Consider the following 57,551-nt stretch of genomic DNA (forward strand, 5'->3'; position numbering starts at 1 on the left):
CGACCTGGCCTCGCTGTTCGACCCCTCGGCGTTCATCGTCGGCGGCGGCGTGTCGGACGAGGGGGAGCTGGTGCTCGACCCGATCCGCAAGTCCTTCCGGCGGTGGCTGATCGGCGGACAGTGGCGCCCGCACGCCCAGGTACTCGCGGCCCAACTCGGCAACAAGGCGGGCCTCGTCGGCGCGGCGGACCTCGCCCGCCAGGGCTGACGCCCACCCTTCCGGCGCCTGCCGTCCCTCCGGGCGGCAGGCGCCCGATCCGTCGCTCCCCGGGACCGCGGTGACGGGACGCGGGCGGTGCGACCGCCGTGGCCCGTTGCCTGTCCCGAGGGGTGCCGGCCCGGTCGGGACGTGGCCCGGTGCGCGGTGACGGGACGCGGGCGGTGCGACCGCCGTGGCCCGTTGCCTGCCCCGAGGGGTGCCGGCCCGGTCGGGACGTGGCCCGGTGCGCGGTGACGGGACGCGGGCGGTGCGACCGCCGTGGCCCGTTGCCTGCCCCGAGGGGTGCCGGCCGTTGCCGGTCCGTTCGGGACCGAGTGGCCCGGTGCGCGTCCCGGCCCGCACCGCACTCCGGCCCGTGCGGCGCGCCCGGTGTGCTGGGGCGGGGCAACACGGCCGAGGCCCGTTATCTTGAGGCACATGGTGACGTCCGAGACGCGACCGCTGCCCAACTCCCGCACCGAGCCCGATGGTTCGGCCGTGATCCGGGTACTCAGCTACAACATCCGCTCGATGCGCGACGACGAGGACGCCCTCACCCGCGTCATCCGTGCCTGCCGGCCCGATCTCGTCTTCGTCCAGGAGGCCCCTCGCTTCTTCAGGTGGCGCAAGCACGCCGCCCGGCTCGCGGCGAAGAGCGAACTGGTGATGCTGAGCGGCGGCGCGACCTCCGCGGGTCCGCTGCTGCTGTGCTCGCTGCGGGCGACCGTCGAGCGCACCGAGGACGTCCTGCTGCCGCTCACCCCGGGTCTGCACCGGCGTGGCTTCGCCACCGCCGTCGTCCGGGTCGGCGCTGCCCGGCTCGGGCTGCTCAGCTGCCATCTGAGCCTGCGGACCGACGAGCGCTATGCCCAGGCCGGAATGCTGCTCGACCGGCTCGACGCGATGGACGTGCCGCACGCGATCGCCGCCGGCGACGTCAACGAGAGTCCCGGCGGGCGCAGTTTCCGGCGCCTCGCGGCCGGGCTCAGGGACGCCTGGGAGGTCAGCCCCTGGGGCGGCGAGTACACCTCGACCCCGACGGACCCGCACCAGCGGATCGACGCGGTGTTCGTGACCCCCGGTATCGAGGTCCTCGGCTGCGGGGTCCCGAGGGGACTTCCCGGGGTCAGCGAGGCCGATCTGAAGGCGGCCACGGACCACCTCCCGGTCCTCGCCGCCCTGCGGGTCCCGGCCTCCGCCGCCCCGACTGCCCGGAGGGGACCCGCTTCCGGGGAGGGGCCGTCGCCGGGGCGGGATCGCCCGTAGCCGGTCGTGCGCGGCCTCCGGGCATGGTTGCGCCCACTGCCACTTTCCGGACCCTGCGGCCACTTTCCGGGCCCCACGGCCACTTTCCGGGCCCTGCGGGCACTTTCCGGGCCCGCCCCCGGCCTTCGCTCGCCGCCTCAGGGCCGCCCTCGCCCCGGCGGCTCCGGCCGCGGTCGGGGCTGCCCGGCCCGCGGTCAGGTCTGCCCCGGTCCCGGGACGCCCTCCGGGCGCACGCCCTAGACGACCGCCCCCCGGCCCGGGTCGTCGTCGTCCTCGTCGTCCCCGTGCGACATCCGCGCCACCAGTGTGACGAAGCCGCCCAGGAAGCCGCCGACGCCGAGGGTGGTCAGCCACCACGTCATGTCCCATCGCAGGATCACGGCGAGCAGCAGCAGCACCGGCCCGCCGATCACCGCGAGCCAGGCGAACTTCGCGGTCGTGTCGGCCTCCGGCAGCGGCGGGGGCTCCGGCGGGACGAAATGGCCCTCGTCGGTCTCGTCCAGGTCGTCGTCCGCCGCCTCGGCGACCTCGTAGTCGCGCGGCCCGCCGCCCACTCCGGGTGCGAACACGACGGAGCCGCCCAGCGGCTTCTCCGGCCGCGGGCGCTCGTCCTCCTCGTCGCCTCCGACGTGGTTCCCGCGGTCGTCGCCGCGGGCGCGGTCGCCGTCCCCGGGCTCCGGTCCTTCGTTCCGGGCGGACTTCTCCAGGCCCGCGAGGTCCTCCACCGACTTGAACGGCTTCGCCCCCGGCGGGTCCGAAGGCTCCTCGCCGTACCCGGCGACGATGGCCGCCCAGGCGGCCTCCTCGTCGATGGGCTGCGGTTCCCGGTCCCGGTCCGCGTCGTGCTGCTCAGCCACCGGTCGTGCTTCCCTTCTTGCCGACACTCGGAGCGAGGCGGCCGATGAACGCGTGGCTCTCCTCGAAAATCCGCTCCGCGTCGTGGTCCAACGTCGCCACGTGGTAGCTCTGTTCCAGCAGGACCTCCCGAACGTCCGTCGACGACACCCGGCCGAGGATCCGGGCCGAGTCCGCCGGCGGCACCACATGGTCCTGAGGGCTGTGCAGCAGCAGCATCGGCTGTGTGACCTGCGGAAGCTCGCCGTCGACGAGCCGCAGGAAGTTCCGCAGCGAGTGTGCGGCGTGCAGGGGGACCCGGTCGTAGGCGACCTCGTCCATGCCCTCCTTCGCGATGTCGTTGGCCAGGCCCTTCGTCGTGCGGACGAGATGCCGGGCCACCGGCAGGGCGTGTGCCGCCGCACCGTGCACCTTGTTGGCCGGGTTCACCACCACGATGCCGCTGATCGCGTCGCCGTGCCTGGCAGCCAGCCGCAGGGCCAGCGCGCCGCCCATGGAGAGCCCGAGGACGAAGACCTGGCCGCACTCCTCGCGCAGCGCCCGGAGCTCCCGGTCCACCTCCGCGTACCAGTCCTGCCAGCCGGTGACCGCCATGTCCTGCCAGCGGGTGCCGTGGCCCGGCAGCAGCGGCAGCGAGACGGTCAGTCCGCGCTCCGCGAGGTACTCCGCCCACGGGCGCAGCGACCGGGGGGAACCGGTGAAGCCGTGACAGAGAAGGACGCCGACCTCGCCACCCTCGTGGCGGTACGGCTCGGCTCCAGGAAGGACCGGCACCGGGGTCTCCTTTCGGGGCGGCCCGGGGGGCGTCCCCCCGGTGGGCAGATTCACCGTACGCGACGGGACGGACACCGACCAGGGCTGAGGCCGCCCGGCACGGGGCCACGGAGGAGAGCGCGGTCCGCCCAGGGGTTAAGGTCTTTTCGACGGATCCCAGGAAGGCACTCGAGTTGATCTACGGCGCAATGAAGTTCTCCATCGGCGGGGCGCTGAAGCTCGCCTTTCGGCCTTGGGTGGAGGGCCTCGAGTACATTCCCGCCGAGGGGCCCGCGATCCTCGCGAGCAACCACCTGTCCTTCTCGGACTCCTTCTTCCTGCCCGCGGTCCTGGACCGCAAGGTCACGTTCATCGCCAAGGCCGAGTACTTCACCTCGCCGGGCGTGAAGGGCAAGCTCACCGCCGCCTTCTTCAAGGGCGTGGGCCAGCTGCCGGTGGATCGCTCCGGAGCGCGCGGCGCCGGTGAGGCGGCCATCAGGAGCGGCGTGGAGGTCATCGAGCGCGGTGAGCTCTTCGGCATCTACCCGGAGGGCACCCGTTCCCCGGACGGCAGGCTCTACCGCGGGAAGCCCGGCGGTCTGGCGCGCGTCGCGCTCGCCACCGGCGCGCCCGTCATCCCCGTCGCGATGATCGACACCGAGAAGATCCAGCCGCCCGGCAAGGTCGTCCCCAAGCTGATGAGCCCCGGGATCAGGATCGGCAAGCCGCTCGACTTCAGCCGCTACCACGGCATGGACCACGACCGCTTCATCCTCCGCTCGGTGACCGACGAGGTCATGTACGAGATCATGAAGCTCTCCGGCCAGGAGTACGTGGACATCTACGCCACGGCCGCCAAGCGGCAGATCGCGGACGCGGAGAAGGCGGCGAAGGAGGCCGCCAAGGAGGCGGAGCGGGCCGCCAAGGAGGCCGGCGGGGCGGAGCGGGGCGGCGACCGGTAGCGTCGCCCGTCCGGTCGGACGGTTTGGGGGGATCGGGGCATGGCCAGGCGCGAACGGGTCGTACGCATGTCGGTGGAGCTGCCGCTGTGGCGTGCGCTGACCGCCTACCGCGTGCTGACGACGGGCTACGCGGTCCTGCTCTTCGTCTTCGCCCGGGACGGGTACGAGCGCCCCTCGGTGGCCGTCGGCTTCCTCGCCGTACTGGTGGTCTGGACGCTGGCCACGCTCCCGAGGGTGGCGAACGCGGCCGCCTGCACCAAGCGTTTCCTCGGCGCCGATCTCACCGTCGCCCTCACCGGCATCCTGCTCACGCCGCTCGCCGACGCGCAGGCGCAGCAGATCGACGGCCCGACCCTGCCGTCGATCTGGACGGCGGGCTCGGTGCTCGCCTTCGCGATCAAGGGCGGCTGGCGCTGGGCGGGTTTCGCGTCATCCCTGGTGGCCGTGGCCAACATCATCGAGCGCGGCGAGCCCAGTCGGGACACCTTCCACAACGTGCTGCTTGTGTGGGTCGCGTCCATCGCCATCGGGTACGTCGTCGAGGTCGCCCGCGCCTCCGAGCGCACCCTGGCCCGCGCCCTGGAGATCGAGGCCGCGACCCGGGAACGCGAGCGGCTGGCCCGCGACATCCACGACAGCGTGCTGCAGGTGCTGGCCATGGTGCAGCGGCGCGGCACGGCGATCGGGGGCGAGGCGGCGGAGCTCGGCCGGATGGCGGGCGAGCAGGAGGTCGCCCTGCGCACCCTGGTCGCCGGCGGACTGGTCCCCGCGTCCCGGGTGTCGGAGGACGAGACCCAGGGCGCGGTCGTCCGGCTCGTCGACGAGCCGGACGGGCCGGACGGTGGGAGCACCGGGGCCGACGGACCGGTGGACCTGCGCACGCTGCTGGCGCCGAGGGCCGGCTGCCGGGTGACCCTGTCGGAGCCGGGGGCCCCGGTGCTGCTCCCCGCACACGCGGCGAAGGAGCTCGTGGCAGCCGTCGGTGCCGCGCTGGACAATGTCCGCCGGCACGCCGGCGAGGACGCGCACGCGTGGATCCTGGTCGAGGACTGGCCGGACGAGGTGATCGTGACGGTCCGGGACGACGGCCCGGGGATCCCGGAGGGGCGGTTGGCCCAGGCCGAGGGCGAGGGGCGGCTCGGAGTCGCGCTCTCGATCCGCGGCCGGCTGCGGGACATCGGCGGCACCGCCGAGCTGGTCTCGGTGCCGGGGCAGGGTACGGAAGTCGAGTTGAAGGTCCCGCGGGGGACCCGGGGGAAGGCGGAACGATGACGGAGACGAGCGGTGCGGCGCAGCGGCCCGTGCGCGTCATGGTCGTGGACGACCACCCGATGTGGCGGGACGCGGTCGCCCGGGATCTGGCCGAGGCCGGTCACGAGGTGGTGGCGACCGCGGGCGACGGCCCGCAGGCGGTGCGCCGGGCCAGGGCGGCGGGGCCGGACGTCCTCGTGCTCGACCTCAACCTCCCGGGTATGCCGGGGGCCGCGGTCTGCAAGGAGCTCGTGGGAGCGAACCCGTCGCTGCGGGTGCTCGTGCTCTCCGCCAGCGGGGAGCACGCCGACGTGCTGGAGGCGGTGAAGTCGGGGGCGACCGGCTATCTGCTGAAGTCGGCCAGTACGGAGGAGCTGATCGACGCCGTGCGCCGCACCGCCGCCGGCGATCCGGTGTTCACCCCCGGCCTCGCGGGCCTGGTGCTGGGGGAGTACCGGCGGCTGGCGACCGAGCCGGTGCCGGCCGCGGGGCCGGACGAGCCGAAGGCGCCGCAGCTCACCGAGCGGGAGACGGAGGTGCTGCGGCTGGTCGCCAAGGGCCTCTCGTACAAGCAGATCGCGGAGCGGCTCGTCATCTCGCACCGCACGGTGCAGAACCACGTGCAGAACACCCTGGGCAAGCTCCAGCTGCACAACCGGGTGGAGCTCGTGCGCTACGCGATCGAGCGCGGCCTCGACGACGTCTGACGCCCGCCGGGCCGCCGGCCCGGCCTGGTACCCGGTCCACTCGATGGAGTGAACCACCGGACGTCAACTGCCGTCCCCGTACCCGGAATTCACCTTTCGTACCGTCCCGGAGTGACCTGGGTCACCACTAGCGTGGCCGACGAATGTGGCCACCGACGGCGAAGGGACCTTCCATGCGGGTCGGAGTACTGACCGGGGGCGGCGACTGCCCCGGCCTCAACGCGGTCATCCGCGGCATCGTCCGCAAGGGCGTGCAGGAGTACGGATACGAGTTCACCGGCTACCGGGACGGGTGGCGCGGGCCGCTGGAGGGCGACACCGTGCGCCTCGACATCCCCGCGGTGCGCGGCATCCTGCCACGCGGGGGCACCGTCCTCGGTTCCTCGCGGACCAATCCCCTCAAGACGCAGGACGGCGTCCGCCGGATCAAGGAGAACCTCGCCAAGCACGAGGTGGAAGCACTGATCGCGATCGGCGGCGAGGACACCCTCGGGGTCGCCGCGCGGCTCTCGGACGAGTACGGGATCAGGTGCGTCGGCGTCCCCAAGACCATCGACAACGACCTGTCCGCCACGGACTACACCTTCGGCTTCGACACCGCCGTCGGCATCGCCACCGAGGCCATCGACCGGTTGCACACCACGGCGGAGTCCCACATGCGGGTCCTCGTGGTCGAGGTGATGGGCCGTCACGCCGGCTGGATCGCCCTGCACTCGGGGCTGGCGGGCGGGGCGAACGTGATCCTCATCCCGGAGCAGCGGTTCGACCTGGACCAGGTCTGCGCCTGGGTCACCTCCCGGTTCCGGGCCTCGTACGCGCCGATCGTCGTGGTCGCCGAGGGCGCGATGCCCAGGGACGGCGACATGGTCCTCAAGGACGGGACGCTGGACTCCTTCGGCCACGTCCGGCTGTCCGGCGTCGGTGAATGGCTGGCCACGGAGATCGAGAAGCGCACCGGCAAGGAGGCCAGGACCACCGTCCTCGGCCATGTCCAGCGCGGCGGTACGCCCAGTGCCTTCGACCGCTGGCTGGCGACCCGCTTCGGCCTGCACGCGATCGAGGCGGTGCGTGACGGCGACTACGGCAAGATGGTCGCCCTGCGCGGCACGGACATCGTCCGCGTACCGATCGGCGAGGCGACGGCGAGACTGAAGACCGTCGATCCGGCTCTCTACGAGGAGGTCGGCGTCTTCTTCGGCTGACGGACGGCCTGGGCTATGCGCCGGTACCGCCCCGGCCCGTACCCAGGGGCCCGCCGGTGGGTCGGGGCAGGGCCGGTCCACCGCCGTGTACGGCTCGGACGTCGCCGGGGTGCTCCCCCTGACCGGCGTCCGTCCGGCTGACCGGCGTCCGTCCGGTCGGCCGGTGCCGCGTCGGCAGAGGTCCGCCCCGCCGTGACGCGCGGCACGGCGCCTCGCGGCGTTGCCGGTCCACGGGCAGGCCCACCACGAGGGCCGTCCGGCGCCCTGCGGTCCTTCCCCTCGGTCCGCAGGGCCGGGAAGGCCCCGTGCGCCGGGCGCGGCTCCTTCCCGGGGCGAACCCCGCCCGACGGAGCAGTAGGGTGTGCCCGGTATTCCATGATCATGGGGGGAACCGTGTCACCTGTCAGCCGTCGTGCCGCGCTCGCCGCGGCCCTCGCGGGCACAGCAGCGGGAGTGGTCCCGTCCACGGCGCTCGCCCGCGCTCCCGGGAAGGCGTCCCGTGCGCCCGTGCCCGCCCCCGCGGGGGTTGCCGCCGGGCCCGCCGCCCAGCCGCCCGCGACCATGTGGCTGCACCGTCAGGACGTCGACGACGCGCGCTTCTTCCGCGCGGGGCTCGGCGGACCGCTCACCGCGCGGAGGACCGGTGCGGCCGGTCCCGAGACCTACGAGGTCTCGGACGCGTACGGCCCCCTCGCCACGCTCACCAAGGGGGCGCGGACCGTCACCGTGCACGGGTTGCGGCGCACCTTCACCGAGCAGAAGAAGGCCTTCACCGACCGCTTCGACCGGACCGTCTCCGGCTGGGGCACGTCGCCCGGCGGCGGCAGATGGGCGACTCCCGACACCACCCGGGCGGAGTTTCGCGTCGAGGGCGGAAACGGCACCGTGGTGCTGCGGGAGGACGGGTTCAGCCAGTTCGCCACGCTCTCCGACGGCGTCGGGGACGTCGATGTGAGCGCCGTGCTCACACTCGACAGGGTCCCGGCCGGTGACGCCGTCTCGGCCGCGGTCTGCTGCGCGTACGCGGGCGACGACCGGCACTACCGCGCCCGGCTGTCCTTCCTCACCACCGGCGAGGTCAGACTGATCCTGGAGATGGCGGCCGGGAACACCACGACCGTGCTCGGCGGCCCCGTCCAGGTGGGATCCGGCTTCCGGCCCGGTGACCGCTGGCGCCTCCGCCTGGAGCGCACGGGGACCGCACTGCGCTGCCGCGCCTGGCGCGACGGCCAGAACGAGCCCGCCACCTGGCAGGCCGCAGGGACGGACGGCACGCTCGGCGCGGGCGGGACCGGCATCCGGGTCCTCGCCAACAAGGGCGGCACCGCCCTTCCGGTGAAGGCGCTGGTCGGCGAGTTCACCGTCGCCGGCCGCCGGCCCGAGCCCCCCGAGGTCACGCACGACCTGTGGGTGCGGCTGCTGGACACGCCCTTCGACGGCACCCTGACCCCCGCCCTGGAACGGCGCCTGCGCGACTGGGCGGGCGACACCTCCCCCGACGCCCTCGGCTACGCGGCCATGTTCCTGCCGCACGCGGCCGGCGCGGTCGACCCGGTGCTCGGCACGCGCGTCCTGGGCGAGGCGGGGTACGGGCCCTTCAACGCGGGGACGGGCGACGGCACCCGCGAGATCGGCGCCGACTTCTGGGAGTACATGGGCCTGGACACCTGGACCTTCCCCAACGGCGAGGCACCGGCGCAGCCGGAGAACACGGGCTCGCAGAAGCGCTGGGCGGGCTTCCTCGACTGCTCCGGCTACGTCCGGATGGTGTACGGGCACCACATGGGCGTACCCATGGTCAACTACCGGGACTTCGACGGCGCCAACCTGCCGAGGGAGTCCGCCGACCAGGCGGAGAAGGGCCCGGGCGTCGCGGTCGCCGGCCTCACGGCCGAGGGCGTCCCCGGCCAGGCCCCGCCGCCGCTGGACGGACTGCGCGTCGGCGACCTGGTGTACTTCGACGCCTACGACAGCGCCGGTGACGACGAAGGCGTGGGGGACGACCGCGGGACCATCGACCACGTCGGCATCTACCTGGGCCGGGACCAGGACGGCAGGCGCCGGTTCGCGTCCAGCCGCAAGACGCCCGACGGGCCGACGACGGCGGATCTCGGCGCGCTGTCGGTGCTGGACGCCGGAACCGAGTTGTACAGCAGGAGCCTGCGCGTCATCCGCCGCTTCTGACGTCGCGGGCCGTCCCCCGCCGGGCCGCCCCGGCAGGGCACGGACCAGGCTCCTTCAGATGCCCGCCGCACCCCCCGGGGCCCGCCCCGGGGGTCAGGGCGCACGCTCCGGAACCACCGCGTCGAGGAGCGTGCGCACGATCTCCGGCCCGCGCAGCGTCAGCACCGACTCCGGGTGGAACTGGATGCCCGCGAAACCCGGCCCGCGCAGCGCGTGGACCTCACCCGACGGCGCACGGCTCACCTCGACGCCGTGCCGGGACAGCTCCGCCGCCGCCTCGTCGTCGCACACGGCGGTGAAACTGTTGTAGAAGCCGACCGTCTCCTCCGCGCCGAACAGCCCGACCCGCAGTTGTGCCCCCTGGAACGGTGTCTTCCTGCGGGCGATGTCCAGTCCCAGCTCGGCCGCGATCAGCTCATGGCCGAGGCAGACCCCCAGCAGACCCCTCCGGTGGCCGCGCAGCAGGTCCGCCGTGAGCGAGCGCAGGAAGCTCATCTTCGGGTCGGCCGCGTCCGACGGATCGCCCGGGCCCGGCCCGAGGACGACCGGCCCGTCGTGGGCGAGCGCAGCCTCCCGCACCCCCGGTTCGTCATAGCGGCGTACGGCCACGTCGAGCCCCGAGCCCCGCAGCAGATGGGCCAGCATCGCGGTGAACGTGTCCTCGCCGTCCACCACCAGCGCACGCCCCGAGACGCGCTCCGGCAGGGCCTGCATCCGCAGCCAGAAGGGCGCCAGGTCCGCCCGCCGGGCGTCCAGGGCCGCCCGCACCCGGGGGTCGTCGGTCGGCCGCGGCCGTGCCTCCTCCGCCCGCGCCGGCCCCGGGCGGACCCCCAGCGCGGCCAGCACCCCCGCCGCCTTGGCGTGCGTCTCCGCCACCTCGGACGCCGGGTCCGAGTGGCGGACCAGCGTCGCGCCGACCGGCACCCGCACCTCGCCCGAGGCGGAGATGTCGGCGGTGCGGATCAGGATCGGCGAGTCGAGGGTCTGCGCGCCGCCCGCGTCGGTGCCGAGGAGCGCCAGCGCGCCCGCGTAGTAGCCGCGCCCGCCGTCCTCGTACCGCTCGATGACCCGGCACGCGTTCTGCACCGGCGAGCCGGTGACCGTGGCCGCGAACATCGTCTCGCGCAGGACCTCGCGGACGTCGAGCGAGGAGCGTCCCCGCAGCTCGTACTCCGTGTGCGCGAGATGGGCCATCTCCCTGAGGCGGGGCCCGACCACCACGCCGCCCATGTCGCCGACCGTGCACATCATCTTGAGCTCCTCGTCGACGACCATGGAGAGCTCGTCGGTCTCCTTGCGGTCGGAGAGGAAGTCCAGCAGCCCGTCGACCGCAGGTCCACCCGCCGGGTAGCGGTACGTCCCGCTGATCGGGTTCATCACGACCGTGCCCCCGGACATCCGCACATGCACCTCCGGGCTCGCCCCGACGAGCGTGCGTCCGCCCGTATCCCTGCCGGGCCGCCCCGCCGGGGAGGGCCTACCGTCGCCGGTGTGGACGACGTAGGTCCAGTACGCGCCGCGTTCGCCGGCGAGCAGCCGCCGGAAGAGCGCGAGTGCGTCGGCCCTGCCGAAGTCCGGGACACGCCCGGTGAACGTGCGCCGGATGACGAAGTTCGCGCCCTCGCCGCGCCCGATCTCGTGCTCCACCACACGCCGGACGATCTCCGCGTACTCCTCGTCGCCGACGTCGAAGCCGCCGCCCTCGACGTCGACCGCGTGCGCCGGAAGCCGGTCCAGCACCTCGTCGAGCGGCAGCTCGCAGGACTCCTCGGCGACCAGCACGGACAGCGGTGTGCCGTCGTCGCGCACGTCGAAGCCCCGTTCGCGGATCTGCCGGAACGGCACCAGCGCCAGTGACGGACGCTCGCCCACCGGGAGGTCGGCGAGCCGCTCGACCTCGAGGACCGGGCCGGTGAGCACCTCGACGGTGTCGTGGTCGCGGCCGGGCGTGCGCCGGCGCAGCAGGGCGAACGGAGGGGCGTCGGGATTCAGCAACCGGTCGAGGACGTGCATGGCGGGGTTCCTTCCGTGGTGGGGAGGAACGGCCCGCGGAAACGGGAAAGGCCGCCCCTCGGGCGGCCTTCGCGAAACTGTGCGCGCGATCGGATCAGTGGGCCGCCGGATGAGCGGTCCACCACCGGTTCTGGGTCGTCTGCGCGAACATGCCCGGAACCCTACCCCACCGGTGTCCCGTCCGCCGGTGGCCGCCGTCTCACTTTCTGGTCCGCGGCCCGGACCGGCCGATTCACCACGTAATGTTGTCGGGGTGACCGTGAACGCTAAGCCCACCGCAACCGGTGGCAACACCTGGCGAGACCTGCCCGCGGCGCAGCAGCCCGAGTACCCCGATGCCGAGGCTCTGCGCGATGTGATCGCGGACCTCGAGTCGTATCCGCCGCTCGTCTTCGCGGGCGAGTGCGACCAGCTGCGCGCCCGGATGGGAGCCGTCGCCAAGGGCGAGGCGTTCCTGCTCCAGGGCGGCGACTGCGCCGAGGCCTTCGACGCGGTGTCCGCCGACCACATCCGCAACAAGCTCAAGACCCTGCTCCAGATGGGTGCGGTGCTGACGTACGCCGCGTCCGTGCCGGTCGTGAAGGTCGGCCGGATCGCCGGCCAGTACTCCAAGCCTCGCTCGAAGTCCACGGAGACCCGTGACGGCGTGACGCTGCCGACCTACCGGGGCGACTCGGTCAACGGCTTCGAGTTCACCGAGGCGGCCCGGGTCCCGGACCCCGAGCGGCTGAAGCGGATGTACCACGCCTCGGCGTCGACGCTGAACCTCGTGCGCGCCTTCACCACCGGCGGTTACGCCGACCTGCGCCAGGTGCACGCCTGGAACCAGGACTTCGTGAAGTCCTCCCCCTCCGGGCAGCGCTACGAGCAGCTGGCGCGCGAGATCGACAACGCGCTGAACTTCATGAAGGCCTGCGGCACGGACCCGGCGGAGTTCCGCACCGTCGAGTTCTACGCCTCCCACGAGGCCCTGCTGATGGACTACGAGTCGGCCCTCACCCGGGTCGACTCTCGGACGGGCGATCTGTACGACGTCTCGGGCCACATGGTGTGGATCGGTGAGCGCACCCGCCAGCTGGACGGCGCGCACATCGAGTTCGCGTCGCGGATCCGCAACCCCGTCGGCGTGAAGCTCGGCCCGACGACGACCGTCGACGAGGCGCTGCAGTACGTCGAGCGGCTGGACCCGGAGCGCGAGCCCGGCCGGCTGACCTTCGTCGTCCGCATGGGAGCCGACAAGGTCCGCGACCGGCTCCCCGAGCTGGTCGAGAAGGTCACCGCCTCCGGTGCCACCGTGGCCTGGGTGACCGACCCGATGCACGGCAACACCTTCGAGGCGGCCTCCGGCCACAAGACCCGCCGTTTCGACGACGTGCTCGACGAGGTCAAGGGATTCTTCGAGGTGCACAAGGCGCTGGGCACCCACCCGGGCGGCATCCACGTCGAGCTCACCGGCGATGACGTCACCGAGTGCGTGGGCGGCGGCGACGAGATCTTCGTCGACGACCTGCACCAGCGCTACGAGACGGCCTGCGACCCCCGGCTGAACCGCAGCCAGTCGCTGGACCTGGCGTTCCTGGTCGCGGAGATGTACCGCGACCAGTGAGCCGACCGGCACGACGGTGGGGCGTGGATCGTGTGATCCGCGCCCCACCGTCGTACCCGGGACTTTTGCGACCGGCGAGCGGCGGGTAAGGTTAGGTTAGCCTCACCGATCAATCGGGACGGGCGCCACAGTCGATCTCGATCCCGCCGGGAGGTGAACCGCGTGTACGTCTGCTCTTGCTTCGGCATCACGGAGAAGCAGGTCAAGGAGCACGCGGAGGCCGGTGCCTGCACCCCCCGCCAGATCGCCTCGGTGTCCAAGGCGGGCACCGACTGCGGTTCCTGTGTGCGCCGTATCCAGGGCATCCTCGGCCGGGGCGCCTGCCCGCGCCGCGAGCTGCTGGAGCAGGGCAGCGGCGCCGCCGCACTGTCCGAGGGCACGACCCCGGTGGCTGCCGAGACGGTCTCGCCCGGCCGGCTGCGCGAGGCGGCCTAGCCCCGGCCCCGTGGCGATGGCCCAGCCTCCGCCCCGTGGCGATCCGGGCCGTCCGGACGGGCGGGTTCCTAGGACTCCGGCTGCTCGATCACCTGGGCGATGTAGAGCGGCTCTCCGAGCTTCTCGACCAGTTCCAGCTGGGTGTCCAGGTAGTCGATGTGGTGCTCCTCGTCCGCCAGGATCGACTCGAAGATGTTCGCGGACGTGATGTCGCCCTTCCCCCGCATGACCTCGATGCCGCGCCGCAGTCGGTCGATCGCCTCGACCTCGACCTGCCGGTCCGCCTGGAACATCTCGGTGACCGTCTGCCCGATCCGCACGTGGAACAGCCGCTGGTAGTTCGGCAGCCCCTCCAGGAACAGGATGCGGTCGGTGAGCACCTCGGCGTGCTTCATCTCGTCGAACGACTCGGCCCGTGTGTACTTGGCGAGCTTCGTCCAACCGAAGTTCTCCTGCATCTTGGCGTGCAGGAAGTACTGGTTGATCGCGGTCAGCTCGGCAGTCAACTGCTCGTTGAGGAACTCGATGACCTCGGGATCGCCCTGCATCGCAGAGGCTCCTTCCGCACGTGTGACTCGGGCAGGATGCGCGCATCCTCGCACCGTGATCGAAGGCCGTCCAGTAAGTGCCTCCTTAGTAGGAGTTGCCCGAATCGGCCCAGACCTGGTCATGACCACCCCTCCTGGTCTGTCACCATTGAGGGCATGGGTCAGCCGGAGAGCCGGGAACACCGGGCGTCAGAACAGTCCGAGCTACCTCCGGGACAGCGACTGCAGCGCGGCTGGCCGGTCACCCACTACGGGCCCGTCCCCAAGTTCAAGCCGGACCGCTGGGAGTTCCGGGTCTTCGGCGCCACCGCCGACGGCGACAAGCGCTGCTGGAACCACGAGGAGTTCTCCGCGCTGCCGTTCTCGACGGTCGTCGCCGACCTCCACTGCGTGACGAAATTCAGCATGCTCGGGGCCGAATGGGGCGGAGTGCCCGCATCGACGATCGTCGAGCTGGCCCCGCCGGCCCCGGCGGTCACCCATGTCATGGTCTGGGCCGAGTACGGCTTCAGCGCCAATCTGCGGCTCTCCGACTTCCTCTCCGAGCGCACGATCTTCGCCACCCACAAGGACGGCGAGCTGCTCACCGCCGAGCACGGCTTCCCCCTGCGGCTGATCGTCCCGCACCTGTACGCCTGGAAGGGCCCGAAGTGGGTCCGCGGTGTGGAGTACATGACGGCCGACCGGAGGGGCTTCTGGGAGGAGCGGGGCTACCACAACATCGGCGACCCATGGCGCGAGCAGCGCTACTCCTACCAGGAGGAGCCGGGCGACGGGCCCGAGTTCTAGCCTGATCTCCAAGCTGCGCGGCGCTCACCGGCCGCAGGGTCCCGGGCTCAGGCGTCGCGGAGCTTCTTCAGCAGGGCCACGTCCGCCGCGTACGTCTCCTTGCCGTGGCGGCCGCCCGGTGTCTCGATGATCAGCGGTACGCCCTCCGCGGCGGGGTGGCGCATCAGCTCGCCGAACGCCTCCTCGCCGATGTGGCCGGCACCGATGTTCTCGTGGCGGTCCTTGCGGGCCCCGACGACGTCCTTGGAGTCGTTGGCGTGGATCAGCCTCAGCCTGCCGGGGCCGACCGTGTCGACCAGCAGATCCAGCGTCCGCCCGGCTCCGCCGGGAGCGGCCAGTTCGTGACCGGCCGCGAACGCGTGGCAGGTGTCCAGGCACACGCCCAGTCTGGGGTGGGCCTCCAGGGCCTCGAAGTACGGACCGAGGTCCGCGACCAGCGAGCAGAGCGAGAACCCCTGCCCGGCCGTCGGCTCCAGCAGCAGGAACGGGTCGTCGTCGTGCGTCAGCTCGTCCAGCAGCGGCAGCACCAGCTCCCGCACCTGCGCGAGGGCCGTCTCCCGGGTCCTGCCCCCGGTCGCCGAGCCGGTGTGCACCACCACGCCCGCCGCGCCGATGTCCCGGCCGCGGCGCAGCGAGTGGCGCAGCGACTCCACGGACAGCTCGGCGGTGACCGCGCTGTGGGAGCCGAAGTTGATCAGGTACGGGGCGTGCACGAACGCCGGTGTGCCGGTGGTGGCGTTCCCGGCGCGGAACAGTTCGTCCTGCGCGGCGTTCCCCACCGGGGTGGCCCAGCCGCGCGGATTGGCGACGAAGACCTGCACGGCCTCGGCCTCGATCTCACGGGCGTACGCCAGACCCGTCCTGGCCAGGCCGCCGGCCACGGGCACATGCGCGCCGACAGGGTTGTGCACGGTCGCTAGAGCCCCTTGGTCGTGATCGTGATCGTGCTGCCCTCGGCCGCCTGCTCGCCGCCCTCGACGGACTGGCGCTCGACGGTGTCGCCGAGGAACGGGAAGGCCCGCTCGACCTTGACCTCGAAGCCCGCCTCCTGGAGTTCGCGCCGGGCGTCGTCCAGCGAGTCCCCGGTGACGTCCGGGACCTCGACCATCCGCGGTCCCTTGGAGACCGTGAGGGTGACGGTGTCGCCGCCGGCGGCCCGTGCGCCCTCGGCGGGCGCCTGCCGGGCGACGGTCCCCGCCTCCTGGGGGGAGTGGACCTGCTCCGGCGCCACCTCCACCTTCAGCCCCGCGTCCTCGAGGGTGCTCGTGGCGTCCTCGACGGAGTCGCCGGTGACGTCCGGGACGTCGACCGGGGCGCCCTTGCTGACGACGAGCGCGACCGCGGAGTCCGGACGGCGCTCGGTGCCGGCGGCCGGGTCGGAACCGATCACCGTGCCCTGGGCGGCCTCGTCGCTGAACTCCCTGGTGATCACACCCGGGGCGAGACCGGCCTTGCGGAGGGCGCTTCTGGCCTCGGCGAGCTTCAGGCCCTCGAGCTCCGGAACCTTGACGATCTCGGGGCCGCGCGAGATGACGAGTGTGACCGAGCCGTTGTGGCGGATGCGCTGCCCGGGGTCGGGGTTCACGTCCATGACGGTGCCCCGGTCGTAGGCGTCGCTGAAGCCCTTCCTGACGGCCTCGACGTCCAGACCGGCGGCGGACAGCCGCTGCTTCGCCACGGCCTCGGTCTGGCCGAGGACGGTGGGCACGCGGGTGAACTGGCCGGAATTGATGTACCAGACGCCCGCCCCGGCACCGAGGACGAGCAGCACGGCGACGACGGCGGCGAGCACCCCCCGGCGCGGCGCCGGCAGCCGCCGGCCCGCCGGACGGGACGGCGGGGGACCGGCGGGCGGCATCTCCAACCGGCTCGTCCGGTCGGCGGCCCCGCCGGTGGGCATCGGCCGCGCGATCACGCTCGTCCGGTCCTCCGAACCGGCGGACGACTCGGCGCCCGGCGTCCTGGCCTGCGGCGGTACGGCGTCGAGCTGGTCGTCGCCGAGTCCGGCACGGGCCCCGCGGGTCCGGCCGAGCAGGGCGACGGCGTCGTCGGGACGCGACTCGGGGTCCCGGGCGGTGGCGAGGGCCACCAGGCCGTCCAGCTCAGGGGCGAGCCCGGGCACGGCGGCCGACGGCGGTGGCACGTCCTCGTTGAGGTGCCGGTAGAGCACCTGGGCCGGGGTGTCGCCGGAGTGCGGCTTGCCGCCCGTGAGCATCTCGTAGAGCACGACACCGCAGGCGTACACGTCGGCGCGGGTGTCCGCCGTGCCGGACTCGATCTGCTCCGGCGCGAGGTAGGAGACGGTCCCGAGCAGCGAACCCGTGGTGCTCGTCACCGAGCCCACGGCACGGACCAGGCCGAAGTCGGCGACCTTGACCCGCCCGTCGTCCCCGATCAGGACGTTCTCGGGCTTCATGTCCCGGTGGACGAACCCGGCCCGGTGCGCGGCGCCCAGCGCGGCAAGCACGGGCTCCAGGATGTCGAGGGCCGCCCGCGGACGGAGCGCGCCCCGCTCCCGCAGCACGTCACGGAGCGTGCACCCGGCGACGTACTCCATCGCCAGATAGACGTACGCGCCGTCGGCCCCCTGGTCGTACACGCCGACGACGTTGGGGTGGGACAGCCGGGCCACGGACTTCGCCTCGCGGATGAACCGCTCGACGAACGAGACGTCCGCCGCGAGCGCCGGGTGCATCACCTTGAGGGCGAGCACCCGGTCGAGCCGGGTGTCCACGGCCCGGTAGACCGTGGCCATCCCGCCGACGGCGATACGCGCGTCGACGCGGTAGCGGCCGTCGAGCACCTGCCCGACGAGGGGGTCCTGAAGGGTCGTATCCACGCAGGCGAGTCTACGAGCCCGGCCCCCCGGCTCCGGCCCCCCGGCCGGGGCTGCAGCGCAGCTGTGACGTGCGTCATCGAAGAGCGGGCGTCGTCCGCGGGGCCGGGCGCCGTCACCCGAAGGCGGGGCGCTCCGGGTCCAGCGCCGCCCGTCCCTCGACGGGGGACGAGGCCTCGGCGAAGTGCCGGCGCGGGATACGGCCCGCCCGGTGGGCCAGCCGGCCCGCCTCGACCGCGTGCCGCATGGCCTCGGCCATCACGACCGGTTCCTGCGCCCGGGTGACCGCGGAGGCCAGCATCACCGCGGAGCACCCCAGCTCCATCGCCAGCGCGGCGTCCGACGCCGTGCCGGCGCCCGCGTCCAGGATCACCGGGACCCGGGCGCGCTCGGTGATCAGCTGGAAGTTGTGCGGGTTGCGGATGCCGAGCCCGGAGCCGATCGGGGAACCGAGCGGCATGATCGCGGCGCAGCCCACGTCCTCCAGCCGCCGCGCCAGCACGGGGTCGTCGTTGGTGTAGGGCAGCACGACGAAGCCGTCGTCCACCAGCACCTCCGCCGCGTCGAGCAGCTCGACCGGATCGGGCAGCAGCGTCCGTTCGTCCGCCACCACCTCCAGCTTGATCCAGGACGTCCCGAGTGCCTCCCGGGCGAGCCGTGCGGTCAGCACGGCCTCGCCCGCGGTGAAGCATCCCGCGGTGTTCGGCAGCACCTGGATGCCCAGGCGGTCCAGCACGGACAGCACCGAGCCCTGCACGGTCGGGTCGAGGCGGCGCATCGCGACCGTGGTCAGTTCCGTGCCGCTGGCGACCAGCGCGCGTTCCAGCACGTCGAGGCTGGGCGCCCCGCCCGTCCCCATGATCAGCCGGGACGAGAACCCCGTCCCGCCCAGTACGAAGCGGTCGTCGGCCATGTCGGTCAGCCTCCCTGCACCGCGGTGAGGACCTCGACGCGATCGCCCTCGCCGAGCAGCGTCCCCGGCCACTCGCCACGGGGGACGACGCTCTCGTTGACGGCGGCCGCGACCCCCGAGGGCGCGACGGTGAGCGTGGCCACCAGCGCGTCGAGCGTGGTGCCGGCCGGGACGGCGTGCGGCTGCCCGTTGACGGACACGGTGTGCGTGGACGCGGTCATGCGGACACCTCCTGCTGGACGGGGGAGAAACGGCGTGGGGTGAAGGCCCGGGCCTCGTCCGGCAGTTCACCGGTGAGCAGGGCGTGCGCCATGACGTCGCCGGTCACCGGGGTGAGCAGGACGCCGTTGCGGTAGTGGCCGGTGGCGAGCAGCAGACCGGGCAGCTCCGTGGGACCCAGCACCGGGGCGTTGTCCGGTGAGCCGGGGCGCAGTCCCGCCCGGGTCTCGGTCAGTGGAAGCTCGGTGATGCCGGGCACCAACTCGTGCGCGTCGCGCAGCAGCTGGTACACGCCACCCGCCGTGACCGTGGTGTCCCAGCCGAGTTCCTCGCTGGTCGCGCCCACGACCAGCTCGCCGTTCTCGCGGGGCACGAGGTAGACGTGGCTGCCGCGCACCACGGCCCGGACCGTACGCGACAGGAACGGGGCGTACGCGGGCGGTACGGCCAGCCGCAGCACCTGCCCCTTGACCGGGCGCACCGGGGGGAGCGCCTCCGCGGGCACGCCCCGGAGCCGGCCGCTGAGACTGCCCGCGGCCAGCACGACCCGGTCGGCCGCGATCTCGTCGCCGCCGGCCAGCACGGCTCCGGCCGCCCGGCCCCGTACCACCGACAGTCGTTCCGCCCACCGCCGGTGGAACACCACGCCCGCGCGTTCGCAGGCCACCAGGAGCGCCCGGGCCAGCCGCCGGGGATCGATCTGGTGGTCGCCGTCCACCCGCAGCCCGCCGCGCACGCCCGGCGCCAACATGGGCTCCAGCCGCCGGCACTCCCGCCCGGAGAGCCACTCCGACTCCAGCCCGGAGCGCCGCTGCAGCGCGTGCAGTTCGCGCAGATGGGCCCGGTCGTCCGCGTCGAGGGCCACGGCGAGCGTCCCGCAGGAGCGGTACCCGGTGTCCTCGCCGCTCGCCTCCTCGAGCTCCGTCACGAACCGCGGATAGCGGTCCGCGGAGGCGAGGTTCAGCCCGAGCAGCGTCTCCTCGCCGTAGTGGAGCTCCGTGACGGCCGCAAGCATGCCCGCCGCGACCTGCGCCGCCCCACCGCCCGGCTCGGGGTCGGCCAGCGCGGTCCGCAGTCCGCGCTGCGCCGCCCGCCACGCGGTGACGAGGCCGATGACGCCACCACCGACGACGAGCACGTCCGTGCTGCGCCCTGGGGAACGTCCTGGTGATTGTCCTGGATGCATGCGCGTCCGGACCCTCCCTTCGCCGGCATGACCCGGATCAGGTTCGTACGGTCGGAGGCCGCCTCAGCCTCCCTCTCAGCCCGGTGCTCCGGGCTCCCGCGAGTATCAGTACGGTGGCCACCCTAACCCTCGTCGCCAACCCCCGGTAAGGGAGCCGCCGCCGTGGCCCGTTCGCTCGACGGACTCGTCCTCGCCCCGGTCGCCGACCAGTCACCCGGCCAGGTCGGCACCCGGACCCGGTTCACATACCACGAGGACGGGGGCCGGATCTGGGCCGAGTACGCCGGCGGCGACGTCGTCCGCGGCCGTCTCGTCGGCACCCGCGAGGGGGACCGGCTGGACTTCCGCTACGTCCAGCTCGGGCAGGACGGGACGACCTCCTCCGGCCACTGCGCGTCCACCGTCGTCGACCTCCCCGACGGGCGGGTGCGGCTCGAGGAGACCTGGGAGTGGGAGTCCCGGCAGGGGCGCGGCACGAGCGTCGTGGAGCAGCTGCCTTCCTGACGTGTCGTCAGGTGGTTAGGGTGGCCGGGTGAGTGAGAGCGAGCAGACGGCGCCGAGCCGCCGAGTCGTCATCGTCGGGGCGGGCATGGCCGGTGTGCAGACCGCCGTGGCCCTGCGCGAGCAGGGCTTCACCGGCGGCATCGACCTCATCGGCGCCGAACCGCACCAGCCCTACGACCGGCCCCCGCTGTCCAAGGCCGTGCTGCTCGGGAAGGCCGAGGACTCCGCCTTCGACGTCGACTTCGACGCGCTCGACGTGGAGCTCCGGCTGGGCCTCGAGGTCACGGGCCTGCGCCCCGGGGAGCACGAGCTCGACACGCCCGCCGGGCCCGTCCCGTACGACGTCCTCGTCATCGCCACCGGAGCGGAGCCGGTCACCCTCCCCGGCACCGAGGGCGTCCCTGGGGTCCATCTGCTGCGCACCCTCGACGACGCGGAGCGGCTCCGCCCGGTGCTGGAGCGACGTCACAGGATCGTGGTCGTCGGCGCGGGCTGGATCGGCGCCGAGTTCGCCACCGCCGCCCGCGAGGCGGGCTGCGAGGCCACCGTCGTCGAGGCCGCCGACCGCCCGCTGCCGGGAGCCCTGCCGGCCGAGGTCGCCGCCCCGATGGCCGCGTGGTACGCCGAGGCCGGCGCCGAACTGCTCACCGGGGCGCGGGTCGCGGCCGTCGAGCCGGGCGCCGTGGTCCTCGAAGGGGGCCGGCGGCTGCCCGCGGACGCCGTCGTCGTCGGCATCGGCGCCCGGCCGGCGACCCGCTGGCTCGCCGGTTCCGGCATCGGCCTGGGCCCCGACGGCTCGGTCACCGCCGACGAGCGGCTGCGCACCTCGCTGCCCGACGTCTACGCGGTCGGGGACTGCGCCTCCTTCCCGTCCGGCCGCTACGGGCGGCGCATGCTCGTCCACCACTGGGACAACGCGCTCCAGGGCCCCCGTACGGTCGCGGCCAACATCGTCGGCGCGGACACGGGCGACGGGACCGAGCCGGGGGAGATCTACGACCCGGTGCCGTACTTCTGGTCGGAGCAGTTCGGCCGGTTCGTGCAGTACGCCGGGCACCACGGCGCGGCCGACGCGCTCGTGCGCCGGGGTGACCCGGAGGGTGCCTCCTGGTCGGTGCTGTGGCTGCGGGACGGGGCCCTGGTCGCCGTGCTGACGGTCGGCAGGCCCCGGGACCTGGCCCAGGGGCGCAGACTCATCGAGGTCGGCGCCCGCGTCGACGCCGAGCGCGCCGCCGACCCGGCCGTCCCCCTGAAGGCCGCCGTGCTGTGACCTCGGACCGCCGTTCCGAGCGGGCGGACGTGCCCCGAACGCGGAGGGACGGCGCCCCGGGCTCCCGAAGCACTCCCGAGGCGGCGGTCAGGTGGCCCGTGTCCCTCTGAAGGCCGCAGCCGGACCGGGCCCGGCTACCGACTGTCGGTCCGGGATGGCACGCTTGGTCCCGTGACCGAGATTGACGCAAAGATCGATGCTCTCGTCCCCGCCTGGCTCCACCTGCCCGACGTCGCGGAAAAGCTCGATGTCGAGGTGACGCGCGTACGGCAGCTGGTCAAGGAGGGTCAGCTGATCGCCGTGCGACGCGGTGAGAACCGGACGCTCCAGGTACCTGCCGCCTTCATCAAGGGCGGCAAGGTGGTCAAGGGCCTCTCCGGCACCCTGACCCTCCTGAAGGACGACGGCTTCACCGACGAAGAGATGCTGGAGTGGCTCTTCACTCCGGACCCCACCCTGCCGGGGACCCCAGCGGAGGCGCTCAGCGAGAATCGCGGCACGGAGGTGAAGCGCCGGGCCCAGGCGCTCGCCGTCTGACGACGTCCTGAGCACGTCGCCGCGTTCCGCCACACCGATCTGGATGCGGTGCGCGCACCGGGTCCGGACCGTCCGGCACCCGGTGCGCGAACCGCCGACCCACCCCGGGGGGTACCACCCATGTCCACATCCCGAGCGGCGCTGTCCGACGCCCGGCTCTACCTGTGCACGGACGCCCGCAGACGCCAGGGCGACCTGCCGGAGTTCCTGGACGCCGTCCTCTCCTCCGGGGTGGACATCGTGCAACTGCGCGACAAGGGCATGGAGGCCGGCGAGGAGCTGGAGCACCTCGCCGTGTTCGCCGACGCCTGCCGCCGCCACGGGAAGCTGCTCGCGGTCAACGACCGGGCCGATGTCGCCCACGCCGCCCGCTCGGACGTGCTGCACCTCGGCCAGGGCGACCTGCCGGTGCCCGCGGCACGGGCGGTCCTCGGCACCGGGGCGCTGATCGGGCGCTCCACGCACGCCCGGGAGGAGGTGGACGCGGCGGCCGCCGAGCCCGGTGTCGACTACTTCTGCACCGGCCCCTGCTGGCCCACGCCCACCAAGCCGGGCCGGCCGGCCCCCGGCCTCGACCTGGTGCGGTACACGGCCTCGCTCGGCCAGGACCGCCCTTGGTTCGCGATCGGCGGAATCGACGCGGGCAACCTCGACGAGGTGCTGGAGGCGGGTGCCCGCCGGGTCGTCGTCGTCCGGGCGATCACGGAGGCCGGCGACCCCGCCGAGGCCGCGGCCCGTCTCGCCGAGCGGATACGGGCCCACGCGCAGTAGGCCGTTCCATGAGCGATCCGTGTCCGATGGGTGGAATCCGGTTGGGAGACCGCTGCCCCGTGGATAACCTGCGACTATGGCCCTCGGCACAGCTTCGACCCGGACCGATCGCGCACGCACCGTGCGCGAGCTGCTCGCCACCGACAAGACCTCGTACTCCTTCGAGTTCTGGGCGCCCAAGACGGAGAAGGGCGAGCGGAATCTCTGGAACGCGTTGCGGCGAGTCGAGGCGGTACAGCCCAACTTCGTCTCGGTGACCTACGGAGCCGGGGGATCCACCCGCGCGGGCACCGTCAAGGCCACCCAGCAGATCGCCGCCGACACCACGCTCACCCCGGTCGCGCACCTCACCGCGGTCAACCACTCCGTCGCGGAGCTGCGCAACATGATCGGCCAGTACGCGGACGCCGGGATCAGGAACATCCTCGCCGTCCGCGGCGACCCGCCCGGCGACCCGATGGGGGAGTGGGTCGAGCATCCGGACGGTGTGCGGTACGCGGCGGAGCTCGTCCGGCTGATCAAGGAGTCGGGCGACTTCTGCGTCGGCGTCGCGGCCTTCCCCGAGATGCATCCCCGCTCCAGCGACTGGGAGACGGACGTCGGGCACTTCGTGGACAAGTGCCGTGCCGGTGCGGACTATGCGATCACCCAGATGTTCTTCCGCGTGGAGGACTATCTGCGGTTGCGCGACAGCGTCGCGGAGGCGGGCTGCGAGACCCCGATCATCCCCGAGATCATGCCCGTCACCAGCGTGAAGCAGATCGAACGGTTCGCCCAGCTCAGCAACGCGTCGTTCCCCGCCGAACTCGAACAGAGGATCCGCGCCGTCGCGGACGACCCCGCCGCTGTACGCTCCATCGGTATCGAGTTCGCGACGGAGTTCTGCGCACGGCTGCTCTCGGAGGGCGTCCCCGGGTTGCACTTCATCACGCTCAACAACTCCACCGCGACGCTCGAAATCTACGAGAATCTCGGACTGCACCAGCAGTCGTGAACGGCCGCACCCGCCGCAACCCCGGGCGGAGGCCGCAGGAGAGGGGCGGGCATGGGCTGGACGGTGCTCTACATCGCGTTCGGCATTGTCGCGCTGTGGCTGCTCGGCGAGGTGCTGCTGCAGTACAAGGCGCGGCTGCGCTGGCGGCTGGTCGCCTTCGTCGGCTTCCTGGGCGTTGTCGTCGGTGTGCTGATGCCGAACGTCATCGTGATCGGCGTCGGTGCGGCGGCCTTCGCGGTCGGTCAGACGTACGTCACGCTCTCCTTCCGGCGCGGCTTCTCCACCGGCTGGGCGCTGGGCGGCAGCCCGGGCTCCAGCCGCCGCCGGAGGTCCGGCGCCCCCGTCGACCGTGACCCCGTGCTGGAGGTGACGGGCATCGACTACGAGGACTCCTACGACGCCTCCGGCCGTCCCCGTCAGTCCGGCCCCGACCCGGACGAGTCCCCGTCCGAGGAGACCACATCCGTCTACGAGCCGCAGCCACTCCCGGACGACACCGGGCAGTACGGCGTCTACTCCGACGCGACCCACACGGCGAACCACGCGCAGGCCGGCGAGGAAACCCACTACGGCGGCTACTCCAGCGGCTACGCCGACTCCTACTCGCAGGGCCACGACTACCAGCAGCCGACGGGGACCCATGACGCGTACGCGGGGTCGTACGACTACGGCACCGGCGGCGGGCAGCAGCAGTACGCCGCCTGGTCCGACCCGTACGCCGGCGGTGCGGAGCAGGGCTACGGCTCGTACGAGAGCTACGGCGGCCAGCAGCAGTACGCCGACCCGTACGCGTCACAGGGCTACAACGAGACGCCGCCGGGCGGGGTGTGGGTGCCGCTCCAGCGCGACGGGGACCAGGCCCCGCCGTCGACGGAGCAGCCCTCGCAGTACGGCTACGACCAGGGCTACCAGAACGACCCCAACGGCCAGACCTACCGCTACTGAGACACCCCGCGTCCTCTGAGCCCCCGCCCCGCGTCCCGTCGGCCCGTCGGGACGTGGAGCCGGGTCGTTGGAATCCATGGGCGCGGAGCCGGTCCCTGGATCCCGGAACGCGGAGTCGGGACGTGGAGCCGGGTCGTTGGAATCCGGGGGCGCGGAGCCCGGCTCGCACATCCCGGGCTGCCGGGGGCCGGAGAGGCCCCGTCCCCGCCCCGACCTCCGAGCCGCCGGCGCGGGGAACGCCCGGGCGGGCCGTTCGGGCCGCCCGCGGGCGGGAGCGGCGCCACGTTCCAGACCGTCACCCGATCCGGGCGCCGCGACACGGAGCCGCCCGGCGGGTCTTGCGACGTCCGGTCGCCCCGGAGAGCGCGGCCCTCCGCCGCCGGGGGGCCGCGGATCAGGTCACTGCGAACCGCGGAAGTCCGCGCCCTCGACGATGAGGCCGGTCACCAACGCGCCCGACATTCCGCTGTGCGCGAGCCCGCCGCCGGGATGCGACCAGCCGCCCGCGAAGTACAGCCCGGGCACCGGTGGGACGTTCGCCGCGGGCAGCAGTGCCCCGCCCGCTCCGGCCAGTGCCGGTCCGGGCACCCGGGGCGTGCCCGTCTCCCGGAGGGTGTCGGCGGGTGTGCGCACCTCGCGCCACAGAAGTCGCTCCCGCAGACCGGGTACGGCCGCCTCCGCGGCCGCCGTCATCCGGTCCGCGAACGCCTCCACGCCCGTGGCGTCCCCGCCCGTCACGTGCTCGTCCCACGGGAGGTCCGACATCCGGTCGCCGGTCCCGGCGGGAACGGTCGCGGTCACCGTGACCGCCTCGTGGCCACCGGGCCGCAGCCGCTCGTCGTCGGGCCGCAGCACCACGACCGTCGGACGGTCGCACAGCCGCCCCGCGGCCAGCGCCGCCGACTCCCCGGCCCGGTCGGGCGAGTGCACCACCGTCCGGTGCGCCGCGTCCGCCGCCCGGGCGCCGCGCAGTGCCAGGCAGACGGTGACCCGCCCGGTCCGCACCGCCGACTGGTGGTGCGGCCACTCTTCTCGGGAGGCCCACGGCAGGACCCGGTCCCGGTACAGCGCGGGCACGGGCGCGCCCGCGACCACATGGTCCGCCTCGGCCGTGCTTCCGTCCGCCAGTTCCACGCCGACCGCCCGGCCGTCCTCGATCCGTACCTCCGTCACCTCGGTGCCGAGGACGAACTCCACCCCCCGTGCGAGGCACCGCTCGTGCACCGCGTCCGCGAGTGCCCGCATCCCGCCCCGCACGTACCAACTGCCGAACGTCTGCTCCATGTAGGGCAGGACGGCGGCGGACGCGGGCGCGGTGGCGGGGTCGAGGCCGTACGCCAGGGCGTGGCTCTCCAGCAGCGCCGCCAGCCGCGGATCCCGCAGCTCACGCCGGCCCACCTCGGCCAGGGTGCGCGCCGGGCGGCGCAACAGGCCGCCCCTGAGTGCCGGGTACGGGTCCCGGGCGAAGCGGGAGGTCTCCGGGGGCAGCGGCTCCTCCAGCAGTGGGCGCCGCGAACGGTCCCAGGCCTCCCGCGCACGCCCCAGGAACGCGCCCCAGCGCTCGCCCGCCCCGGCGCCGAGGGCTCCGTCCAGCGCCGAGACGACACCCGCACGCGAGGCGTTCGGCAGGGACACGGCCGTGCCGTCCGCGAAGACATGACGGCTCGCCGGGTCCACCTGGACCAGTTCCACGCACTTCTCCAGCGGCTCCTTGCCGGTCTTCACGAAGAAGTCCCGCCAGACGGCGGGCAGATGCAGCAGTCCGGGCCCGGTGTCGAAGGCGAATCCGGCACGCTCGAACCGGCGCACCGCGCCGCCGTACGTGTCCGTCCGCTCGAACACCGTCACCCGGTGGCCCGCCACGGCAAGCCGGGCGGCTGCCGCCATGGCGCCCATCCCGGCGCCCATCACCACGATCCGTGCCATGTCGGGGACTGTATCGGCAGCGTCCGACAGCCACCGGGGCGGTGGTCCCCGCAGGTCCGCGGCGACGCGCCGCTCCTCCCGGCGCCGGGCTCGGCGCCGGGAGGGAACGGCGGATCCGCGGGGCGGGGAGGACCAGCGCCACCGGCCCCGGCACGAGCAGCGTGCCGCGGTGATCGCCGCCACCGGGTGGCCCCGGACGCGGTCGTGACCAGCCCGCACCCGGAGTGCGTGGGGATGAGCACGGGCCTCTGAGTATCCGTACCTAGTGCGGGAGATGAGTAGGCGCGCGGATGGGGCCGACCGGCGCGGACGGAAGAGTGGAGGCCACGGAGGGGCGCGGCGCCGGCACCGCCGGCACGGGGCGGCGGAACGGCGCGGCGCACCTGCGAACGGGGGTTGCCCGGACCCGGGGGAACAGCGGTACGGGGCAACTGGGGAGCGGGGGGACGACGGGGGGAACGCCGGTGCGGCGAAGCTCGGGGGGATCGAGCTTCGCCGCACCGGCACTCGTCGTTCGTGCGCTCGGTGCGCTCGGTGCCCGAGGCGGGTGGTCGTCGTGCGTGCCCTCGGTGCGCTCGGCGGGCGGTGCGGTCACGGCCGCCGGGAGCGTCCGCGACCGCACGGGGGAGCGAGCTTCAGCAGCCGCCGACCCGCCCGTGGAGCAATCGGGAAAGGGCCGCGTGCACGTCGTCGATCGACCGCTCCCGCTGGAACGCCTGCCAGTCGAGCGCCGCCACCAGCACCATCCCGACCAGCGCGGCCGCGGTCAGCGGAATGTCGATCTCCTCGCTCAGCTCGCCCCGCTCGACGCCTTCCCGGAGGACGGTCTCGACGACGGCGACCGCCTGCTGACGGACCACCATCAGCGTCGACTGCCAGGCGCGGTTGGTGCGCCACAGTTCGGCGACGTACAGCTGGGTGAAGGCCGGGTAGCGGTCGATGAAGACCAGGCCGGCCCGGATCATCCCGTCCAGGGCCTCGATCTTGGCGCCGCCCCGCCGCTCCGCCTCGTCGGCGGCCTCCTGCAGCGAGGAGGTCAGCAGGCCGACCCCGTACCGCAGCAGTTCCTCGAAGAGCTCGGTCTTGCTCTTGAAGTTGTAGTAGACCGTGCCCTTGGCGACGCCGGCCCGCTCGGCGATCTCGTCGACCGTGGTGGCGGAGAAGCCCTGTTCGGCGATGAGCGTCACCGCCGCCTCGTAGAGCTTGGCTCGGGTGGCCTGTCTCCGGGTGCTACCGCTGTTCATGGTGCCGATTCTCACAGGTCCGCCCGCCTCACAGGCTCAGCTCGGGGTGAAGACGGTCGAACGTCCACACCTGCTTGCTACGTGCCGACAGGGCGGTGAGGGCGAGGGCCCCGGCGGTGAACGCCGCGAGGACGGCCACGGCCTGCCACACCGGCCCGACGCCGCCGCCCGTGATGAGCCGGCGCAGCGCCTCGACGACGTGGGTCATCGGCAGGAAGGGGTGGACGGCGTTGAAGAACGGCGGGCTCGTCTGGACGGGGTACGTGCCGCCCGCCGAGGTCAGCTGCAGCATCAGCAGCGCGAGCACGAGGATGCGGCCGGCCGCGCCGAAGCGGGCGTTGAGCCACTGGATGATCGCGGCGAAGCAGCACACGACCAGGGCGAGGAAGCCGACCGTCCCGGCGGCGCGGGCCATCTGCAGCCCCAGGCCCCAGTGGAGCACGGCCATCAGCGCGCCGACCTGGAGCAGCCCGATCGCGGCGACCGGCAGCCAGCCGGCGATGGCGATCCGCCAGGCCGAGGCGCCGGCGGCGAGGGCGCGCCGGTTCAGCGGCTGGATCAGCATGTACGCCACCATCGCGCCCACCCAGAGGGAGAGCGGGATGAAGTACGGCGCGAAGCCCGTGCCGTAGTTGTCCGCCTTGTGCAGGGATTGGGATGCGAGCTGCACCGGATCGGCCATCACGTCCGTGCGGCGGTCGCGCTCCTGCTTGCCGTAGTCGGGGATCTTGCCGACGCCGTCGTTGAGCCCGCCGGCCAGCTCGCCCGAACCGTCGACGAGCTTGAACATGCCGCCGTCGAGGTCGTGCGCACCGCTCTTGAGCCTGCCCACACCGGTGTCGAGGTCGGTGGAGCCGGTGCGCGCGCTGCCCAGGCCCTCGTGGAGGTCGCCGGCGCCCTTGGCGACCTTGTGCGCTCCGGAGTTCAGCCGGTTGACGTCCGCGACGGCCTTCTCGACGTCGTCCTCGAGGGTGGGGGAGCGGTCGGCGAGGTCCTTGGCCATCTTCTGGATCTTGGCGAGCCGGGCGTCGAGCTGCTCGAGTTCGCCGCTGTTGTCCCGCACCAGCTTGTCGACGTCGTCGGCGACCGCCGCGGAGTCGGCCGTCGCGGTCTTGGCCTGCTCCAGCACGGAGCAGACGGCGGGGTCGGGGAGGACGGCGTCCTCGCAGCGGGACTTGTGCAGCGCGGCCGCCTTGTCTGCGGCGTCGTGAGCCTTGGTCGCGGCAGCGGGGGCGGTCGCCACGAGGAGGTCGAGATGGCTGCGGGCGGCGCGGGCGCCGTTCTCCACGAACCGCGCGTGCTCACCGATCGTGGCGCCCTCGTCCTTGATGTACGGCCGGACGTCGGCCGCGATGCCGTTGACCTTGTCGGCCAGCCGCTGGGTGCCGGCGGCGACCTCGCGGGCGCCCTTCTCCAGCTTCTCGGCGCCGTTGTCGAGGCGGGTGATGCCGCCCGCGAGTTTGCCGCTGCCGGCCTTGGCGTCCTCCAGGCCGTCGGCGAGCTCCTTGGAGCCCTCCTTCGCCTTGCCGATGCCCCCCTTCAGCTTGTCGGCGCCCTTCGCGGCCTTCTCGGTCGCGTCGTGGATGTCGGAGAACGAGATGAAGATCTTGTCGAGGAAGGAGCGGGAGGCGTTCTTGGACGCGGACTTGCGCACCTCGGCGAAGACCGTGCGGGATATCTGCCCGACGATGTAGTTGTTCGCGTCGTTCGTCCGAACCTCCAGCGCACCGGTCTCCGGGGCGTCGCCGGAGGCGGAGGCGATGCGCTCGCTGAAGTCGGCGGGCACGGTCAGGGACAGGTAGTAGGTACCGTCCTCGACGCCCTCGCGGGCGTCCCGGGCGCTCACCTCGTGCCAGTCGAAGACGTCGCTCTCGCGCAGGCCCTCGGTGATCCCGTCGCCCGCGGCGATCTTCTTCCCGGCGGCGGTCGCGCCCCTGTCGTCGTTGACGAGCGCCACGGGGATCTTGTCGAGGCGGCTGTACGGGTCCCAGAACGACCACAGGTACAGAGCGCCGTAGAGCAGCGGGAGCAGCAGTATCGCGACGAGCGCGGCGCGCGGCAGCCTGCCCCTGCCGAATCGCTTCAGCTCAAGCGCGGCCAGTTTCGGCGAGCGCATCGGCCGCCCCCTCCTCGGTGTCGTGCGTGGTCTCGTGCGTGGTCCCGGTCCCGCGGTCGCCCGCGGCGGTGACCTTGTCCGCGTCCGCGGCCGTTCCTGCGGCCGTACCCGCCGCGGTGCCGGGTCCGGTGCCGGCGTCCTTCGCGCCGTCCGCGGACGCGGTCGGCTCCGCGTCGGCGGCCCCGGGCGCCTCGACGCCGGGGTCCGTCTCCCCGGCGGCCCCGGCGGCGGCCTTCGGCGGGTCGCCGTTCCCGGCCGCCGGCGGCTTCGGCGCGTCGTGGCCGGCCTCCGTGTCCTCGGCGCCGCTCCCCTGCTCGGCGTGGGCCCCGTTCCCGGCGCCGTTCCCGCTCTTCGCGTCGGGCGCGCCGAGCACGTCGGGCGTGCCGTCCGCCGCACCGCCGCCCGACTCGTCCGCAGCGGCCGGGTGCGGCGCCCCCGCGCCCGTACGGACCACGACCGCGTCCGCAGGCGCCTCACTGCAGACCGTGAGCACGGTCGTGCCCCCGTCGGTGATGCCGCGCAGGAGGTCCCACGCCTGCGCCCGGTCCGCCTCGGGGAGCTTGAGGTCGGCGTCGTCGACGGCCAGCAGCCGCGGACGGCCGATCAGGGCGAGGGCCACGGAGAGGCGGAGGGCCTCCAGCCGTTCGAGATCCCGTACCGCCGTGCGCCCCGCCTTCGGCAGGGCGTCCACGTCGAGCCCGACGCGGCCCAGCGCCTCTTCGATCCGCGCCCGGGCCGCCGCGGCCCGTTCCCCCGGTGGCCGCAGCAGCGCCCGGAGCGAGGCGTCGAACCGCCGCTGCATCAGCGCCCGCTCCCGCAGGTGCTCGGCCACGGTGAGCGCCGGGTCGAGGTCGCTCACCCCCGGGACCGGCCCCAGCGCGCTGATCCGCCGGACGGCCGCCATCTTGCGCGGCAGCCGCAGCCCGCCCACCTCCGCGTGCCCGTCCGTCGCCTTCATGCGTCCGGTGAGCGCGAGCAGCAGACAGGTGCGGCCCGAGCCGGACGGGCCCTCGATCGCGATGAGCGAGCCCGGGCCGGCCTCGACGTCCACCTTCCGGAACGCCCAGCCGCGCGGCCCCTTGAGGCCGAAGCCCTCGGCTCGTACGGCTGCCCCGTGTGGGCTGTCCACGCGGCCTCCCCCTTTTGAACTGACTGGTCAGTGCAAAACTTACTCCGTACCCGGGAACGAAGCAAAACGGGAGGGGAGTTCAGCGGTCGCGCGGTTCGATTCCCGCCACGATCTCGGCCAGCCGGGCGCAGACGCGTCTGATCTCCTCGTGGGTCTGGTTCCGCTCGGTGATCACGGCCGCCATCAGCAGCGCCGTCAGTGCCGTGACCCCGTTGAAGGCCTGCAGCGTGACCATGCTCGAGAACAGGTCGCGCCCGGCGAACGGTCCCAGCTGCCCGGCCGCGGCCCTGACCGCGAGAGTCGACACCAGCAGCGCGCATGGTGCGGCCCCCGCCAGCTGGAACCGGAAGGCCGCCCAGATCAGGCAGGGGAAGACCAGGAACAGCAGCGACGAGTTGCGTGTCGAGGTCGCCAGCAGCGTCACTCCGAGCGTGCAGAGCCCGAGCGCCGTCGCCTCCGCCCAGCGGGCCGGTCCGGCAGGGACCGGCCACCGTGCCCGACGCAGTACCAGCAGGAACGGAGTGACCACCAGCACGCCCATCGCGTCGCCCGTCCACCAGACCGACCACGCGGGCCAGAAGCCCTCCGGCTCCAGTGCCCCGGCCAGGAGGAGGGTCGCCGTGCCGACGGTCGCGCTGACCAGCATCCCGCCCAGGGCCCCGAGGAAGACGAGTGCCGGCACGTCCCGGAGCCGGTCCAGTTCCTGCCGGAACCCCGCGCGGCGCAGCATCAGGTACGCGCAGAGCGGCGCGGCGGTGTTTCCGGCGACGATGGCCAGCACGGCGAAGGCGGTCGGTCCGATGGAGAAGTTGACCAGGAAGGCCCCGAGCGCGATACCGGGCCAGACCCGCGGCCCGAAGAACAGCAGCCCGGCCAGCGCCACGCCCGTCGGCGGCCACAGCGGGGTGATCTGGCCGCGCACCAGCTGCTGGAGCAGCCCGAGCCTGGCGGAGCCGTAGTAGACGGCGGCCACAGCGAGGATCCGCAGCGCCGACGAGGCGTAACGCCGGATCTCCTCATTGCGCACGACAGCAGTTTCCTTCGCCGGTGCCGGGGCGGCGAGTCGGCCGGCCTCGGAGCGGGCCGGAGCGGGGCCGCGTCCCGGGCGAGACGGCCTCCCGGACCGGGCCGGTGTTCGGGACGCGGGCCGTCGTGGCGGACGACGAGCACGTCGGCGTCGTCCGGTGGCCGCACGGCCCACCCCGGGATCGGGCGCCGGCCGGCGCGGGCAGGACATCCCCTTCGCCCGGGAGAAGTCCAGGTCAGGACGGATTGTCAGTGGCGCCCCCCACCATGGTTCACGGACGGCCGGAGTGCCGTCACCCGACGACAGGAGGCTCGTCATGGCCAGCTCGTACGCCGCTGCCACACGCCGGCTCCGCGCAGGCGGCCCTGCCCCCTCACCGACCGGTCCCGCGAGCGACGTCCACCCCGTGCCGCGGCGCTCGTCGGCTCCCCCTGCCGCGCTCGACCTGCTCGCCCAGGCGCGGGCGGGCCTGGAAGAGGCCGCGCGCCTGGAGACGCCCAACGAGCGGTACGCCACCGCCCATCTCGCCGCACTGCGCACGGCGGCGGCCGTCCTCGCCGCCCGCGGACGGCCGGAGACCGGCCCGCGCCGGCGCGCACGCATACGCTCCGCCTGGGAAGTCCTGCCGGAGATCGCCCCGGAACTCACCGAGTGGAGCGCGCTCTTCGCCTCCGGCGCCGAGCGCCGGGCCCGCGCCGAGGCGGGCATCCGGGGCGCCGCCGGCAGCCGCGACGCCGACGACCTGCTCCGCGACGTCGCCGTGTTCCTGCGGCTGGTGGAGCGGATGCTGGTGCTCCAGCCGGTGCTGCCGCAGCCCCGGCCCGAGCAGCACCCTCCGGGCGCTCCGGGGGTGTGCCCGGAGGACGCCGCGGGATGAGAACTCCCGGGGCCGCGGGGCGGCGGGGTCCGGTCGGCCCGGGGACGCCGCGGGATGACCGGGGCGCCCGGCCGAGGCAATAGGGTGGAGCCAGCCTGCACCGTTCACGCCCCGTCAGCAGGGGCGGCATCCGCGCCGAGGAGTCAACTGCCGTGTCGGACCAGACGCCCCCCGTTCGGCCTCGCCGTGGGGAGACCCCGTCCCGCGCCTCCCTTCGCACGGCCGTGGTCTGGGAGGTGCTCAGGGACGCCCTGGACCGCCGGGTCAAGGCGACCGGCCGTGACGCCCTGGACGTCCTCGACACCGGCGGCGGCTCCGGCAACTTCGCCGTGCCCGCGGCCCGCCTCGGCCACCACGTCACCGTGGTCGACCCCAGCCCCAACGCGCTGTTCGCGCTGGAGCGCCGGGCGGCCGAGGCCGGGGTTGCCGACCGGGTGCGCGGGGTCCAGGGCGATGTCCACGGACTGTTCGACGTCGTGGAGCGCGGTGGCTTCGACGCCGTGCTGTTCCACGGGGTGCTCGAGTACGTCGAGGACCCGGCCGAGGGCGTGCGGAACGCGGTGGAGGCGCTGCGCCCCGGAGGCGCCCTCAGCCTGCTCGCCGCCGGGCTCGGCGGTGCCGTCCTCGCCCGGGCCCTGGCCGGACACTTCACCGAGGCCCGGCGGGCGCTCGGCGACCCGGCGGGGCGCTGGGGCGAGGGTGACCCGACGCCGCGAAGGTTCACGGCCGAGCAGCTCACGCGACTCGTCGGCGACTCGGGCCTGGAGGTCGGCTCCGTCCACGGTGTCCGGGTCTTCGCCGACCTGGTCCCGGGGGTGCTCGTGGACACCGAGCCGGGGGCGCTGGAGGCCCTGCTGAAGCTGGAGGAGGCCGCCGCCGAGTCGCCCGCGTTCCACGCCGTCGCCACCCAGCTCCACGTCCTCGGCGAGAAGCGCGGCTGACCACCGGCTTCCCGGCACGGCGGCCCCGCCGCTGATCAGCCGCGCAGCTGCAGATGGAGTACGCCACAGGCCCCCCGATCGAGGCGTCGGCCCCGTATGATCGGGGGACACGATCCGGCATGACGGACAGGCGGTTGGGGAATCAACGCCTCAGCAGTCGATCCGGCATGGCAGGCCCCTCAGGGCAATCGGGCACTCGGCGGGTTTCACGGGGGCGATTCCCTGCCTATCCTGAAAGGGCCGCATACCGGTCGCCCCCGCGACCGACGACTAGGAGGACTCCGTGCCGCTCTCGGAGCACGAGCAGCGAATGCTCGAGCAGATGGAGCGAGCGCTGTACGCCGAAGATCCCAAGTTCGCGACAGCGCTTGAGGGAAGCGGGCTGCGTACGTACACCCGACGACGGGTCTACCAAGCGGTCGCCGGCTTCCTGGTGGGTATCGCGCTCCTCATGGCCGGAATGGTCGCCCAGCAGATCTGGATCAGCGTGGTGGGTTTTCTCGTCATGCTCGGCTGTGCGGTCCTGGCGGTCACCGGCTGGCGCAAGGCGCCGAAGCCGGGTGAGCAAAGCGGCCCCGGGGCCGAGGCCACGCGCCGACAGCCCAGGCAGCGCCGGTCGATGATGGACCGGATCGAGCAGCGGTGGCAGCGCCGCCGCGACGAGCAGGGCCACTGAGCCCCCGACCACATCCACGCACTCGGACACGGCTGAGGGGTGACCGCACGGGCGGTCACCCCTCACGCGTCTCTCCGCCCGGGTACGGGCGTCGTTCGCTGCGGACACCTCCCGCCGGCCCCGGGATCCCCGCGCTTGCGGACGCACCACGGTGAGGGCCTCGCCCGCGGGCATCGCCCCCACCACCCGTCGGTACCGCTTCCGCCGACGAGCACGGCAGCCGCCCGGGCCCGCCCCGGTACCACGAGGGCCGGGCCCGGCGGGAGCACGTCCCGCCGGGCCCGGCCGTACGCTCGTCAGCCCCGCTGCCGCAGCGGCCCCCGCAGTCGCGCCATCGCGCGGCCCAGCAGCCGCCGCCGCGTGGTGGCGGCGCGTTCCACCAGGGCGTTCCAGCGCTCCGAGCACGCCCACACGACGCGCACCGTGGAGCGCGGCAGCAACAGCGCGCGCAGAGCGGCGACGCGGCCGGTCCGCTCGCCCAGGCCCTCCCGCACCCGGCCGGCGTCCTCGGCCAACCCTATGGCCGGGACGGGCCTCGGCGCGTACAGCACCTGCTCCACCGCCTGGGCCACCCGGTGGACCGAGTCCGCGGCCGGGCCCTCCAACCGGCCGAGCCGGACGATGCGCGCGGCCGCCTTCCTCGGCGACAGCGACTCGTCCGGTGGGATGCCGTGGTCCCAGGCGGTGTCGGCGATCTCCTGCCATACCAGAAGCGTCCGCGCCGAGGTCTCCTCGGCCGTACGCCCCTCGGAGCCGAGCCGGATCCTGCGCAGTCTCGTCCGCCAGAGCATCGGCAGCAGCGGGACCGCAAGCAGCGCGGCGCCCGCACCCGTCCACATCAGGACCGTGCCGGCCGACGGGCCCTCGTCCTCGGACACCGCGACGTCCTGCGGTGCCGTGGCCCCGCACTCGCCGAGCCGGCGATCCTGCGGGGAGCAGTCGGACGACCGCGACGGGCCGACCGGCACCGCCTGGGACGCCCCCACCTCCGGCTCCGCCGGGCTGCTCGGCCCGCCGGACGGGGCGACCGCACGCGTGTAGTCCGGTGCGCTGCCCCGGGTCGGCGTCGGCTCGAACCGGGTCCACCCCACGCCCTCGAAGTACAGCTCGGGCCAGGCGTGGGCGTCCTGGTTGCTGACCGACGTCGCACCGTCCGCCGAGGGCGTGCCGGGCGTGAAGCCCACGGCCACCCGGGCCGGTATCCCCAGGGTCCGCGCCATGGCGGCCATGGAGAACGAGAAGTGGATGCAGAACCCTTCCTTGTTCTTCAGGAAGCGCGAGATCGCCCCGACCCCGCCGCCCGAATCCACCTGGGTGTCGTAGGTGAAGCCGCCGTCCGCGGCGAACCAGTCCTGGAGCCTGACCGCCCGCTCGTAGTCGTTGTCGGCGCCCCGAGTCACGCGCAGGGCCGTGGACCCCACATCGGCCGGCAGTGCGTCCGGCACCTTGGTGTACTCCTCCAGCAGCGCGGCGGGGGGCTTCGGCGCCTCGGCGAGCTGCTGCGCGGTGGGCTTCACCTGGAGGCTGGTGACCGAGTACTGCAGGCCGCCGGTCGTCTGCCCCCGGTCCCCGACGATCGTCCGCCGGGCCGGGTCGAAGCGCCATTTGCCGTCCACGGCCACCTTGGTCGCCGGGTACGGCATGGGCAGCCAGCCCTGCTTGTAGGCACCCGCGGCGGAGATGTTCGTCCTGATCTCCGTCGTGCCGACATCCCCGCCGAGGCCCTCCGGGCGGGGAAGCTCGGCGGGGATGTCGGTGACCTTGCGGACCGAGAACTTCCAAGCCCCGCCGTCGAACTGGTCCAGCGCCATGATCCGCAGATACATGTCACCGGTGGCCTTCGCGTTCGTCTTGTACTTGAGCCACTCCCGGCTCTCCGGCTGGTTCAGGCTGTCCTGCAGCGTCACCACCGGGTTCACCGCGTTGATCGTGCCGCCACCGGAGCCCGTGCCCGCACCACCGCCGCCCTGGCCGATCAGCCCGCCGCCCAGGGCCGGGAGCGACCAGTGGGCGACCAGGGCGACGCCGAGCGTGGCCACACCGATCCGCCTGCCGGTGCGCACCGGCGCGTGCGCGGCCCCGTCCCCGCGGTCGAACCCGGTCCTGCCGTGCGGCGGGGCCCCGCCGAAGACCCGGCCCCATTGGGACAGCCGGTCCCGGCCCTCCGCCAGCAGAAGCATCAGATAGCCGGAGGCCGCCAGCAGGAACCACCACCAGCCCGCCCCGCCCCCGGACAGACCGGTGGCCACCGAGAACAGGGCCAGCAGCGGCAGACCCGCGGGGGCGGCGCTGCGGTAGGTCACGGCCAGCGCGTCCACGGCCAGGCCGATCAGCAGCACCCCGCCGATCAGCATCAGCTTGATGCCGTCGGTCGCCGGCGCCGGGATCGCGTACCGGCCGACGTCCTGCGCACCGGCGGACAGCAGCTCGCCGAACCTGCCGAACACGTCCGGCCCGGGGACCAGCCCGAGCACCGCGTGCTCGCGGGCGAAGACCAGGGTGAGCATCAGCAGCGCCAGCGCGGCCTGGGCCGCCACGGTCAGCGGACGCGCCAGCGGCACCCGCCGCGCCGCCGCCCCCGCCCCGCTGACCAGTGCCGACAGGAACGCGGCCTGCAGCAGCCACGTCAAAGGATCGACCAGCGGGACCATCGCGGCCGCCGCCAGCAGCGTGGCGCCGTAGGCGCACAGGGCGAGCCTTCCACGGCCGCTCATGACCATCCCCCCGAAAGACCCGTCGTAGCGGACGGGGCGGAGTCCGCGCGCTCGCGCGCCGCCTGCCGCCAGAGCTCGGGCAGTGCCGCGCCAGGCCCGGCGGGTACCACGGTCCACCCGGCCTCGCGCAGCCCGCGCAGCCGCGCGTCCGCCGCGTCGTCCACCGCTCCGTTCGCCGTCCACGGGCGGCTGTCCGTCACGAACGCGACCGCGCTCCCGCAGCGTTGCCGCATCCGGGCCGCCACCGCCGCCTGCTCCTCGTCCAGGTCGCCGAAGAAGGCGACCAGCAGCCCCTCGCCGCCGCGCAGCACGTCGTAGGCGCGGGAAAGCCCCGGACCGTCCGAGTGGTCCACGACCGCGAGCGCGTCCAGCATCATCCCGGCCGATTCGGCGGACTCCTGCGGCGAGCCGGCGAGGCCGTCCCCTCCGTCGCCGGGCACCGAGGTGCCCGTGTCCGTCAGCAGCCGGACCGAGAAGCCCCGCTCCAGCATGTGCACCAGCGCGGAGGCGGCGCCCGAGACCGCCCACTCGAAGGCCGAGTCGGGCCCGGCGCCCCGGTAGGCCGTGCGCCGGGTGTCGAGCAGCACCGTGCACCCGGCCCGCTGCGGCTGCTCCTCGCGCCGCACCATCAGCTCGCCGTAGCGGGCCGTGGAACGCCAGTGCACCCGGCGCAGGTCGTCCCCGTGCCGGTAGGTCCGGGGGATCACGTCGTCGTCCCCGGCCAGGGCGAGGGTGCGCTGGCGTCCGTCGCCGTACCCCGTGGCATCCCCCGAGAGCCGTACCGGCGGCAGCGGCTCGGTGCGGGGGATCACGGTGAGGGTGTCCGCGGAGCTGAAGGAACGGGTCAGCTCGCACATGCCGAACGGGTCGTTCAGCCGCAGCTGCAGCGGACCCAGCGGATAACGTCCGCGCAGGTCGGACCGGACCCGGTAGGACACCTCGCGCCGGCCCCCGGGCTCCACCCGGTCCAGCACGAACCTGGGCCGGGGTCCCAGGACGTAGGGCACGTGGTCCTGGAGCATCAGCAGCCCCGTGGGCATCCGGGAGACGTTGTCCAGGCGCAGGTGCACCCGCGCCTCGGTCCCGGCGGGCACCCGGGACGGGAACAGCCTCCGGCTGCCCGCCACCCGGTGGCGGGTGCGGTACAGCACGGCCACGCAGATCAGGGGCAGTACGGCGAGCAGCAGCCCGACCCGGAGCAGATCGCTCTGCCCGAGGACCACGGCACACACCGCCGCGGCCACCCCGGCGGCCAGGAACGAGCGGCCGCGTGTCGTCAGCCCGCCGAGAGCGGACCACGGACCGCCGCTCTCCTCATCGCCGTCGGCAGGGCTCCCGGCCGTCATCAGATCCGCCGGACGCCGGGCCGCTGCCGGCCGTAGGCCGGGCCGCCGGACGCCTGGCGGGCACCGGTGCCGTACGCGGTGTCGTTTCCGGAGGTCGGCACGGGCGTGCGCTGGAGGATCTCCAGCACGACCTGCGCGGCGGTGCGGCGGTTCAGCTGTGCCTGGGCCGTCGGCAGCAGGCGGTGGGCGAGCACCGGCACGGCGAGGGACTGGACGTCGTCCGGCAGTGCGTAGTCCCGGCCGCTCAGCGCCGCCGAGGCCTTGGCGGCGCGCAGCAGGTGCAGGGTGGCGCGCGGCGAGGCGCCCAGTCGGAGGTCGGGGTGGTTGCGGGTCCCGGCGACCAGCTCCACCGCGTACCTCCGGACGGAGTCGGCGACATGGACCGTCCGCACCGCGTCGATCAGCTTCACGACGTCATGGGCGTGCGCCGCCGGCTGGAGGTCCTCGAGCGGGGACACCGCACCGTGCACGTCGAGCATCTGCAGCTCGGCCTCCGGTGTCGGATAGCCCATCGACACGCGGGCCATGAAGCGGTCCCGCTGGGCCTCGGGCAGCGGGTAGGTCCCCTCCATCTCCACCGGGTTCTGCGTGGCCACCACCATGAAGGGGGTGGGCAGTTCGTACGTCTGCCCGTCGATGGTGACCTGCCGCTCCTCCATGGACTCCAGCAGCGCGGACTGGGTCTTCGGGGACGCCCGGTTGATCTCGTCGCCGATCACTATCTGCGCGAAGATCGCGCCGGGCTTGAACTCGAAGTCCCGTCTCTGCTGGTCGTAGATCGACACGCCGGTGATGTCCGACGGCAGCAGGTCCGGCGTGAACTGGATGCGCCGGACCGAGCAGTCGATCGACCGCGCCAGTGCCTTCGCCAGCATCGTCTTGCCCACGCCCGGCACGTCCTCGATGAGGAGATGCCCCTCGGCGAGCAGCACTGTCAGCGAGAGCCGTACGACCTCAGGCTTGCCCTCGATCACACCCTCCACCGACCTGCGGACGCGGTCCGCTGTGGTGGTCAGATCCGTGAGGCTCGCTCGATCGTCATAGGTCGTCACCCGGCCCTCCTCGGCCCGTTCCATGGGCCGGTGCACTGCTTGCGGCACGGCCCACCCCGAAACACGGACACCTTCTCCGGTCGATTCCGCGAAGGTGCCACACCCGCATTCTTGTTGCCGTTGCCGCGTCATGTCACTCGCCTGTGGACAAGTGGGCGCCATATGTCTGGGGTTGCCGTGTTTGGCCGCTCACGCAGCGCTGTGATCCACCCCACGCCCGGCGGTACGGTGCCCCGGTGCGACGCAGTACGGACATCCCGTGCGGCGCGGTACGGCCCCCTCCGGCCCGCGCCTCACGGGCGCGGACACGCCGACGGCGCCGCGCTGCGGGCTGGCGCGGCGCCGTCCGGGGCGGGACTCAGCCGGTGGGGTCGATCTCCCGCAGCAGACCCGACGTGACGTCGAAGACGAAGCCGCGCACGTCTCCCGTGTGCAGCAGGAACGGCGAGGTGCGCACCCGCTGCATCGACTGGCGCACGTCCTGGTCCACGTCGCGGAACGCCTCGACCGCCCAGGAGGGCCGCTGGCCGACCTCGTCCTCCAGCTCGTGCCGGAAGTCCTCGGTCAGGCTCTCCAGGCCGCAGCCGGTGTGGTGGATGAGGATGACGCTGCGGGTGCCCAGCGCGCGCTGGCTGATGGTCAGGGAGCGGATCACGTCGTCCGTGACCACTCCGCCCGCGTTGCGGATCGTGTGGCAGTCGCCGAGCTGCAGGCCCAGTGCGGCGTGCAGGTCGAGACGGGCGTCCATACAGGCCACCACGGCGACCCGGAGCACCGGCCTGGCGTCCATGCCGGGGTCGGTGAAGCCCGAGGCGTAGTGCTGGTTGGCTTCGACGAGCCGGTCGGTGACCGTGCCGGTCGCGACGGCGGGCTCAGCGGGGAGGTGCGCGGAAGTCGACATGTCTCCGACGGTAATGGTCACCGGCTCTCACAGCTCGCTGTGAGAGGGGACAAAGAACGTCAACGCGGCTTGTTGTGAGCTAACCCACAGGCAGGAGCGGACCGTGTCCGTTCGGGTGAGTCGCCCCGCTCCCGGACCCCTCGCCGGCCGCCGCTGCGACGCGCCAGCCGGTTGATTGACCGGCACGACCAGTGGACTAAAGTGACGCGCAGTTCACGGACACATCCAGCACATTTCCGCGATTTCCCCGCGGGTGCGGCAAACGTACGGCCCGGCCACCGCCCGTGCCGGACCTGAGAGGGCGCATTGAGCCAGCGACACGTCCCGGTGATGCTCCAGCGGTGTCTGGACCTGCTGGCGCCGGCCCTGGAGCGTCCCGGCGGGGACGGCCCGGCCCCCGTGGTCGTCGACTGCACCCTCGGCCTCGGCGGACACAGCGAGGCGCTGCTGACCCGCTTCCCCGCCGCCCGGCTCGTCGCGCTCGACCGGGACAAGGAGGCGCTGCGGCTGTCCGGTGAGCGGCTCGCGCCGTTCGGTGACCGCGCCACCCTGGTGCACGCCGTCTACGACGAGCTGCCCGACGTGCTCGACCGACTCGGCATCCCCGCCGTGCAGGGCGTCCTGTTCGACCTCGGCGTCTCCTCGATGCAGCTCGACGAGGCCGACCGCGGTTTCGCCTACGCCCAGGACGCCCCGCTCGACATGCGGATGGACCAGACGACCGGCGTCAGCGCCGCCGAGGTCCTCAACACCTACCCGGCCGGCGAGCTGGTCCGCATCCTGCGCGCGTACGGCGAGGAGAAGCAGGCCAAGCGGATCGTGGCCGCGATCGTGCGGGAACGGGAGAAGGAACCGTTCAGCAACAGCGCCCGGCTCGTCGAGCTGATCCGCGACGCGCTCCCGCAGGCCGCCAAGCGCACCGGCGGCAACCCGGCGAAGCGCACGTTCCAGGCCCTGCGCATCGAGGTCAACGGCGAACTGACCGTACTGGAGCGGGCGATCCCGGCCGCGGTGAAGGCGCTCGCGGTCGGCGGCCGGATCGCGGTCCTCTCGTACCACTCGCTGGAGGACCGGCTGGTCAAGCGGGTACTCGCGGAGGGCGCCGCCGGCACGGCACCGCCCGGACTGCCCGTCGTCCCCGAGCGCTACCAGCCGCGGCTCAAGCTCCTCACCCGCGGTGCCGAACTCCCTTCCGAGGAAGAGGTCGCGGAGAACCGCCGGGCCGCGCCCGCGCGGCTGCGCGGCGCCGAGCGCGTCCGCGAGGACGTGCGGTGACGGCGGCCGCGCCGAGGGAGCGCGACCGGTGACGGCAGCCGCGGTGAGGGAGGGCTCGGGGTGAGGAAGGCCGCAGGTCAGCTCAAGGGGCGTGCCGCACGGCTCGTGCGGCTCATGCCGTCCGGGCCGAGCACCGCGGCCCGGACCCCCTTCGTCCTGCTGGTCGTCGTCCTGCTCGGCGGTGGACTGATCACCCTGCTGCTGCTCAACACCTCCCTCAACGAGGGCTCGTTCCGACTGAGCGAGCTCAGGAAGAAGACCACCGAACTCACCGACCAGGAACAGGCGCTGCAGCGGGACGTGGACGAGCGCTCCGCCCCGGACGCCCTGGAGCGCCGGGCCCGCGAGCTGGGCATGGTCCCCGGCGGCAACCCCGCCTTCCTCGACCCCGACGGCACGGTCCGCGGCGTCCCGAAGCGGGCGACGGCCGACCCGTCGGCCGTCCGGCCCACGGCAACGGCGCAGCGGCCGGTCGGGCCCCCCGTAGCCGTGCAGCCGCCGCCCGCGTCCGGCACGCCCGCGCCGGCGCCCGCCTCGCCGAAGCCGTCGGCCGCAGGCGCACCCCCGGTGCCCGCGGCACCGTCCGCGCCGGCGCTGCCCGCCGCGTCCGGCGCGCCGAAGCCGTCCCCCACGACCCCCGGCAGGTGACGCAGTGCCATCCAAGGAACCACCGCGGCGCCGTGTGCCGGGCCCCGCGCGCCGCGGCGGACCGGCCGGCCGGGGCCGGACGGCGCCCCGCCCCCGCCGGACCGCACCGCCCCGGCGGCCTGCGGCGCCCGGCCGGATCCGGCTCGGCAACCCCCGCCCCCGGCTGAGGCTCGTCAGCGTGGCGCTCACGCTCGTCATGCTGACGTTCGTGGTCCGGCTGCTGCAGGTGCAGGCCGTCGACGCCGGCACGTACGCCGCGATGGCCGAGAAGAACCGCTACACGAGCCACAAGCTGGCGGCCGAGCGCGGCCGGATCACGGACCGTGCCGGGATCGCGCTCGCCACCAGCGTGGACGCGCACGACATCACCGCCGACCCGAAGATGTTCACGCCCGGGGAGAGCAAGGCCCCGGACGCGCCGGAGCAGGCCGCGGCGCTGCTGGCACCGATCCTGGGCGCCGACGCCGCGGAGCTCGCGAACAAGCTCAAGGCCCCCAAGTCCCGGTACACCGTCCTCGCCCGCCGCCAGACCCCGCAGGTCTGGAAGCAGATCAAGGACCTCAAGACCGTCTTCGCCGAGCGGGCCGCCGCCGACAGGGCCAGGGGCGGGCCAGGCGCCAACGTCCTCGCCGGCGTCTTCCAGGAGGCCAGCAGCCGACGCGTCTACCCCAACGGCGATCTCGCGGCCGGGATACTGGGCTGGGTCAACGCCGACGGCCGCGGCGCGGGCGGCCTGGAGTCCATGCTCGACAAGGAACTGGCGGGCAAGGACGGCAGCATCACCTACGCGCAGTCGGGCGGCCGCCGGGTGCCCACCGCCGGGACCCGGGAGAAGCCCGCCGTCCCCGGCTCCGACATCGAGCTCACGATCGACCGCGACATCCAGTGGGCCGCCCAGCGCGCGATCAGCGAGCAGGTGACGAAGTCGAAGGCGGACCGCGGGTACGTGGTGGTCCAGAACGCCAGGACCGGCGAGGTCCTGGCGATGGCCAACGCGCCCGGCTTCAACCCCAACGACATCGCGCGGGCCGACGCCGAGGCCATGGGCAACGCGGCCCTCCAGGACGTCTACGAGCCCGGCTCCACCAGCAAGGTCATGTCCATGGCCGCCGTGCTGGAGGAGCGGGCCGCCACCCCGGGCACCCACGTCACCGTCCCCAACCGGCTCCACCGCGGCGACCGGCTCTTCAAGGACGACATCGACCACCCCACGTGGTACCTGACGCTCAACGGGGTCCTCGCCAAGTCCAGCAACATCGGGACGATCCTGGCGACCGGACAGCTCGGGAAGACCCAGAGCCAGGCCAACCGCGTCCTCTACTCCTACCTCAGGAAGTTCGGCATCGGCAGCCCCACCGGCCTCGGCTACCCGGGCGAGAGCGCCGGCATCCTCGCCGAGCCGCAGGACTGGTCGACCTCCCAGCAATACACGATCCCGTTCGGCCAGGGCTTGTCGATCAACGCCATGCAGGCCGCCTCCGTCTACTCGACCATCGCCAACGGCGGCGTACGCATCGAGCCCACCCTGGTGCGCGGCACCCGCGGTCCCGACGGACGCTTCAACCCGGCGCAGGCGCCGGAGAAGACCCGGGTGGTGAGCGAGAAGACCGCGAAGACCCTCGCGGCCATGCTCGAATCGGTCGTGGGCGACGAGGAGGGCACCGGCACCAAGGCCCGGATCCCCGGCTACCGGGTCGCCGGCAAGACCGGCACCGCGAACCGGGTCGACCCCGAGCTCGGCCGCTACCGGGGCTACACCGCCTCCTTCGCGGGCTTCGCACCCGCCGACAAGCCACAGATCACCGTCTACTGCGCCATCCAGAACCCGACCCGCGGCAGCTACTTCGGCGGCCAGATCTGCGGACCCATCTACAAGAAGGTCATGGAGTTCGCGCTCAAGACCCAGCAGGTCGCGCCGACCGGCGCGGCTCCCGCGCGGCTGCCGGTAGCTTTCGAACCCGGCGCGTGACCCGGGAGGAACAGCCAGTGAGAACCATTACGCCGGGCCCGGGGAACCGCCACCCGGGGTCCGCCTCGACCCCGCCCGCCGCGAGCCCGTCCCCGGGCGGCCGCGGCCCCCGGTGGGGCCCCTCATTTAGCGCCGGTCCGGGTACTGCCGGTACGCTCACCGCCGTGCCACAAGCTGATCAGTACCGAACCGCCCCTCCCCGTCCGGCCGAGGTCCACCCGATCGACCTCGCAGATCTGGCCGCCCGGCTGGGGGTAGAGCCCCCGGGCTCCGGCGCGGTCACCGGCATCACGCACGACTCCCGCGCGGTGCGCCCCGGGGACGTGTACGCCGCTCTGCCCGGTGCCCGGCTGCACGGCGCCGACTACGTCGCCCAGGCCAGGGATCTCGGCGCGGCCGCGATCCTCACCGACCCGACGGGCGCCGACCGCGCCGCCGCGACCGGACTGCCCGTCCTGGTCACCGAGAACCCGCGCGGCAGAATGGGCGAGCTCGCCGCCGAGATCTACGGACGCCCCGGTGAGGCACTGCTGCAGATCGGCATCACCGGCACCTCCGGCAAGACCACCACGGCGTACCTCGTCGAGGGCGGTCTGCGCGGCGCCGGCCGCAGCACCGGCCTGATCGGCACGGTCGAGATGCGCATCGACGAGGAGCGCATCAAATCGGAGCGCACCACCCCCGAAGCCACCGATCTGCAGGCCCTGTTCGCCGTGATGCGGGAACGCGGCGTCGAGTCGGTCGCCATGGAGGTCTCCAGCCACGCCCTGGTGCTCGGCCGGGTCGACGGCTGCGTCTTCGACGTCGCCGTCTTCAACAACCTCTCGCCGGAGCACATGGAGTTCCACTCCGGCATGGAGGACTACTTCCAGGCCAAGGCCCAGCTGTTCACCCCGGCCCGCGCCCGGCAGGGCGTCGTCAACCTCGACGACGAGTACGGTCAGCGGCTGGTGACGGAGTCCTCGATCCCCGTCGTCACGTTCTCCGCCGAGGGCCACCCCGACGCCGACTGGCGCGCCGACGACGTCGAAGTGGGCCCGCTGGGTTCCTCGTTCACCGTCATCGGCCCGCAGGGCGAGCGGGTGCGCGCCCAGGCACCGCTGCCGGGCCCCTTCAACGTCGCCAACACGCTCGCCGCGATCGTCACCCTCGCCGTCGCCGGCATCGACCCGCAGACCGCGGCCGACGGCGTCGCCGCCGTACCCGGCGTCCCCGGCCGGCTGGAGCGTGTGGACGCCGGCCAGCCGTATCTCGCGGTGGTCGACTACGCGCACAAGACCGACGCGGTCGAGTCGGTCCTGCGCTCCCTGCGCAAGGTCACCGAGGGCAGGCTGCACATCGTGCTCGGCTGCGGCGGCGACCGCGACCGGACCAAGCGCGGCCCGATGGGCGCCGCCGCGGCCCGCTACGCCGACACGGCCGTCCTCACCTCGGACAACCCCCGCTCCGAGGACCCCCTCGCGATCCTGGCCGCGATGCTCGCGGGCGCCGCCGAGGTGCCGGCGCACGAGCGCGGCGACGTCCTGGTGGAAGCGGACCGGGCGGCCGCCATCGCCGCGGCCGTCGCCCGCGCCGCGCCGGGCGACACCGTGCTGATCGCCGGCAAGGGACACGAGCAGGGGCAGGACATCGCCGGGGTGGTCCGCCCCTTCGACGACCGCCGGGTGCTCCGCGAGGCGATCGAGCACAGCCACAAGAACAGTGAGGGATGAACAGTGATCGCCCTCTCCCTCGCCGAGATCGCCCGGATCGTCGACGGGCGGCCGTGCGACATACCGGATCCGTCCGTGCGCGTCACCGGGCCCGTCGTCCGGGACTCCCGCGAGGTGGTACCCGGCAGCCTGTTCGTCGCCTTCGCCGGCGCCCGCGTCGACGGTCACGACTACGCCGCGGACGTGGTCGCCGCGGGCGCGTCCGCCGTGCTGGCCTCGCGTCCCGTCGGCGTCCCCGCGATCGTCGTGGACGACGTCCAGAAGGCCCTCGGCGCACTGGCCCGCGCCGTCGTGGAACGTCTCGGCGCCACCCTCGTGGCGCTCACCGGCTCCGCCGGCAAGACGAGCACCAAGGACCTGATCGCCCAGGTGCTGCGCCGCATGGCGCCGACCGTCTGGACCCCCGGCTCCCTCAACAACGAGATCGGGCTGCCGCTGACCGCGCTCAGCGCCACCGACGAAACCCGGTTCCTGGTCCTCGAGATGGGCGCCCGCGGCATCGGCCACATCCGCTACCTCACCGAACTCACCCCGCCCCGCATCGGCGTCGTGCTCAACGTGGGCAGCGCCCACATCGGGGAGTTCGGCGGCCGCGAGCAGATCGCCGAGGCCAAGGGCGAGCTCGTCGAGACGCTGCCCCCCGCAGCCGAGGGCGGAGTCGCCGTCCTCAACGCCGACGACCCCCTGGTACGCGCCATGTCCGCCCGTACCGAGGCGCGCGTGGTGCTGTTCGGGGAGTCGGACGAAGCGGACGTACGTGCCGACAACGTCCGCCTCATGCCGGGCGGACGGCCCGCATTCCTCCTTCGCACACCCTCCGGGTGCAGCGACGTGACCTTGCGGCTGTACGGTGAGCACCACGTGTCGAACGCGCTCGCCGCGGCCGCCGTCGCCCATGAGCTGGGCATGTCCGTCGACGAGATCGCCACCGCGCTCTCGGAGGCGGGCACCCTCTCCCGCTGGCGTATGGAGGTCACCGAGCGTCCGGACGGCGTGACGGTCGTCAACGACGCCTACAACGCGAACCCCGAGTCCATGCGAGCCGCACTGCGTGCGCTCGCCGCCATGGGCACGGCCGCCCAGGCCACCGGGGGGCGCACGTGGGCGGTGCTCGGTCCGATGGCCGAGCTCGGCGGCGAGGCGCTGACGGAGCACGACGCGATCGGACGGCTCGCCGTCCGGCTCAACGTCAGCAAGCTCGTCGCGGTCGGGGGCAGGGAAGCGTCCTGGCTGCAGCTGGGCGCATATAACGAGGGTTCGTGGGGTGAGGAGTCGGTGCACGTGTCCGACGCGCAGGCGGCGGTCGACCTGTTGCGCAGAGAGCTGCGCCCGGGAGACGTCGTGCTGGTGAAGGCTTCCAGGTCGGCCGGGCTCGAGCGGATCGCCGAGGCGCTGCTCGCCGACGCCGGTCCGACCGACGAGGGGCAGGTCGCCGGCCGATGAGGCAGATCCTCTTCGCGGGAGCCATCGGGCTCTTCCTGACGCTCATCGGTACCCCGCTGCTGATCAAGCTGCTGGCCCGCAAGGGTTACGGCCAGTTCATCCGTGACGACGGCCCGCGCAGCCACGGCAGCAAGAAGGGCACGCCCACCATGGGCGGCATCGCCTTCATCCTGGCCACGCTGATCGCGTACGCCCTCACCAAGGTGATCACCGGCGAGGACCCGACCGTCCCGGGCCTGCTGGTGCTGTTCCTGATGGCGGGCATGGGACTGGTCGGCTTCCTCGACGACTACATCAAGATCGTCAAGCAGCGGTCCCTGGGCCTGCGGGCCAAGGCGAAGATGGCCGGCCAGCTGATCGTCGGCATCGCCTTCGCGGTGCTGGCGCTGCAGTTCCCGGACGACCGCGGCAACACCCCGGCCTCCACCAAGCTGTCGTTCGTCACCGACTTCGGCTGGACGATCGGTCCGGTGCTGTTCGTGGTCTGGGCGCTGTTCATGATCCTCGCGATGTCGAACGGCGTGAACCTCACCGACGGGCTGGACGGCCTGGCCACCGGCGCCTCCGTGATGGTCTTCGGCGCGTACACCTTCATCGGCCTGTGGCAGTTCCAGGAGTCCTGCGCCAACGCGACGACCCTGACCAACCCCGCCGCCTGCTTCGAGGTACGGGACCCCCTCGACCTCGCCGTCGTGGCCGCGGCGCTGATGGGAGCCTGCTTCGGCTTCCTGTGGTGGAACACCTCGCCGGCGAAGATCTTCATGGGTGACACCGGCTCCCTGGCCCTCGGCGGCGCGCTCGCCGGCCTGGCCATCTGCTCCCGCACGGAGCTGCTCCTGGCGCTCCTCGGCGGCCTCTTCGTCCTGATCACCCTGTCCGTGATCATCCAGGTCGGTTCCTTCCGGCTCACCGGGAAGCGCGTATTCCGGATGGCCCCGCTGCAGCACCACTTCGAGCTCAAGGGGTGGTCCGAAGTCCTTGTCGTGGTCCGTTTCTGGATCATTCAGGGCATGTGCGTCATCGTGGGACTGGGCATCTTCTACGCGGGCTGGGCGGCCGACAAGTGAGCACGCGGGACTGGCAGGGCAAACGCGTCACCGTCGCAGGGCTGGGCGTGAGCGGCATTCCGGCCGCCCGCGTACTGCACGGCCTCGGTGCGGTCGTCACGGTCGTCAACGACGGCGACGACGAGCGCGCCCGCGCCCAGGCGGCGGAGCTGGAGGCGGAGGGGATCTCCGTCCGCCTCGGCGACGGCGCCACCCTGCCGGAGGGCACCGAGCTGGTCGTGACGGCGCCCGGCTGGAAGCCCGACAAGCCCCTGTTCACGGCAGCCGCGGAGGCGGGCGTCGAGGTCTGGGGCGACGTCGAGCTCGCCTGGCGGCTGCGCGGCCTGGACGGCAGGGAAGCCGCCCCCTGGCTCGCGGTGACCGGCACCAACGGCAAGACGACGACCGTGCGGATGCTCGCCGCGATCCTGGAGGCGGCCGGCCTGAGGACCGCGGCCGTCGGCAACATCGGGGTCTCCCTGCTGGACGCGGTGCTCGGCGACGAGAAGTACGACGTGCTCGCCGTCGAGCTCTCCAGCTACCAGCTCCACTGGGCCCCCTCGCTGCGCGCCCACTCCGCCGCCGTCCTCAACCTGGCGCCGGACCACCTCGACTGGCACGGCTCCATGGAGGCGTACGCCGCCGACAAGGGCCGTGTCTACGAAGGCAATACGGTCGCCTGCGTCTACAACGCCGCCGACCCCGCGACCGAGGACCTGGTGCGGGAGGCCGACGTCGTCGAGGGCTGCCGCGCCGTCGGCTTCACCCTCGGCACGCCCGGCCCCTCCCAACTCGGAGTCGTGGAAGGCATCCTCGTCGACCGCGCCTTCGTCGAGAACCGGCAGAAGCAGGCACAGGAGCTGGCGCAGGTCTCCGACGTCGACCCACCGGCCCCCCACAACATCGCCAACGCCCTCGCCGCGGCGGCGCTGGCCCGCGCGTTCGGCGTCGAACCCGCGGCGGTGCGGGAGGGGCTGCGGGCCTTCCGACCCGACGCGCACCGCATCGAGTACGTGGCCGAGGTCGACGGCGTCGCCTACGTCGACGACTCCAAGGCCACCAACACCCATGCCGCGGAAGCCTCCTTGGCGGCGTACGACCCGATCGTCTGGATCGCGGGCGGCCTCGCCAAGGGCGCGACCTTCGACGAGCTCGTCCGGAAGTCCGCGGAACGGCTGCGCGGCGCGGTGCTGATGGGCGCGGACCGGGCACTGATCGCCGAAGCCCTGGCGCGACACGCGCCCGAGGTCCCGGTGGTCGACCTCGACCGGACCGACACTGGGGCGATGTCGGCGGCGGTCCGCGAAGCGGCACGGCTCGCGCGGCCCGGGGACACGGTCCTGCTGGCCCCCGCCTGCGCCTCGATGGACATGTTCGCCAACTACAACAAGCGAGGCGAGGCGTTCGCGGACGCGGTCCGCACCCTCGCCGCCGAGCGCGCCTGACCGGCCCTGGCCCCGCCGCCACGACCCGGCGGCGTGGGCCACGACCTGGAGGGGACAGCGACATGCCACCCGACGCGACCACGACGCCCGACCCCCGCCGCCCCGGGGCCGCGGACCCGCTGCGGCCCGCCGGTCCCCACGGCGCACCGCACGCCACCGGCCACGCCGCCCCGGCCCCGGAGCGCCGCCCCGGGCCGCCCGCCGTGGACGCCCCGGACGCGAGCGGTTCCTCGTCCGGCCTCGACCGCACCGTGCGCGCGGCCGCGACGACAGCGACGGAGGCGACCGATCGGGTCGTACGCCCCCACTCCGCGGTGCGCACGGACGGGTTGGCCGCCGCGGCGCGAGGCGTCGTGCGTCACGGCGGGGCGTCGTGGCGGTCCCGCGCACGAGCCGACCGGCGGGAACCGCTCGTCGAGCGGGCGCGTGCGCTCGGCCGTGGCCTGGTGCCCGTACTCGCCCTCGCCGGACTGCCCGGAGCCGGACTGCCCGGAGCCGCACTGCGCGGCAGGACCGCCAGGCCCGCGCCGCGCCCGGCGTACGGCTGGGGCGGAGGCAGCGGCGGCCGGCCCCGCCCGCCACGCGGCGGCGGACTGCGCCGGCTGTACGAGCAGGCCCGCCGGGCCTGGGACCGGCCGCTGACGGCCTACTACGTGATTCTCGGCGCCGGTCTGCTGATCACCGTGCTCGGCCTCGTGATGGTCTACTCCGCCTCGATGATCACCGCTCTGAAGTACTCGCTGCCCTCCTCGTACTTCTTCCGCAAGCAGTTCCTCGCCGCAGTGATCGGCACCGGACTGCTCCTGATCGCCTCGCGGATGCCCCTCCGGCTCCACCGGGGCCTCGCCTACCCGATCCTCGTCGTCAGCGCCTGTCTGATGGTCCTGGTGCAGGTCCCCGGGATAGGGCAGTCGGTCAACGGCAACCAGAACTGGATCTCGCTCGGCGGGCCCTTCCAGCTCCAGCCCAGCGAGTTCGGCAAGCTCGCCCTGATCCTCTGGGGCGCCGACCTGCTCGCCCGCAAGCAGGACAAGCGGCTGCTCACACAGTGGAAGCACCTGCTCGTCCCGCTGGTCCCGGTGGCCTTCATACTGCTGGGGCTGATCATGCTGGGCGGCGACATGGGCACCGCCATCATCCTGACCGCGATCCTCTTCGGGCTGCTCTGGCTGGCCGGCGCCCCGACCAGGCTGTTCGTGGGCGTGCTGTCCGTCGCCGCGGTGATCGGCGCGGTCCTGATCAAGACCAACGCGAACAGGATGGCCCGCTTCCAGTGCGTCGGCGCCACCGATCCCGGACCGGACGACAGCTGCTGGCAGGCCGTGCACGGGATCTACGCCCTGGCCTCGGGCGGATGGTTCGGTTCGGGCATCGGGGCAAGTGTGGAAAAATGGGGTCAACTCCCCGAAGCGCACACCGACTTCATCTTCGCCATCACCGGGGAGGAACTGGGCCTCGCGGGGACACTGTCGGTGCTCGCTCTCTTCGCGGCTCTAGGCTATGCGGGTATCCGCGTGGCCGGACGCACGGAGGACCCCTTCGTGAGGTACGCCGCGGGAGGTGTGACCACCTGGATCACGGCCCAGGCCGTGGTCAACATCGGTGCGGTGCTCGGACTGCTGCCGATCGCCGGTGTCCCCCTCCCGCTGTTCTCCTACGGGGGCTCCGCCCTGCTGCCGACCATGTTCGCGGTCGGACTGCTGATCGCCTTCGCGCGGGAGGATCCCGCGGCGAAGGCGGCCCTGGCCGTGCGGCCCGGGACGAGATGGAAGACGATGAGACGGCGCGTCAAGGAACGTCCGTCCGGAGAGCGGTGAATTTCGGTGCATGTCGTACTCGCCGGCGGGGGGACCGCCGGCCACATCGAGCCCGCGCTCGCCCTCGCGGACGCCCTGCGGAGGCAGGATCCGACGATGGGCATCACGGCCCTCGGTACCGAGCGCGGCCTGGAGACCCGGCTCGTCCCCGAGCGGGGCTACGAGCTGGCGCTGATCCCCGCCGTGCCGCTGCCGCGCAAACCGACGCCCGAGCTGATCACCGTCCCGGGCCGGCTGCGCGGCACGATCAAGGCCGCCGAGCAGATCCTGGAGCGCACGAAGGCCGACGCCGTCGTGGGCTTCGGCGGCTATGTCGCGCTGCCCGGATACCTGGCCGCCAAGCGGCTCGGGGTGCCCATCGTCGTCCACGAGGCCAACGCCCGCCCGGGCCTGGCCAACAAGATCGGTTCGCGGTACGCCGCCGCGGTCGCCGTGTCGACGCCCGACAGCAAGCTGCGGGGCGCGCGCTACGTCGGGATCCCGCTGCGCCGCTCCATCGCCACCCTCGACCGGGCCCGCGTCCGGCCCGAGGCGCGTGCCGCCTTCGGCCTGGACCCCAACCTGCCGACACTGCTGGTCTCGGGCGGTTCGCAGGGCGCCCGCCGCCTCAACGAGGTGGTCCAGCAGGTCGCTCCGCTGCTCCAGCGCTCCGGTATCCAGGTCCTGCACGCGGTCGGACCGAAGAACGAACTGCCGCACGCGGACAACATGCCCGGGATGCCGCCGTACATCCCGGTACCGTACGTGGACCGGATGGATCTCGCGTACGCCGCGGCCGACATGATGCTGTGCCGTGCGGGCGCCATGACGGTCGCCGAACTCTCCGCCGTGGGCCTGCCCGCCGCGTACGTACCGCTGCCGATCGGCAACGGCGAACAGCGGCTCAACGCACAGCCCGTGGTGAAGGCCGGCGGCGGACTGCTGGTCGACGACGCCGAGCTGACCCCCGAGTGGGTCCAGGGCCATGTGCTCCCGGTGCTCGCCGATCCGCACCGGCTGTACGAGATGTCCCGTGCCGCGGCCGAGTTCGGGCGCCGGGACGCAGACGATCTGCTTGTCGGAATGGTCTACGAGGCGATCGCCTCGCGCCGATAGGCACGGCGAAGGGCAGGGAGCATGGCCGGACCGACGACCGCCGAACGCGGCACCCGCAAGCCGAACGGACCGTCGTCGCCCGGCCGGCCCCGCAGGGGCGCGGTTCCGCGCCGCCCCCGGCTCCCCGCCCCCCGGGTCCTGCTCCCCCTGGTCGCCGCCGCCGTCCTCGCCGGCGGCGGCCTGTGGGTGCTGTACGGCTCCTCCTGGGCCCGGGCCGAGCAGGTGGAGGTCTCCGGTACGCGGGTTCTGACGCCTCGTGAGGTCGAGGCGGCGGCCGGCGTGCCGCTCGGGACCCCCCTGGTCTCCGTGGATCTGGACGGCATCGAGAGCCGGCTCCGCGACCGGCTCGCCCGCATCGACTCGGTCGAGGCCGAACGCTCGTGGCCGCACGGCGTCGTGCTCCGGGTGACGGAGCGGGTGCCCGTCCTCCTCATGCGCAAGGGTGCCCGGTTCGTCGAAGTCGACGCCAAGGGCGTCCGGTTCGCCACGGTGGACAAAGCGCCCGAAGGCGTACCGTTCGTGGAGATGACGGCGAATCAGTCACCCAGCGTCGCGCGCTTCGGGGGGCGGCGGCTGCTGAAGGGGGCGGCCCTGGTCGTCTCCCAACTCCCCGCCGGGATCGCCGGCGACCTCCGGAGCCTACAAGTCATTTCGTACGATTCCCTCACTCTGAAGTTGACGCGTGGCCGTGAGGTGATGTGGGGCAGCAGCGAGGACGGCGAGGTCAAGGCCCGTACGCTCACCGCTCTGATGAAGGCCGCTCCCCGTGCCCGGCGCTTCGACGTGAGTGCCGCCACCGCTCCTGCCGTGTCGGCGAGTTGACGCACAAATGCGCAGGCCAGCACCCTGGTTGGTCAGCGCAACGGCTGATCACATAGGGTGAAAAGAAAAACGGGAGGTTCGGCGTGTTCGTTGAACGCACGCCACTTGTCGACTTAGTGTCTCGTTCGAGAGAGTCCAGGAAGCAGAGACACTGGTAACCCTAAACTTCAACGTTAGGGTTTGGGTCGGCATTTCGGACCGTCCCAATCGGCATCCGTCGTCGCGGCGCGGCCACCACCGCGAAGCGGCGACTCGTAACTCGAGGCGAGAGGCCTTCGACGTGGCAGCACCGCAGAACTACCTCGCAGTCATCAAGGTCATCGGTGTCGGCGGCGGTGGTGTCAATGCCATCAACCGAATGATCGAGGTCGGCCTCAAGGGCGTCGAGTTCATCGCGATCAACACCGACGCGCAAGCCCTGTTGATGAGCGACGCCGACGTCAAGCTCGACGTCGGCCGCGAACTCACCCGCGGGCTCGGGGCCGGAGCCAACCCGGCCGTCGGTCGCAAGGCGGCAGAGGACCACCGAGAGGAGATCGAGGAGGTCCTGAAGGGGGCCGACATGGTCTTCGTCACCGCCGGTGAAGGCGGCGGCACCGGCACCGGCGGCGCACCCGTCGTGGCCAACATCGCGCGTTCGCTCGGCGCCCTCACCATCGGTGTGGTCACCCGGCCCTTCACCTTCGAGGGCCGCCGCCGCGCCAACCAGGCGGAGGACGGCATCGCCGAACTCCGCGAAGAGGTCGACACCCTCATCGTCATCCCGAACGACCGGCTGCTGTCCATCTCGGACCGCCAGGTCAGCGTGCTCGACGCGTTCAAGTCCGCGGACCAGGTGCTGCTGTCCGGCGTCCAGGGCATCACCGACCTCATCACCACGCCCGGTCTCATCAACCTCGACTTCGCCGACGTCAAGTCCGTCATGTCCGAGGCCGGCTCCGCCCTCATGGGCATCGGCTCGGCCCGCGGCGACGACCGCGCGGTGGCCGCGGCCGAGATGGCGATCTCCTCGCCGTTGCTGGAGGCGTCCATCGACGGCGCCCGCGGTGTACTGCTCTCGATCTCCGGTGGCTCCGACCTCGGTCTGTTCGAGATCAACGAGGCCGCCCAGCTGGTCAGCGAGGCCGCCCACCCCGAGGCCAACATCATCTTCGGTGCCGTCATCGACGACGCGCTGGGCGACGAGGTGCGGGTGACCGTCATCGCGGCCGGCTTCGACGGCGGCCAGCCCCCCGCCCGCCGCGACAACGTGATCGGTTCCTCCTCCGCCAAGCGCGAGGAGCCCGCCCCGGCCGCCCGGCCGGAGCCGGCGCGCTCCCTCGGCGGACTGGGCGCCGTGCCGCCGCGCGAGGAGTCCGCCCCCGCGGAGCCGGCACCCGCGGCGAACGAGACCTCCGTCCCGCAGACCCCGTCGCCGCAGGTGCCGCCCGCCCGGCCGTACGACAGCTCGGCCGAGGAACTGGACGTCCCGGACTTCCTGAAGTGATCTTGAAGTGATAGGGGAGCACAACAGAGTGAGCGGCGCCCACTTCGCCTTCACCGACCGGTGGGGCGGAGTGAGCGCCGCTCCGTACGACGAGCTCAATCTCGGCGGCGCGGTCGGTGACGACCCCGTCGCCGTCCGTACGAACCGGGAACTCGCGGCCGGGCGGCTGGGCATCGACCCGGGGCTCGTCGTCTGGATGAACCAGGTGCACGGCCGGGACGTCGCCGTCGTCGACGGGCCCTGGACGGGCCCGGACGTCCCGGCCGTCGACGCGGTGGTCACCTCCCGGCGCGGGCTTCCGCTCGCGGTCCTCACCGCCGACTGCACACCGGTACTGCTCGCCGACCCGGTCGCCGGAGTGGTGGGCGCGGCCCATGCCGGACGCCCCGGGATGGTGACCGGGGTGGTGCCCGCCGCGGTCGGGGCGATGGTCCGGCTCGGCGCCGAACCGTCCCGCATCACCGCCCGGACCGGGCCTTCGGTCTGCGGACGGTGCTACGAAGTGCCCGAGGCCATGCGGGCGCAGGTCGCCGAGGCCGAGCCCGCGGCCTGGGCCGAGACCGGCTGGGGCACCCCGGCCGTGGACGTCGCCGCCGGAGTGCACGCCCAGCTCGAAGCCCTCGGCGTGCGTGACCGGAGCGCGTCGCCGGTCTGCACACTGGAGTCGGGAGACCACTTCTCCTACCGACGCGACCGCACCACCGGCCGGCTCGCCGGATATGTCTGGCTGGACCGCGAAAGAGACGACGCATGACCGACCGCAGAACCGAACTCGCCGAGAACCTCGAGAGGGTGGAGGAACGTATCGCCTCCGCCTGCGCCGCGGCCGGACGCAAGCGGGAGGAGGTGACCCTCATCGTGGTCACCAAGACCTACCCCGCCGGCGACGTGCGGCTGCTGCACGAACTCGGTGTGCGGAACGTCGCCGAGAACAAGGACCAGGAGGCGGCCCCGAAGGCGGCCGCCTGCTCGGATCTGTCACTCACCTGGCACTTCGTCGGTCAGCTTCAGACAAATAAGGCGCGTTCCGTCGCTGGTTATGCCGATATCGTGCAGTCCGTTGACCGGCTGAAGCTCGTCCGCGCCCTGTCCGCGGCGGCGGTCCGCGCCGAGCGCGAACTGGGCTGCCTCATCCAGGTCGCCCTCGACGCGGAGTCGGGGCGGCAGGGTGACCGCGGCGGCGTCGCGCCCGACGACATCGGGGAGTTGGCCGCCGCGGTGGACGGGGCACCGGGGCTCCGGCTCGACGGACTGATGACGGTCGCCCCGCTCGAGGGGCCCTACGCCGGGCGTCAACAGGCCGCTTTCGAGCGGCTGATGGAATTCTCATCCCGCCTGCGCGCGGACCGTCCGGCTGCGAACATGGTGTCGGCAGGGATGAGTGCGGACCTCGAGCAGGCCGTGGCGGCCGGGGCGACACACGTGCGCGTCGGTACGGCGGTGCTCGGAGTCCGACCCCGGCTCGGGTAACGTCGCGAAGCAAGTCGGACCACAGCAGAAAATATGGTCATTTCCGTCGAAAGGCGGACGGGCCGAGTGGATCGCGGGCACTTGGTGACGTAGCCGAACGAAGCCGATCCACCACAGAGCGGAGGACTCAGAGAATGGCCGGCGCGATGCGCAAGATGGCGGTCTACCTCGGCCTCGTGGAGGACGATGGGTACGACGGCCGGGGATTCGATCCCGACGACGACTTCGAACCCGAGATGGAGCCGGAGCCCGAGCGGGACCGTCGGCGCCACCAGCCCCCGCATCAGGTGGAACGGGAAGAACCGGTGCGGGTGGTCCAGCCCCCGGCACCGCGTGAGTCCGCGCCGCGACCGGCTCACGGGTCCGCGCCCGTGTCCACTCCGCTCTCCGCGGAATCCGGACGTCCCGCACGAATCGCCCCCGTGGCAT

At 73.2% G+C, this 57,551-nt stretch carries 51 protein-coding genes, 1 pseudogene and 1 riboswitch (2 of these 53 only partly in view); of the genes and pseudogenes, 33 read left to right on the plus strand and 19 right to left on the minus strand.

What is annotated here, in order from left to right; genetic code table 11:
- Together O7595_RS25200 and O7595_RS25205 are read left to right on the plus strand one after the other, a co-directional pair.
- Positions 1-208: the final stretch of an ROK family glucokinase gene (locus O7595_RS25200; RefSeq protein ID WP_138055802.1), read on the plus strand. 734 nt of this gene lie to the left of the window's left edge; the window shows 208 of its 942 coding nt (coding positions 735-942); its start codon lies off the left edge, out of view; it ends in the stop codon at positions 206-208.
- A gap of 429 nt (positions 209-637) precedes the next feature.
- Positions 638-1,465 (plus strand): endonuclease/exonuclease/phosphatase family protein, encoded by an 828-nt coding sequence (locus O7595_RS25205; RefSeq protein ID WP_269730890.1) that lies wholly within the window; start codon positions 638-640, stop codon positions 1,463-1,465.
- A 236-nt stretch (positions 1,466-1,701) separates the two neighbouring features.
- Here O7595_RS25205 and O7595_RS25210 read toward each other — a convergent pair whose 3' ends face one another.
- Together O7595_RS25210 and O7595_RS25215 are read right to left on the minus strand one after the other, a co-directional pair.
- Positions 1,702-2,322 carry a hypothetical protein gene (locus tag O7595_RS25210; protein ID WP_269730891.1) on the minus strand — a complete coding sequence of 207 codons (621 nt, stop codon included), beginning with the start codon at positions 2,320-2,322 and terminating at the stop codon, positions 1,702-1,704.
- A complete protein-coding gene (locus O7595_RS25215; protein WP_269730892.1) occupies positions 2,315-3,094 on the minus strand; it encodes an alpha/beta hydrolase in 780 nt (259 codons plus the stop codon). The genes O7595_RS25210 and O7595_RS25215 overlap by 8 nt, the downstream gene beginning before the upstream one ends.
- A gap of 188 nt (positions 3,095-3,282) precedes the next feature.
- On the opposite strand from O7595_RS25215, the gene O7595_RS25220 reads away from it, so the two are divergent.
- From O7595_RS25220 to O7595_RS25240, 5 genes are all read left to right on the plus strand, one after another.
- Entirely contained in the window at positions 3,283-4,035 is a 753-nt protein-coding gene (locus O7595_RS25220; RefSeq protein ID WP_269732619.1) for a lysophospholipid acyltransferase family protein, read from the plus strand.
- Positions 4,036-4,074: 39 nt separating this feature from the next.
- Positions 4,075-5,307, plus strand: a complete 1,233-nt coding sequence (gene macS, locus O7595_RS25225; protein ID WP_269730893.1) for a MacS family sensor histidine kinase — start codon at positions 4,075-4,077, stop codon at positions 5,305-5,307.
- Positions 5,304-5,993, plus strand: a complete 690-nt coding sequence (locus tag O7595_RS25230) for a response regulator (protein WP_269730894.1) — start codon at positions 5,304-5,306, stop codon at positions 5,991-5,993. Before macS ends, O7595_RS25230 begins: the two co-directional genes overlap by 4 nt.
- 173 nt (positions 5,994-6,166) lie before the next feature.
- Positions 6,167-7,195, plus strand: coding sequence for a 6-phosphofructokinase (locus O7595_RS25235; RefSeq protein WP_269730895.1), 1,029 nt, complete (start codon positions 6,167-6,169; stop codon positions 7,193-7,195).
- Between the two features lie 393 nt (positions 7,196-7,588).
- Complete coding sequence (locus tag O7595_RS25240) at positions 7,589-9,379, plus strand: NlpC/P60 family protein (protein WP_269730896.1); 1,791 nt, start codon at positions 7,589-7,591, stop codon at positions 9,377-9,379.
- A gap of 93 nt (positions 9,380-9,472) precedes the next feature.
- Here the strand turns inward: O7595_RS25240 and O7595_RS25245 are convergent, their stop codons facing one another.
- Both O7595_RS25245 and O7595_RS33965 read right to left on the minus strand, forming a co-directional pair.
- On the minus strand, positions 9,473-11,392 hold the full coding sequence (locus O7595_RS25245; RefSeq protein ID WP_269730897.1) for an anthranilate synthase family protein: 1,920 nt from the start codon (positions 11,390-11,392) through the stop codon (positions 9,473-9,475).
- 94 nt (positions 11,393-11,486) lie between these two features.
- Positions 11,487-11,543 carry a trp operon leader peptide gene (locus O7595_RS33965; RefSeq protein ID WP_138057791.1) on the minus strand — a complete coding sequence of 19 codons (57 nt, stop codon included), beginning with the start codon at positions 11,541-11,543 and terminating at the stop codon, positions 11,487-11,489.
- A gap of 102 nt (positions 11,544-11,645) precedes the next feature.
- Here O7595_RS33965 and O7595_RS25250 point away from each other — a divergent pair, with 102 nt between their 5' ends.
- Together O7595_RS25250 and O7595_RS25255 are read left to right on the plus strand one after the other, a co-directional pair.
- The gene (locus tag O7595_RS25250; protein ID WP_269730898.1) at positions 11,646-12,998 is read left to right on the plus strand and encodes a class II 3-deoxy-7-phosphoheptulonate synthase; all 1,353 of its coding nucleotides are present in this window, start codon (positions 11,646-11,648) and stop codon (positions 12,996-12,998) included.
- Positions 12,999-13,151: 153 nt separating this feature from the next.
- A complete protein-coding gene (locus O7595_RS25255) occupies positions 13,152-13,433 on the plus strand; it encodes a (2Fe-2S)-binding protein (protein WP_332328308.1) in 282 nt (93 codons plus the stop codon).
- 68 nt (positions 13,434-13,501) lie between these two features.
- Here the strand turns inward: O7595_RS25255 and bfr are convergent, their stop codons facing one another.
- On the minus strand, positions 13,502-13,981 hold the full coding sequence (gene bfr / locus O7595_RS25260; RefSeq protein WP_269730900.1) for a bacterioferritin: 480 nt from the start codon (positions 13,979-13,981) through the stop codon (positions 13,502-13,504).
- A 156-nt stretch (positions 13,982-14,137) separates the two neighbouring features.
- On the opposite strand from bfr, the gene O7595_RS25265 reads away from it, so the two are divergent.
- A complete protein-coding gene (locus O7595_RS25265) occupies positions 14,138-14,770 on the plus strand; it encodes a sulfite oxidase-like oxidoreductase (RefSeq protein ID WP_138055813.1) in 633 nt (210 codons plus the stop codon).
- A gap of 47 nt (positions 14,771-14,817) precedes the next feature.
- Here O7595_RS25265 and O7595_RS25270 read toward each other — a convergent pair whose 3' ends face one another.
- The 5 genes from O7595_RS25270 to thiO form a co-directional block, all read right to left on the minus strand.
- A complete protein-coding gene (locus O7595_RS25270; protein WP_269730901.1) occupies positions 14,818-15,681 on the minus strand; it encodes a deoxyribonuclease IV in 864 nt (287 codons plus the stop codon).
- A 5-nt stretch (positions 15,682-15,686) separates the two neighbouring features.
- On the minus strand, positions 15,687-17,609 hold the full coding sequence (gene pknB / locus O7595_RS25275; protein ID WP_269730902.1) for a Stk1 family PASTA domain-containing Ser/Thr kinase: 1,923 nt from the start codon (positions 17,607-17,609) through the stop codon (positions 15,687-15,689).
- Positions 17,610-17,721: 112 nt separating this feature from the next.
- A complete protein-coding gene (locus tag O7595_RS25280; protein ID WP_269730903.1) occupies positions 17,722-18,519 on the minus strand; it encodes a thiazole synthase in 798 nt (265 codons plus the stop codon).
- Between the two features lie 5 nt (positions 18,520-18,524).
- Entirely contained in the window at positions 18,525-18,740 is a 216-nt protein-coding gene (gene thiS, locus O7595_RS25285; RefSeq protein ID WP_269730904.1) for a sulfur carrier protein ThiS, read from the minus strand.
- Entirely contained in the window at positions 18,737-19,924 is a 1,188-nt protein-coding gene (gene thiO, locus O7595_RS25290) for a glycine oxidase ThiO (protein ID WP_269730905.1), read from the minus strand. The genes thiS and thiO overlap by 4 nt, the downstream gene beginning before the upstream one ends.
- Positions 19,922-20,034: riboswitch (TPP riboswitch) on the minus strand. It overlaps the preceding gene by 3 nt.
- Positions 20,035-20,086: 52 nt before the next feature.
- On the opposite strand from thiO, the gene O7595_RS25295 reads away from it, so the two are divergent.
- The 6 genes from O7595_RS25295 (at position 20,087) to O7595_RS25320 (ending at position 24,945) form a co-directional block, all read left to right on the plus strand.
- Positions 20,087-20,428 (plus strand): hypothetical protein, encoded by a 342-nt coding sequence (locus tag O7595_RS25295; protein WP_269730906.1) that lies wholly within the window; start codon positions 20,087-20,089, stop codon positions 20,426-20,428.
- Between the two features lie 85 nt (positions 20,429-20,513).
- Positions 20,514-21,698, plus strand: a complete 1,185-nt coding sequence (locus O7595_RS25300; RefSeq protein WP_269732620.1) for an NAD(P)/FAD-dependent oxidoreductase — start codon at positions 20,514-20,516, stop codon at positions 21,696-21,698.
- A gap of 171 nt (positions 21,699-21,869) precedes the next feature.
- On the plus strand, positions 21,870-22,235 hold the full coding sequence (locus O7595_RS25305) for an Rv2175c family DNA-binding protein (protein WP_093653294.1): 366 nt from the start codon (positions 21,870-21,872) through the stop codon (positions 22,233-22,235).
- Between the two features lie 120 nt (positions 22,236-22,355).
- On the plus strand, positions 22,356-23,006 hold the full coding sequence (gene thiE / locus O7595_RS25310) for a thiamine phosphate synthase (RefSeq protein ID WP_269730907.1): 651 nt from the start codon (positions 22,356-22,358) through the stop codon (positions 23,004-23,006).
- Between the two features lie 76 nt (positions 23,007-23,082).
- Positions 23,083-24,000 (plus strand): methylenetetrahydrofolate reductase [NAD(P)H], encoded by a 918-nt coding sequence (gene metF / locus O7595_RS25315; RefSeq protein ID WP_269730908.1) that lies wholly within the window; start codon positions 23,083-23,085, stop codon positions 23,998-24,000.
- Between the two features lie 51 nt (positions 24,001-24,051).
- Complete coding sequence (locus O7595_RS25320; protein WP_269730909.1) at positions 24,052-24,945, plus strand: hypothetical protein; 894 nt, start codon at positions 24,052-24,054, stop codon at positions 24,943-24,945.
- 399 nt (positions 24,946-25,344) lie between these two features.
- Here O7595_RS25320 and O7595_RS25325 read toward each other — a convergent pair whose 3' ends face one another.
- The 5 genes and pseudogenes from O7595_RS25325 to O7595_RS25345 all read right to left on the minus strand — a co-directional run bounded on the left by O7595_RS25325 (position 25,345) and on the right by O7595_RS25345 (position 32,387).
- A complete protein-coding gene (locus tag O7595_RS25325; protein ID WP_269730910.1) occupies positions 25,345-26,871 on the minus strand; it encodes a phytoene desaturase family protein in 1,527 nt (508 codons plus the stop codon).
- A gap of 635 nt (positions 26,872-27,506) precedes the next feature.
- Entirely contained in the window at positions 27,507-28,115 is a 609-nt protein-coding gene (locus tag O7595_RS25330; RefSeq protein WP_269730911.1) for a TetR/AcrR family transcriptional regulator, read from the minus strand.
- Between the two features lie 28 nt (positions 28,116-28,143).
- Positions 28,144-30,231, minus strand: a complete 2,088-nt coding sequence (locus O7595_RS25335; RefSeq protein WP_269730912.1) for a YhgE/Pip domain-containing protein — start codon at positions 30,229-30,231, stop codon at positions 28,144-28,146.
- A 430-nt stretch (positions 30,232-30,661) separates the two neighbouring features.
- Positions 30,662-31,360: pseudogene (locus O7595_RS33710) on the minus strand (ATP-binding cassette domain-containing protein); the annotation flags it as partial.
- 79 nt (positions 31,361-31,439) lie between these two features.
- A complete protein-coding gene (locus O7595_RS25345) occupies positions 31,440-32,387 on the minus strand; it encodes an MASE1 domain-containing protein (RefSeq protein ID WP_269730914.1) in 948 nt (315 codons plus the stop codon).
- Between the two features lie 316 nt (positions 32,388-32,703).
- Here O7595_RS25345 and O7595_RS25350 point away from each other — a divergent pair, with 316 nt between their 5' ends.
- The 3 genes from O7595_RS25350 (at position 32,704) to O7595_RS25360 (ending at position 34,881) form a co-directional block, all read left to right on the plus strand.
- Entirely contained in the window at positions 32,704-33,264 is a 561-nt protein-coding gene (locus O7595_RS25350) for an SAV_6107 family HEPN domain-containing protein (protein WP_269730915.1), read from the plus strand.
- 152 nt (positions 33,265-33,416) lie between these two features.
- Positions 33,417-34,205 (plus strand): methyltransferase, encoded by a 789-nt coding sequence (locus O7595_RS25355; RefSeq protein WP_269730916.1) that lies wholly within the window; start codon positions 33,417-33,419, stop codon positions 34,203-34,205.
- Positions 34,206-34,488: 283 nt separating this feature from the next.
- Positions 34,489-34,881 (plus strand): DUF3040 domain-containing protein, encoded by a 393-nt coding sequence (locus O7595_RS25360; RefSeq protein WP_138055830.1) that lies wholly within the window; start codon positions 34,489-34,491, stop codon positions 34,879-34,881.
- A gap of 296 nt (positions 34,882-35,177) precedes the next feature.
- Here the strand turns inward: O7595_RS25360 and O7595_RS25365 are convergent, their stop codons facing one another.
- From O7595_RS25365 to O7595_RS25380, 4 genes are all read right to left on the minus strand, one after another.
- Positions 35,178-37,595, minus strand: a complete 2,418-nt coding sequence (locus tag O7595_RS25365; RefSeq protein ID WP_269730917.1) for a transglutaminase TgpA family protein — start codon at positions 37,593-37,595, stop codon at positions 35,178-35,180.
- Positions 37,592-38,941, minus strand: coding sequence for a DUF58 domain-containing protein (locus O7595_RS25370; RefSeq protein ID WP_269730918.1), 1,350 nt, complete (start codon positions 38,939-38,941; stop codon positions 37,592-37,594). Before O7595_RS25370 ends, O7595_RS25365 begins: the two co-directional genes overlap by 4 nt.
- A complete protein-coding gene (locus O7595_RS25375) occupies positions 38,941-39,993 on the minus strand; it encodes an AAA family ATPase (RefSeq protein ID WP_269730919.1) in 1,053 nt (350 codons plus the stop codon). Before O7595_RS25375 ends, O7595_RS25370 begins: the two co-directional genes overlap by 1 nt.
- 358 nt (positions 39,994-40,351) lie before the next feature.
- On the minus strand, positions 40,352-40,894 hold the full coding sequence (locus O7595_RS25380; protein ID WP_269730920.1) for a beta-class carbonic anhydrase: 543 nt from the start codon (positions 40,892-40,894) through the stop codon (positions 40,352-40,354).
- Between the two features lie 306 nt (positions 40,895-41,200).
- On the opposite strand from O7595_RS25380, the gene rsmH reads away from it, so the two are divergent.
- The 14 genes from rsmH to O7595_RS25450 all read left to right on the plus strand — a co-directional run.
- Positions 41,201-42,169: a 16S rRNA (cytosine(1402)-N(4))-methyltransferase RsmH gene (gene rsmH, locus O7595_RS25385; RefSeq protein WP_269730921.1), complete on the plus strand. Its 969-nt coding sequence runs from the start codon at positions 41,201-41,203 to the stop codon at positions 42,167-42,169.
- 60 nt (positions 42,170-42,229) lie between these two features.
- The gene (locus tag O7595_RS25390; protein WP_443071723.1) at positions 42,230-42,817 is read left to right on the plus strand and encodes an FtsB family cell division protein; all 588 of its coding nucleotides are present in this window, start codon (positions 42,230-42,232) and stop codon (positions 42,815-42,817) included.
- Positions 42,818-42,821: 4 nt separating this feature from the next.
- Positions 42,822-44,786, plus strand: coding sequence for a peptidoglycan D,D-transpeptidase FtsI family protein (locus O7595_RS25395; RefSeq protein WP_269730922.1), 1,965 nt, complete (start codon positions 42,822-42,824; stop codon positions 44,784-44,786).
- Between the two features lie 17 nt (positions 44,787-44,803).
- Positions 44,804-46,498, plus strand: a complete 1,695-nt coding sequence (locus tag O7595_RS25400) for a UDP-N-acetylmuramoyl-L-alanyl-D-glutamate--2,6-diaminopimelate ligase (protein ID WP_443071724.1) — start codon at positions 44,804-44,806, stop codon at positions 46,496-46,498.
- Positions 46,499-46,501: 3 nt separating this feature from the next.
- Positions 46,502-47,941 (plus strand): UDP-N-acetylmuramoyl-tripeptide--D-alanyl-D-alanine ligase, encoded by a 1,440-nt coding sequence (locus O7595_RS25405; protein WP_269730924.1) that lies wholly within the window; start codon positions 46,502-46,504, stop codon positions 47,939-47,941.
- On the plus strand, positions 47,938-49,008 hold the full coding sequence (gene mraY / locus O7595_RS25410) for a phospho-N-acetylmuramoyl-pentapeptide-transferase (RefSeq protein ID WP_269730925.1): 1,071 nt from the start codon (positions 47,938-47,940) through the stop codon (positions 49,006-49,008). The genes O7595_RS25405 and mraY overlap by 4 nt, the downstream gene beginning before the upstream one ends.
- Positions 49,005-50,432 (plus strand): UDP-N-acetylmuramoyl-L-alanine--D-glutamate ligase, encoded by a 1,428-nt coding sequence (gene murD / locus O7595_RS25415; protein ID WP_269730926.1) that lies wholly within the window; start codon positions 49,005-49,007, stop codon positions 50,430-50,432. Before mraY ends, murD begins: the two co-directional genes overlap by 4 nt.
- A gap of 443 nt (positions 50,433-50,875) precedes the next feature.
- Entirely contained in the window at positions 50,876-52,249 is a 1,374-nt protein-coding gene (ftsW, locus tag O7595_RS25420; RefSeq protein ID WP_443071859.1) for a putative lipid II flippase FtsW, read from the plus strand.
- A 6-nt stretch (positions 52,250-52,255) separates the two neighbouring features.
- Positions 52,256-53,344, plus strand: coding sequence for an undecaprenyldiphospho-muramoylpentapeptide beta-N-acetylglucosaminyltransferase (gene murG, locus O7595_RS25425; RefSeq protein ID WP_138055840.1), 1,089 nt, complete (start codon positions 52,256-52,258; stop codon positions 53,342-53,344).
- A 21-nt stretch (positions 53,345-53,365) separates the two neighbouring features.
- Positions 53,366-54,166 (plus strand): cell division protein FtsQ/DivIB, encoded by an 801-nt coding sequence (locus O7595_RS25430; RefSeq protein WP_269730927.1) that lies wholly within the window; start codon positions 53,366-53,368, stop codon positions 54,164-54,166.
- Positions 54,167-54,446: 280 nt separating this feature from the next.
- Entirely contained in the window at positions 54,447-55,652 is a 1,206-nt protein-coding gene (ftsZ, locus tag O7595_RS25435) for a cell division protein FtsZ (RefSeq protein WP_269730928.1), read from the plus strand.
- A 28-nt stretch (positions 55,653-55,680) separates the two neighbouring features.
- Positions 55,681-56,406 carry a peptidoglycan editing factor PgeF gene (gene pgeF, locus O7595_RS25440; RefSeq protein WP_269730929.1) on the plus strand — a complete coding sequence of 242 codons (726 nt, stop codon included), beginning with the start codon at positions 55,681-55,683 and terminating at the stop codon, positions 56,404-56,406.
- Positions 56,403-57,122: a YggS family pyridoxal phosphate-dependent enzyme gene (locus O7595_RS25445; RefSeq protein WP_269730930.1), complete on the plus strand. Its 720-nt coding sequence runs from the start codon at positions 56,403-56,405 to the stop codon at positions 57,120-57,122. Before pgeF ends, O7595_RS25445 begins: the two co-directional genes overlap by 4 nt.
- A gap of 134 nt (positions 57,123-57,256) precedes the next feature.
- Positions 57,257-57,551: the start of a cell division protein SepF gene (locus tag O7595_RS25450; protein ID WP_269730931.1), read on the plus strand. Its footprint extends 353 nt past the window's final position; 295 of the gene's 648 nt are visible here — the first part of the coding sequence; the start codon lies at positions 57,257-57,259; the stop codon falls past the right edge of the window.

Source organism: Streptomyces sp. WMMC940 (assembly GCF_027460265.1).
GTDB lineage: Bacteria > Actinomycetota > Actinomycetes > Streptomycetales > Streptomycetaceae > Streptomyces.

Bases quoted from the DNA above. Each gene is read 5' to 3' on its own strand.
- bfr (WP_269730900.1), bottom strand. From the start codon at position 13,981: ATGCAGGGCGATCCCGAGGTCATCGAGTTCCTCAACGAGCAGTTGACT.
- O7595_RS25365 (WP_269730917.1), bottom strand. From the start codon at position 37,595: ATGAGCGGCCGTGGAAGGCTCGCCCTGTGCGCCTACGGCGCCACGCTG.
- O7595_RS25380 (WP_269730920.1), bottom strand. From the start codon at position 40,894: ATGTCGACTTCCGCGCACCTCCCCGCTGAGCCCGCCGTCGCGACCGGC.
- O7595_RS25280 (WP_269730903.1), bottom strand. From the start codon at position 18,519: ATGGCCGACGACCGCTTCGTACTGGGCGGGACGGGGTTCTCGTCCCGG.
- O7595_RS25220 (WP_269732619.1), top strand. From the start codon at position 3,283: ATGAAGTTCTCCATCGGCGGGGCGCTGAAGCTCGCCTTTCGGCCTTGG.
- O7595_RS25445 (WP_269730930.1), top strand. From the start codon at position 56,403: ATGACCGACCGCAGAACCGAACTCGCCGAGAACCTCGAGAGGGTGGAG.
- O7595_RS25320 (WP_269730909.1), top strand. From the start codon at position 24,052: ATGGGCTGGACGGTGCTCTACATCGCGTTCGGCATTGTCGCGCTGTGG.
- macS (WP_269730893.1), top strand. From the start codon at position 4,075: ATGGCCAGGCGCGAACGGGTCGTACGCATGTCGGTGGAGCTGCCGCTG.
- O7595_RS25330 (WP_269730911.1), bottom strand. From the start codon at position 28,115: ATGAACAGCGGTAGCACCCGGAGACAGGCCACCCGAGCCAAGCTCTAC.
- O7595_RS25350 (WP_269730915.1), top strand. From the start codon at position 32,704: ATGGCCAGCTCGTACGCCGCTGCCACACGCCGGCTCCGCGCAGGCGGC.
- thiS (WP_269730904.1), bottom strand. From the start codon at position 18,740: ATGACCGCGTCCACGCACACCGTGTCCGTCAACGGGCAGCCGCACGCC.
- thiO (WP_269730905.1), bottom strand. From the start codon at position 19,924: ATGCATCCAGGACAATCACCAGGACGTTCCCCAGGGCGCAGCACGGAC.
- metF (WP_269730908.1), top strand. From the start codon at position 23,083: ATGGCCCTCGGCACAGCTTCGACCCGGACCGATCGCGCACGCACCGTG.
- O7595_RS25370 (WP_269730918.1), bottom strand. From the start codon at position 38,941: ATGACGGCCGGGAGCCCTGCCGACGGCGATGAGGAGAGCGGCGGTCCG.
- O7595_RS25265 (WP_138055813.1), top strand. From the start codon at position 14,138: ATGGGTCAGCCGGAGAGCCGGGAACACCGGGCGTCAGAACAGTCCGAG.
- mraY (WP_269730925.1), top strand. From the start codon at position 47,938: ATGAGGCAGATCCTCTTCGCGGGAGCCATCGGGCTCTTCCTGACGCTC.
- O7595_RS25430 (WP_269730927.1), top strand. From the start codon at position 53,366: ATGGCCGGACCGACGACCGCCGAACGCGGCACCCGCAAGCCGAACGGA.
- thiE (WP_269730907.1), top strand. From the start codon at position 22,356: ATGTCCACATCCCGAGCGGCGCTGTCCGACGCCCGGCTCTACCTGTGC.
- O7595_RS25245 (WP_269730897.1), bottom strand. From the start codon at position 11,392: ATGCACGTCCTCGACCGGTTGCTGAATCCCGACGCCCCTCCGTTCGCC.
- O7595_RS25325 (WP_269730910.1), bottom strand. From the start codon at position 26,871: ATGGCACGGATCGTGGTGATGGGCGCCGGGATGGGCGCCATGGCGGCA.
- O7595_RS25230 (WP_269730894.1), top strand. From the start codon at position 5,304: ATGACGGAGACGAGCGGTGCGGCGCAGCGGCCCGTGCGCGTCATGGTC.
- O7595_RS25335 (WP_269730912.1), bottom strand. From the start codon at position 30,231: ATGCGCTCGCCGAAACTGGCCGCGCTTGAGCTGAAGCGATTCGGCAGG.
- O7595_RS25205 (WP_269730890.1), top strand. From the start codon at position 638: ATGGTGACGTCCGAGACGCGACCGCTGCCCAACTCCCGCACCGAGCCC.
- O7595_RS25235 (WP_269730895.1), top strand. From the start codon at position 6,167: ATGCGGGTCGGAGTACTGACCGGGGGCGGCGACTGCCCCGGCCTCAAC.
- O7595_RS25300 (WP_269732620.1), top strand. From the start codon at position 20,514: ATGGCCGGTGTGCAGACCGCCGTGGCCCTGCGCGAGCAGGGCTTCACC.